A 57103-nucleotide genomic window follows, 5' to 3' on the forward strand; every position below is an offset into this window, starting at 1 on the left:
TAAGACAGGCTTGGGTTCAGTGCACCTGACCGGCCCGGTCGGCGGGCCGGCTACAGGCACACTCCCCCGGCCGGCCCGACCCACCGTGCACCCGACCGGGCGGGCCGGCGGGCCGGCGGCAGGCACGGTCTCCCGGCTGGCCTGACGCCACAGGCGCGGCCTGGGGGCCGGTCGGCCCGGCCCGCCCGCGCCGTGCGGGTGTGGGTGGGCGGGGACGGGTCAGTCGTGTTGGTGGGTGAGGGTGGCTGGGGCCGGGGAGATCGGCGCGTTGACCGACGGGTCCTGGTGGGTGAGGCGGCTGGGCCACCACATCCAGCGGCCGATGTCCAGGTTCAGTGCGGTGACCAGCACCGACCGGACGACCAGGGTGTCCAGCAGGACGCCGAACGCGACCGCGAAGCCGATCTCGGCGAAGGCCACCAGCGGGAGGCTGCCGAGCGCCGCGAACGTGCCGGCCAGCACGATGCCGGCCGAGGTGATCACTCCGCCGGTGGCGGCCAGGCCGATCAGGGCGCCACGGCGGGTGCCGTGTTCGCGGGTCTCCTCGCGGACCCGGGTCATCAGGAAGATGTTGTAGTCGATGCCGAGCGCGACCAGGAAGACGAAGACGAACAGCGGGAACGAGGTGTCCTCCCCGGCGAAGCCGAACACGTGCCGGAAGATCAGCGCGCTGACCCCGAGGGCGGCCGCGAACGACAGCACCACGGTGGCGATCAGGATCAGCGGGGCGACCAGGGACCGCAGCAGGATGCCGAGGATGACCAGCACGACCAGCAGCACCAACGGGATGATCAGCCGGTTGTCGTGTTTGTTGGCCTCGTTGATGTCGTACATCATCGCGGTCATCCCGCCGACCTTCGCGTCGGCGCCCGGGATCGGATGCACGGCGTCCCGGACCGCGAGCACGGTGTCCTCCGCGGCCGGGCTGTCCGGAGCGGCCTGCAGGGTGCCCTCGAACTGCACCAGACCGTTCTTGGTCACCGGGTCGCTGACCTCGCTGATCCCGGGGACCCCGGCGAACGCGGTGCGGACCGCGCTCTGCTGAGCCTCGTTCGCGATCACCACGACCGGCTGTCCCTGCCCGGCCGGGAAGTGCCGGGCGAGCACCTCGAGGCCGGCCACCGACGGCTGTTCGCTGGTGAACGAGTCCTCCTGGCTCAGGCCGTTCGCGTTGAGCTGCAGCAGGCCGAGCGCCATCGCGCCGAGCACCACCGAGGTGGTCACCCAGACCGTGCGCGGGCGCCGGGCGATCCGGGTGCCCACCCGGGACCAGAAGCCGGTCGCGCTCGGCTCGGGCGTGCTGAAGCGCGGGCGCACCGGCCAGAACAGCCAGCGGCCGCAGATCACCAGCAGGGCCGGCAGCAGCGACATCATCGCGAGCAGGCCGACCACGATGCCGAGCGCGGCGACCGGCCCGAGACCGCTCGTGGAGTTCACCTCGGCGAGCATCAGGCAGGACATCCCGATCGCCACGGTCGCGGCGCTGGCGATGATCGCTGGGCCGGCGCGGTGCAGGGCGAACATCATCGCCTCGTGCCGGTCGGCGTGCCGGCGCAACTCCTCGCGGTAGCGGGCGACGAGCAGCAGGGCGTAGTCGGTGCCGGCGCCGAAGACCAGAACGGTGAGAATGCCGGCGCTCTGCGCGTTGACCACCAGGCCGGCGTTCTTGGCGAGCAGGTAGATCACCGCTTGGGCGGTGGTCAGCGCGACGCCGGCCGTGATGATCGGAAGCAGCCACAGGACCGGGCTCCGGTACGTCACCAGCAGGATCACGGCGACCACGATCAGGGTGGTGTAGAGCAGGGTGCCGTCGATGCCCTCGAACGCGCTAGCCGAGTCGGCGGCCACCCCGGCCGGCCCGGTCAGGTGCACGGTCAGGCCGTTCTCCCCCGTACCGGAAATGGTCTTGATCTGATCGACGACGCCGGCGATCTTGTCCCAGCCGTCGGCGTCGACCTTGATCGGCGCGATGACCTGGAGCGCTTCCTTGTCCTGCGACGGGATCGGGCCGACCACCTCGCCGGTCACGCCGGGCACCGCGGCGATCGCCTTGGCGTCGGCGGTGGCTTTCTGCTGGTCGGCCGGGGTGATCCCGCCGAGGCGCTCGTAGACCAGGATGGCCGGCACGATGTCGTCCGGCGAGAACTGTTTCTGCAGGTCGGCGACCTGGGTGGCTTCGGCGCCGCCGGGCAGCCAGGACGCGTTGTCGTTCTTCTCGACGCTGCCCAGTTTGCCGGCCAGCCCCCCGGCGAAGACCAGGACCACGATCCACAGTGCCAGCACGATCCATTTGCTGCGCCGGCCGCTGACCAGCCGGGCGAAGGTTCCGGTTGTCATCGCTCTCCCCCAAAACGCGTGAACCCGCGGAGCGTATGCAGGGAAGAAGATCGATCTGAACCCCGAGACGAGTCAGATCAGGGATTCCTCAGGGGCGGGTACTCCGTTCGGCTTATGATCACGCGGGTCCGGTACGGACGGCGGCGTACGTGGGATACCGGCATAATCGTCCGGTGACCAATTGGGAGTATGCGCGGCTGGAGTACCGCGCGGCGGGCACGCTGGGCACCGACCGGTTCATGGACTGGACCGCGACGTTCCATCACCCGGGTGGGGTGCTGCGCTGGGGCACCGACGAACGCTTCGACGATTTGCGCCATATGAATCGGGCGGGTGCGGCCGGGTGGCAGGCCTACGACCGCGCGGTGATCCACGTGAAGGACGAACCCCATCGACTGAGCAGCGTGACGTATTCGATGCGCCGCCCGGTCCCGACCGACATCCCCTAGTTACCCTTCGGGGGTGGCCAAGGAGACCGGGACCAAGCTGATCGCCTCGAACAAGAAGGCGCGTCACGACTACGCGATCCTCAAGACGTACGAGGCGGGCCTGGTGCTGGCCGGCACCGAGGTGAAATCGCTGCGCCTGGGCCGCGCGTCGCTGGTCGACGCGTTCGCCCAGGAGCACGAGGGGGAACTGATGCTGTACGGCCTGCACGTGGCCGAGTACGGCTTCGGCAGCTGGACCAACCACGCCCCGCGCCGCACCCGGAAACTGCTGCTGCACAAGGTCGAGATCATCAAGATCCTGAACACCCTGCGGGACGGCACCGGGCTCACCCTGGTGCCGCTCTCGATGTATTTCAAGGACGGCTGGGTGAAGGTCGAGCTGGGCATCGCCCGCGGCCTCAAGTCCTGGGACAAGCGGCAGGTGCTGGCCCAGCGCGACGCCCAGAAGGAGATCGCCAAGGAGATGGGCCGACGTCTCAAAGGCGCCCGCCGATAAACTCTTGATCATGAAGTTCGGTCTCGACACGTTCGGCGACGTCACCGCCGATACGTCGTACGCTCAAGTCATCCGCAACGTGGTCGAGCAGGCGGTCCTGGCCGACCGCCTGGGTGTCGACGCCTTCGGCGTCGGCGAGCATCACCGCGACGATTTCGCCATCTCGTCCCCGGAGATCGTGCTGGCGGCGATCGCCGCCCGGACCGAGCGGATCACGGTGGGCACCGCGGTCACGGTCCTGAGCTCCGACGATCCGGTACGCGTGTTCGAGCGCTTCGCCACCCTGGACGCGGTGTCGAACGGCCGCGCGGAGATCATCCTCGGGCGTGGCTCGTTCACCGAGTCGTTCCCGCTGTTCGGGTACGACCTGGGCGACTACGAGCGGCTCTTCGAGGAGAAGACCGAGCTGATGGCGGAACTGCTCGCCGAGAAGCCGGTCACCTGGTCCGGCACGGTCCGCCCGCCGTTGACCGGGCAGAGCGTGTTCCCGAAGACCGAGTCCGGACGGATCCGCACCTGGATCGGCGTCGGCGGGAGCCCCGAGTCGGTGATCCGCGCCGCCGGCTACGGCCTGCCGCTCTGCCTGGCGATCATCGGTGGCGAGCCGGCCCGGTTCGCGCCGTACGTCGACCTCTACCACCGCGCGCTCAAGGAACTCGGCCAGCCCGAGCAGCCGATCGCGGTGCACTGCCCCGGTTTCGTGGCGGCCACCGACGACGAGGCGGTCGATCTGCTCTGGCCGCACGCCCGCACGATGCTGGACCGGATCGGCCGGGAACGCGGCTGGCCGCCGATCACCCGGGACCGGTTCGAGGACGACGTGACCGAGGGCGCCTGGCACGTCGGCTCACCGGAGACGGTGGCCCGCAAGGTCGCCGCCACCATCCAGGCGCTGGGCATTCAGCGGTTCGATCTGAAGTACGCCCACGGCAGCCTGCCGCACGAGCACCTGATGACCGCGGTCGAACTCTACGGCTCGCAGGTCATCCCCCGGGTGCGGGAGATCCTGGCCGGCTGACCGGCCTGCTGAGTCGTGAGGGCCGGCCGGGCCGGCCCTCACACCTCACACCTACTTGAGCACGCCGTACTGCTCGCACTTGGCGACGAACTTCGGAGTGCACAGTTCCTTGGTGGTGACGTAGCCCTCGGTCACCAGCGACTTGACCTTGCCGGCCGTGATCGGGGTCGGGATCAGCAGGACGGACGGCACGTAGGCGCCCGTCTCCGGGTCCTTGACCTTGTCGTTGGCCGTCTTCTTCTGGCCCTTGACGATGCCGATCGCCAGGTCGGCGGCCGCTTCGGCCTCCTTCTTGGTGGCCTTGTACACCGTCATGCACTGGTCGCCGATGAGGATGTTCTGCAGGCCCTGCACGGTGGCGTCCTGGCCGGTGACCGGGACCTTGCCGTTCAGGCGCTTGGTGCGGAGCACCTCGATGGCGGCGTTGCCGAGGCCGTCGTTGGCGGCGAGCACGCCGTCGATGTTCGGCCACTGCTTCAGCATCTGCGTGAAGATCGCCTTGCCCTCGTCGTTGTCCCACTCCGGGACGAACTGGTCGGGGCCCTTGGTGAACTCCCCGTTGTCGTACTTGGTCTGCAGGATCGAGTCGTACCCGTCCTTGAACAACGTGGCGTTGTTGTCGGTGGGCGACCCGTTCAGCTCGGCGACCACCGGCTTGCCGCTCGCCGCCTTCGCCTGCATGCAGCTCATCAGGCCCTGTGCCTGCTGGATGCCGACCTGCTCGTTGTTGAAGCTGACGTAGTAGTCGGCGTTGCCGTTGAGGGTGAGCCGGTCGTAGTCGATCACCGGGATCTTGCGGGCGTGGGCGTTGTCGATCACGGCCTTGCCACTGGCCGAGTCGAGGTTCGCGATCACCAGCACCTTGACGCCGCCGTCGAGCATCTTGTCGGCGATCGCCTTGAACGCCTCCTTGTCACCCTCAGCGTTCTTGATCTCGTAGGGGACGTTGGCCTTCTCGAACGCGGCCTTCAGGTAGTTCGGGTCGTCCTTGCCCCACCGGGCGGAGGTCTTGAGGTCCGGCAGGATGACTCCGACGCCGTTCCGGCCCTTGCCCGTGATCGACACCGACACGTTGGAGGTGCTGGTGTCGTCGCTGGAGTCACCGCTGCCCGAGCCGTCATCACAGGCCGTAAGCGTGACCGACGTCATCAGGCCGGCAGCGACAAGTGCGAACAGTGCCTTGCGCATGGCAGTTGAAGTCCTCTCAGGGGTATATCCCGACCAGCGGGGGGGTCGCCGGACGGTCGGCCCAGTATCAACCTGAGCGCCTCGGCCGCAACATCGGGTGCAGGCCTGAGGGGAAGATTATTCACTTCGCCCGGTGTCACCGGCAAGGCATCACGGACGGTATTGACAACTTCCTTTTTCCGGAACCACGTAACCGGTGCTTAACGTGCCACGGCGGCCCGCTTCTGCGGACCGCCGCGACAACGATCTTCGGCCGAACGGCCCGTTCTCAGGCCAGCCGGCGCCGGATCCACCAGACCGAGAAGATCGACAAGGCCATGGCGAGCACGACCAGGAGACCGAACTCCCGCCACTGCAGCACCCAGAACTTCGCGTCCGGGATATAGGTGACCTTCGTGCTGAGGTGCTGCGCGGCGAGCCATTCCGGGCAGGTCAGCCGCTCGTTGGGCGCTTCCGGGCCGCACTTGGTGGAGTCAGCCGGGCCGACGAACTCGGTGCCGGCCGGCGTCACCACGGTGGTCGACAGGAGCCAGCCGTCGCGCTCCTCGGGCATCGGCTCCAGACGTAACTCTTTGGTCTCCATGCTGTACGACATCCCCATCCGCGCCTTCGGGTCCAGCGCGGTGAGCGTGCTGGTCGGTGTCACCAGCAGCGGGCGGACCAGCAGCGGAGCGGCCAGTTGCAGCCCGGTGATCACCACGAGGGTGACCGCCATGGCCGTCAGGGTGCGGCGCAGCAGCAGACCGGCGGTGACACCCAGCACGAAGGCCAGTGCCGCGTACCCGATCGGCACCACCCCGCGGGCCGGGAAGGTGGTCGGCAGGATCCGTTCGCCGTTGGCGGCGTCGATCAGGTGCGCCCACCGGCCCAGCGCCAGGCTGACCAGGCCGGCCCCGAGCGCCGCGGCCAGCCCGCCACCGAGCAGCTTGACCAGCAGCCAGCGGCCCCGGCCGATCGACTGGCTGAAGACCATCCGGTACGTGCCGGTCTCCAGCTCGCGGGCCACCAGCGGCGCGCCCCAGAAGATGCCCACCACGGCCGGCAGCACGACCAGGGTCGCCAGGCCGCCGTAGTAGACCGGTTTGGCCTGGCCGTACCGCAGCGCGGAGAGGAACGTGTCGGCGGCCGAGGCGCAGGCGTCGGCGCCCTGACAGCCGGTGAACCCGGCGTTCAGCGCGGCGTCGGTCACCTGGGTCCAGGTCAGCGCCATCCCGGCCAGGAGCACCAGCAGCAGCCCGCCGGTGGCCAGCACCGGGGTCCGGAACTGCCGCCAGGTCAACCAGATCATCGCTGTCCCTCCAGCACGCGTCCGGAGCCGGCCGCCCCGCTCATGTACGCCAGCACGATGTCCTCCAGGTCCAGCCGGTCGACCTGCCAGGACGGGTCGTCGATCGGCGCGGTGCTGCGCACCACCAGGGTCGACTGCTTGCCGGTGTGGCTCTCCTCGACCACCGTCCGGCCGGCACCCAGGTCGGCCGGATCGCGCCGGGGCCCGGCCAGCCGGTGATGGCTGGCGAGCAGGTCGTCCACGTCGCCGGCCACCCGGACTTTCGAGGCGACCAGCACGATCAGGTGGTCGCAGACCCGTTCCAGGTCGGCCACCAGGTGCGAGGACATCACGATGCTCATCCCGGTGGCGGCCAGCTCCATCAGGCCCTGCAGGAACGTCCGCCGGGCGAGCGGGTCCAGCGCCGCCACCGGCTCGTCGAGCAGCAGCAGCTCGGGCCGTTTCGCGGCGGCGACGGTCAGGGCCAGCTGGGCGCGCTGCCCGCCGGAGAGCTTGCCCGCCTTCTGCGCCGGGTCCAGCCCGACCTGGGCGATCCGCTCCTCGGCGAGCTGGGAGTCCCAGGACGGGTTGAGGTGCGCGCCCATCCGCAGGTGCTCGGCGACGGTCAGCCCGGCGTAGACCGGGGTGTCCTGCGCGACGAAACCGACCCGCGGTGAGCCGCTGACCGGCCGCTCGCCGAGCACGTCGATCCGCCCCGCGGTCGGATCGAGGAGCCCGCAGGCGAGCAGCAGCAGCGTGGACTTGCCGGCGCCGTTCGGGCCGACCAGGCCGACGACGTGGCCGGCCGGGATGTCGAGCGTGCAGTCGGCCAGGGCGGTACGCCGCCCGTATTTTTTGGTGAGGCCCGTGGCAGTGAGCGCGCTAGTCATGCTCGGGCCTCCGAAAACGTCCGGAAGGCGCTGAGGAAGAGCGCTTCGATGCTCTCGTCGTCGAGGCCGGCCTCCCGCGCCTCGGCGAGCCAGCGCTCCAGGTCGCGCCGCAGCGGCTCGTGCCGGCTCAGCGAATCGGCGCCGAGCGTGCGGGTGACGAACGTGCCGAGGCCGGGACGGGCGGTGACCAGGCCTTCGTACTCCAGCTCGCGGTACGCCTTCGACACGGTGTTCGGGTTGATCGCGACCCGGGCCACCACCTCCTTGACGGTGGGCAGCTTGTCACCCTCGGTCAGCACGCCGAGCCGCAGCGCGTGCCGGACCTGCTGGATGAGCTGCATGTACGGCGCGACCCCGGACCGCGAGTCCAAGTGGAACTCGATCATCTCGCTCCTCCATTTCACTAGTTGCCTAGTAGAATAGGGTCAGCAAAAAGGCGGCCGGAAGGGCCGCCTTTCGCAGATGGCGCGAACTACCAGTTCACGGCGATGTATTTGGACTCCAGGTATTCCAACAGGCCCTCGTGGCCGCCCTCGCGGCCGATACCGCTCTGCTTCACCCCGCCGAACGGGGCGGCCGGGTCGCTGACCAGGCCCCGGTTCAGGCCGACCATGCCGGCCTCGATCGCCTCGCTGACCCGCAGGCCGCGCGCCAGATCCTTGGTGTAGACGTACGCCACCAGGCCGAACTCGGTGTCGTTGGCCAGCCGGACGGCCTCGTCGTCGCCGGTGAACGTGACGATCGGCGCGACCGGGCCGAAGATCTCCTCGCGCAGGATCGCCGCGTCCGGGGCCACCCCGGTCAGCACGGTCGGCGGGTAGTAGAAGCCCGGCCCGTCCGGGCGGGTGCCGCCGGTGACCGCCGACGCGCCGGCCGCCAGCGCGCCCTGCACCAGCGAGTCCACCTTCGCCACGGTGTCCTCGTTGACCAGCGGGCCGACCTGCGTCTTCTCGTCGGTGCCGGGGCCCACCACCAGCGCCGACATCCGCTGGGCCAGCCGCCGGGAGAACTCGTCGGCGACACCGGCCTCGACGAAGAACCGGTTCGCGGCGGTGCACGCCTCGCCGCCGTTGCGCATCTTGGCGATCATCGCGCCCTCGATCGCGGCGTCCAGGTCGGCGTCCGCGAAGACCACGAACGGCGCGTTGCCGCCGAGCTCCATCGAGGTGTTCACGACATTCTCCGCGGCCTGCGCGAGCAGGATCCGGCCGACCTCGGTGGAACCGGTGAACGACACCTTGCGCACCCGGGCGTCGCGCAGCATCGCCGACACGACCTTTCCGGAGCTGCGCGACGGCAGCACGTTCACCACGCCCTCGGGCACGCCGGCCTCGGTGAGGATCGCGGCCATCGCGAGCGCGGTGAGCGGGGTGTCGCTGGCCGGCTTGAGGACCACCGTGCAGCCCGCGGCGAGCGCTGGGCCGATCTTGCGGGTGGCCATCGCGGCCGGGAAGTTCCACGGCGTGACCAGCACGCACACGCCGACCGGCTGACGGGTGACCAGGATCCGGTTGGCACCGGACGGCGCGGTGGCCACGTTCCCGTCGATCCGGACCGCCTCCTCGGCGAACCAGCGGAAGAACTCGGCCGCGTAGGTCACCTCACCCTTCGCGTCGACGAGCGCCTTGCCGTTCTCCAGGCTGATCAGCCGGGCCAGCTCGGCGGCGCGCTCGGTCATCAGCTCGAACGCCTTGCGGAGCACCTCACCTCGTACCCTCGGGGGTGTCGACGCCCAACCCGGGCCCGCCGCCGCGGCCGCGTCCACCGCGGCGATCGCGTCCGCCTCGCCACCGTCGGCCACCGAGGCGAGCACGTCGCCGGTCGCCGGGTCGAGCACGTCGAAACGGCGCGCCGAGGACGCCGGCACCCACTTGCCACCGATGAACAGTTCGGTCTCCACCACAGCTCCTCACGTTCGCTTGACGCCACCAGCATGGTCCGCGGCACGTGCCGTCGCCACCGATTGGCCGGGCGCCGTTCTGGGCATGTAAGAGCACATGCCCACCTTGACGCAGCGCATTCAGTCCTTCCTGCAGAGCCCGCGCGGACGCAAGCTGGTCCAGCAGGGCCGGCAGCAGCTCGCCAAGCCGGAGAACCAGCAGCGCCTCCGTGGCCTGGTCACCAAGTTCCAGAACCGGCGCCGCCCCTGATCCGGGCATACCCCCACGGGCACCTCGCCGACGGCTAGCGTGAGCTGGGTGACCGTGGGATTTCTCGGGTTGGGCACGATGGGCCGGCCGATGGCGCTCAACCTGGCCCGAGCCGGGACCGACCTGATCGTCTGGAACCGCTCCCCCGCGGCTGCCGAGGCGTTGCGGGCCGAGGGCGCCGCCGTCGCACCGGCGGTGCCCGACCTGTTCGCCCGGTCCGAGGTCGTGCTGATGATGCTGGCCGACGACCGGGTCACCGACCAGGTGCTGGACCGCGACTCCGCGGCGTTCGCCGATCTGGTCGCCGGACGCACCCTGGTCCAGATGGGCACCACCGCGCCGGCCTGGTCCCGGGGCCTGGCCGAGCAGGTCGCCGACGCCGGCGGCCACTACGTCGAGGCGCCGGTCTCCGGCTCCCGCGTCCCGGCCGAGGCCGCCCAGCTGGTCGCGATGCTGGCCGGCGCGGACACCGACCTCGACGTGGTCACCCCGTTGCTGCGCCCACTGTGCCGCGAGATCGTCCGCTGCGGCCCGGTCCCGAACGGCCTGCTGATGAAGCTGGCCGTCAACACGTTCCTGATCAGCATGGTCACCGGGCTGGCCGAGGCGTTCCACTTCGCCGAACGCCACCGCCTGGACCTCGCCACCCTGCTCGCCGCCCTGGACGCCGGTCCGATGGCCAGCCCGGTCTCCCGGCTCAAGGGCCGCAAACTGCTCGACCGCGACTTCACCGCGCAGGCCTCGATCCGCGACGTGCTCTACAACAACCACCTGATCGTCGAGGCCGCCGAGACGGCCGGCATCCCGTCCCCGCTGCTCGACGCGTGCCTCGAGCTCTACGCGGAGACGTCCTCGGCCGGCCACGCATCCGACGACATGGCCGCGGTCATCCAGGCCCTCGAGATGAGGTCTCCTCACCTCTAGGCAGGCGTTTTTCTCCCGCTTCACCCATTTATGGTACGAATAATCCAGCGCCCGTCCGTAGGCTACGAGCCGAGTCCCGCCCGTGAGGCCACGCGACACCGCTTTCAGTCCGGACCACAGCGCGCCTCCCGGCGGTTGGCTGGTTCTGAGGGGTGTCTCGGGGTGCCGGAGGCACCCCGGAGAGCCAGCCGGCAACCCGCGGGCGCGCTGCGGTCAGATAGCGAGCAGGGTTGCGCAGATGTCCGCGAGGGTCGGGGGTTCGAGGCGGTCCGGGAGGGTGGGGAAATCCGCGGGGTGGATCCAGCGGTGGGCCTGGAGGTCGGTCTGTTCGTAGGGGAGCAGGCCGTCGCGGCGGACCTCCGGCTGCGCGGTCGGATAGGTGGCGGCGAAGAACTGCTCCGGGCCTCGCCAGCGGCGGCCCTTCCACACCGTGTCCCGCTCGACCAGCAGGAAGTCCGGGCGGATCAGGGCCGGGTCCAGGCCGGTCTCCTCGGTCAGCTCGCGGCGGGCCGCCTGCAGCGGGGTCTCGCCCGGGTCGATGCCACCGCCCGGCGGTTCCCAGAGGCGGCTGCGGTCGTGCGGGTCGAGCCAGTTCAGCAGGAGGATGCGGCCGTCGGCGTCGTAGCAGATCACCCGGACTGCCGGGCGGTGGGCGGGCTCCATGACCGGAAGCCTAAGCTGCCTCAAGTGGCGAAGTACTTCGACGTGCACCCGGACAATCCGCAGCCCCGCAGCATTCACCAGGTGGTCGAGGTGATCCGGGGGGACGGGCTGATCGCGTACCCGACGGACTCCTGCTTCGCGCTGGGTTGCCGGATGGGCAACAAGGACGGCCTGGACCGGATCCGCTCGATCCGGCATCTGGACGACAAGCACCACTTCACGCTGATGTGCCACGACTTCGCGCAGCTCGGGCAGTTCGTGCAGATCAACAACTCGCTGTTCCGCGCGATCAAGGCGAGCACGCCGGGGCCGTACACGTTCATCCTGCCGGCCACCAAAGAGGTGCCGCGGCGGCTGCTGCACCCGAAGAAGAAGACCGTCGGAGTGCGGATCACCGCGCACAGCACCGCGCAGGCGATCCTCGCCGAGCTGGGCGAGCCGCTGGTCTCCAGCACGCTGCTGCTGCCCGGCGAGCTGGAGCCGATGACGCAGGGCTGGGAGATCAAGGAAGCCCTGGACCACGTGGTGGACGCGGTGGTCGACTCCGGCGAGTGCGGCACCGTGCCGACCACGGTGATCGACCTGTCCGACGGGGTGCCCGAGGTGCTCCGGGTCGGCGCCGGGGATCCGGAACGCTTCAGCGACTGAGCGCTACGACGACGACTAGAGCTCAGTCGAACAGGGCCAGCGGGATCGCGGAGGCCAGGGCCAGCATGCCGGCGTCGCTCGGATGCAGGTGGTCGCCGCTGTCGTAGGCCGGGTAGAGCCGCTCCGGCGACGCGCCGTCCCGGACCGCCGCGTCGAAGTCGATCACCGCGTCGAACTCGCCGCTGCGCCGGATCCAGTCGTTGAGGCCGGCCCGGGTGGTCCGGTTGACCGGGGTGTCGCGCCGGGTGCCGGCGAACGGCAGCACGGTGCCGCCGTACACGGCCAGCCCGGCCGCCCGGCCCCGCGCGATCAGCTCCCGGTGACCGGCGATCAGCGCGCCGGCGCCGGGCACCCCGTACGCGATGTCGTTCACCCCGATCATCGTGATCAGGTAGCCGGCGCCGGGCTGGGAGAGCACGTCCCGGTCGAAGCGCCGCAGACCGGCCGGGCCCATCGAGACGGCGAGCTTGGCCTGCCCGGTCCCGGAGCCGCCACCGCCGCCGGAGCCGCCGCCGGTGACCGGGGCCGGCAGGTCCGGGCCGGTGAGCAGCCGGTTCCCGCTGATCCCGGTGTTCAGCACGCCGAGCGGCCGGCCGGTCTCGCGCAGCCGGCGGGCCAGCAGGTCGGGCCAGCGGTGGTTGCCGCCCATCGTGGTGCGGGCACCGCAGGTGATCGAGTCGCCGAACGCGACGATCGCCGAGGACCGGGCCGCGGTCCGCACGCTCACCCCGCCGAGCAGGGCGTACCGGGTGGTGACGATGCCGCCGGACGGGTCCGGGCGGCCGGCCACGTTGCCGGGCACGACCCGGTTCTTCTGCCACGCGGTCGGGTTGACCGTGCCGAGCCGGGTCCGCTCCGGCAGGTGGCAGGTGATCACCAGGTCGGCGCCCGGCTCCAGCAGCAGGTCCGGCACCGGGTCGCTGACCAGCGTGCCACCGGCCGGAAGCAGCACGTCGGCGAGACCGCCGAAGGTGACCCGGCGGATGGTGCCCGGCCGCATCGCGGTGCTGTCCCAGCCGCCGGCGCGCAGGCCGGTCCAGACCTCGCCGAGGCGCACCGGGGACGGGCCGTACTCGTTGGTCAGCCGGATCCGCGGCTCGGCGCCACCGAGGCTGAGCCGGACCACCTGGCGCAGCGTGACGTCGGCCGGCAGGGCCGGCTCGCGGGCGCCGGTGGCCGTGGAGGCCGCGGTCCAGCTGCCGGTCCAGGCCGGCCGGGACCGGGCCGGGTTGCGGGACCCGGCGGCGCCCGGTGTGGCGGCCAGCACGGCGGCGCCGGCGCCCCCGAGGAGGAGCGCGCGACGCGAGGCCGCCCGGCGGAACTGTTCGGAGAATACGTTTCGCAAGATACCGGCAAAGTAGGAAATCGGCGCAAGTGGCGTCAAGTCACCGGTCGTGTTTCCGATCCGGGGATGTGACGGTATGTCACACCCCCGGATCGTACATTTCACCCGGTCGAGCAGGTGAGATTCTGCACAGTCGCCGGTGCGGTACCGGAGCCGAGCAGGCCGAACGTGGTGTACGCCCCGGCCGCCACGGTCCCGTTCCAGGTTTCGTTGCCGACCGACACCAATGACCCGCTGCTCGTCGACTTACCGCTCCACACGGTGGCCAGGGTCTGGCTGCCGGGCCAGGTCCAGGACACGTTCCAGCGGCTGATCGCGGCGGTGCCGGCGTGCACCATCACCTCGGCCTGGAACCCGCCGGACCAGGCGGAGGTGATGCTGTACATCGCGGTGCAGCCGGTCCCGGTCCCGCCACCGGGCGTGGAGGCCGACGGGGACGGGCTGGACGGCGCCGGGGTCGGTGACGTGGTCGGCTGGGTGCCGACCCCGGTGACCTCGCCGTGGCCGCCGTCGAAGGCCACGTCCGAGCAGCCGTAGAACGTCTCCTGGCTGTCCGAGCGGGACCAGACCGAGTAGATCAGGTGCTTGCCGCTCTTGCCGGACGGCAGGTTGCCGGTCCAGTAGTAGTGGCCGTCGTCGGTGCCCGGCCCGCCGTTCGCGGGCGGGTTGGTCACCTGGTCGAACGGGGTCGGCTCGAGGTCGCTCCAGGCGAGCGGCTTGGTCGGGTCGTACCCGTCCTTGGTGATGTAGAGGTAGAACGTGCCGGGGTGCTTGGCCCAGTCGTTGTAGTGGAACTCGACCGAGGCGCCGGCGGTCAGGTGGGTGGTCGGCCAGTCGGTGCGGGCCAGGTTGAAGCCGGTGAAGTTGTACGGCCCCCCGGTGCCGCCGCTGCACAGCTGCCCGTCCGGGAGGAAACCGTTCACCCGGCCGGCGCCGTCCGAGCGGAGCACGGCAAACCAGTTGTAGAGCGAGTTGGTGCCGCTCTGGGCGACCGCGGCGGCGCAGGCCGGGTTCTTCGGCTCGATCGCGCCGGTGGTCGGATTGCGCCCGTCCTGGTAGCAGAGCCAGGTCCGGCTGCCGGGGATCTGCAGAGCGCCGTGCGCCTCGGCCGCGGCGGGCAGTGCCAGGATCCCGGCCGCGGCGGCGAGCACGGCCACCGCGACCCAACGAAGAAGTTTCATGTCCTTCTCACCCCTGGGGGAAGAGCCGGGCGTAGTCGGCGTAGCCGGTGGCGACGTCGACCTGGGCCCAGAACCGGTGGTAGTTGAAGGTCGGTGCGGCTCCGCCGTTCAAGTACGCCTGGACCTTGGGGAAGTCCGGGTCGTTCTTGTAGAAGGAGCGGATGTCGAGGAACGACACCCCGGGCTTGATGACGTCGCCGTTGGGCATCGTCCCGGTCCAGCCGTTGGGGATGTAGAGGCCCTGGCCGGTGGAGGCGTTGTAGACGTCGTCGAACCGGTTGTAGTCGGCGCGGGTCTCGGTGACCGACACGCCCTTGCCGTCCTTGTACGCCCAGATCGCGTCGAGCAGCCCCTTGGCCGCCGTCTTCGCCTGCGCGTTGCCGGACTTCGCGGCGTAGTAGGTGAGCAGCTTGGCGAACGAGCCGGCCACACCGAGGTCGTTGCCCTTGCTGGTGACCGTCACGTGCAGGCCGGTGTTGGCGGCCGGGCTGGACGGGGTCCAGGTGGCCGGCTTGCCGGACCAGGCCAGGTCGGACGGGATCTGGAAGCTGGTCGCCGAGATGGTGCTGTTGGCCAGCGCCCAGGTCACCCACTTGTCCAGCACCGACTTGGCCTTGGCGTCACCGGTCGTGTAGTAGTACTCGGCCAGCCGCTCCAGCGACCAGGTCTGCATGCCGAACCAGCGGTTCGACGGCGGGTCCTCGTAGACCGGGGCTTCGACGTACGACAGGCCGTAGAAGGTCGGCGTGCCGGACGGCGGCGCCGAGTAGTTGCCGTTCCAGCTGTTCGTCGCGCCGCCGGCGATGGCGCCCTCGGACGACTGCAGCCACTGGTAGAACTCGAGCTGCCGGTTCAGGCTGGCCTGCCAGTCGGCCTTGGCGGTCGGCGACTTCGGGGTGAGCGCGCTGACGTTCGACAGCACGTACGCGGCCATCGGGTTCTGGTAGCCGAAGTGGCTGGTGCTGGAGCCGATCCGCCACGCCCAGCCGGCGCTGGTGTCGTAGGCGCCGCCCCAGGCGTAGTACCAGGACATCAGGTTGTTGGAGGCGTTCTTGCCGGTGCCGGCGGCACACCCGGTGGAGGTGCAGCCGGGCTGCTTGAAGTACTTGTCGTAGAACGAGTACCGCAGGTAGTCGCCCATCTTGGCGGCGTTGGCCACGGTCGCCGAGATCTGCGACTGCTTGCCCTGTGCGGTGGCCCACTGCAGCGCCCAGTAGGCGACCTGGACCGCGCGGGCGTCGGCGTCCGGCGCGTTCGTGTACTTCCACTGCTTGGCGTACGACGCGTCCTTGGTGAACAGGTCGAGGTAGCCGTTCGGGCCGCCCGAGGTGAACGTGTCGCAGGACGGCTGCGGGACGGTCTCCCAGGTCGACTCCTGCGGGCCGCGCTGGAACGTGTTGATGTACGAGACCCGGGTGGTCTTGTCACCGCAGTGCCCGAAGCCGTACACGTTGTCGACGTCCAGCAGCCAGTGCATGCCGTAGATGTCGTCGGTGCCGTACGCGCTCTTCAGCTCCGCCGCGAGGGGGTCCGTGCCGACCGACACCGACGTGTCGAGCTGCGACGGGTACTGCGAGGGCAGCGGGTACTCGGCCGCGTAGGTGGCCGGCTTGGACGCGTTGTAGTTGGCGTTCGTCGGCTGGTCGGCGTGCGACGGGATGATGTACTTCTCCATCGTCGCCCAGGCGCTGTTGAACGGCGCCCAGTCCCCGCTGACCTGACCGTGCTCGGCCTCCAGCCACAGCCAGTAGCTGAACGCCTCGCTGGTCGTCTCGTGCCCCTGGTCCGGCGCCTCGTCGATCAGCGTCTCGACCGAGTGGTAGGGCACCCCCTCCGGGCTGAAGTAGCCGTTCGACGGGTTCTTGATGTCCGTGTAGAGCTGGGTGAACCGGGCGTCGACCGCGCCCACCGCGACAACCGTCACGGCGACGTTCGCGGCGGTGTAGCCGGTGGCGGTGGCCGCGATGGTGGCAGTCGAGCCGGCCGTCGCCGCGGTGGACGCCGCGACCGTCACGGTCTGCCCGGTGCTCCAGTTCGACGGGGTGAAGGTGAGGGTGGCCGGCGTGACGGTGACCGCGGTGGACCCGGTGCTGCGCGCCACCGCGACGCTGACGTTCGCGCTCGGCGCCGCGCTCAACGCGACCTTGTACGTGCCGCTCTTGCCCGGCTCCAGCGTCACCGAGGTGGCGTCGGCGAGGATGGCCGGGCTGGTCGACGCGTCGACGAAGACCGGGACGTCGGCGGTGCTGCTCCGGGTGCCGGCGCCGTCGTACGCGATGGCCTGCAGGTGGTACGCCGCGGTCTGTGCGGGCACCCCGGTCCAGGTGTACGCGTACGGCGCGCTGGTGTCGGTCCCCAGCAGCAACCCGTCGTGGTAGAACTCGACCTTCGCGATCGTCTGCCCGCTGGTCGGGGTCGCGGTCGCGCTGATCGGGATGGACGCCGGCGCGTTGTACCGGGTGTTCGCGGCCGGGCTGCTGATCGCCACGGTGGGTGCGGCGGCCGAGCCGTTGCAGGCCACCCCGTTCAGGGTGAACGCGGTGGGTACCGGGTTGGCCGAGGTGAACGTGCCGTTGAACCCGGTGCCGGCGGTGGCGCCGGTGCCCAGGGTGCCGTTCCACGACGCGTTGGTGACGGTGACGTGCTGGCCGCTCTGCGCGTAGGTGCCGTTCCAGCCCTGCGCGACCTTCTGGCCGGCGTCCGGGAAGTCGTACTCGAGTTTCCAGCTGGTCAGCGGGTCACCGGAGTTGGTGATGGCGATGTCGCCGGTGAACCCTCCGGACCACTGGCTCTGCACCTTGTAGACGACGGCGCATCCGGCCGCGGCGTAGGCGGGTGGCCCGCCGGCCACGAAGACCGCGCCGGCGCCGAGGACGGCGACGCCGGTGACGGCCAGCCTGCGGCGCAGGCGATGAACGAACGGTCTCACGGGTGTTCCTCCTAGGGGGTTCGGGAGCAGGAGACGGGAGACGGGACGGGGTTCGTGGTGCCGGTGGTGCCGCCGAGGAATCCGAAGGTGGTGGAAGCCCCGGACGCGAGTGCGCCGTTGTAGGACGCGTTGGTGACGGTGACCGCGGTGCCGGACTGGACGGCGGTGCCGCCCCAGCTCTGCGTGACGGTCTGGCCGCCGGTCCAGGCCCACTTGACGGTCCAGCCGGTGGTGGCCGTGGTCCCGGTGTTGGTCACGGTGACCTCACCCTGGAAGCCGCCGCTCCACGAGCCGGTCACCTTGTACGCCGCCGTGCAGCCGCCGCTCGCCGAGGGGGACGTCGACGGGGACGGGGAGGCGGAGGTGGAGGGCGAGACCGAGGTGGACGGGCTGGGCGAGGACGGGCTGGGCGAGGCGGAGCTGGGCGACGGCACCGGGCCGGTGCGGTCGGCGTAGAGGATGCCGCGGCCGTTGGTGCCCAGGTAGACCCGGCCCCAGATGCGCGGGTCGCCGGTCAGGGCGTCGCCCATGTTCCCGTACTGGTGCTTGTCGTCGTTGATCCGGAGCCAGCTCGCGCCGGTGTCGTCGGAGCGGAACACCCCGTCGACGCCGTCCACCGTGCCGACCAGGAACACCGCCGGGTGGGTGGCGCCGGGAGCGGCCTTGCCGAACGCCACGTTGATCCCCTCGGCCACCGTGCTGACCTTGGTGAACGTCTTGCCGGAGTCGGTGGAGCGCACCAGGCCGGTGCTGCTCGCCACCCAGACCTCGCCGGCGATCCCCGGCACGGCCTTCAGGTGGATCCGCCCGGTGGCCGGCAGCGTGACGGTCGACGCGGTGAACGTGGCCCCGCCGTCGGTGCTGCTGTAGAAGCTTCCGTTCGCGTACCCATAAAAGGTCTTGGGGTTGACCCGGTCGGATTCGACGATCGCGCCGGCCGGCAGTCCGGTGGAGGCGGTCCAGCTGCTGCCCCGCGTGGTCGAGTAGTAGACCCCGGTGCCGGCCGGTGACCAGACCACCGCGTTGGCGTCGGCGCCGACCGCGACGGTGCCGCCGCCGGTCACCCCGGACGGCTCCTGACCCTGGTACCAGTTCTTGCCGCCGTCGCTGGAGACGCCGATGTGCGGCGCCGCGGCGTTGTTGCCGACCCGGACGAAGAAGCTCGGGCTCAGCTCGGCGAAGTCCAGGCTGGTGTTGCTGCCCAGGCTCGGGGTGTCGTGGAAACTCGCCGGCACGGTGTCCAGATCGGCGTGGTAGAAACCGCCGACGTCACCGAGCGCGCTGACCAGCGGGGCGCCGGTCGGCGGGCTGGCCAGGTCCAGGACGGCGGTCTCCTCGATCCCCTTGGCCATCGGCTTGATCGTGAAGGTGGCGCCGGAGTCCCACTTGGTCAGGTCGGTGGTGCCGTAGAGGGTGGCGCCGGTGCCGTAGAGCAGCCGGTTCGAGTCGAACGGGTCGATCTGCAGCGACTCGTTCATCCAGCCCAGCTTCGGGCTCTCCTCCGGCGCCGTGGACGTGCTGTTGAAGTCCAGCCACTGGTTGGCCGAGATGTCCAGGGTGTAGCGCTTGCTCCGGCTCGGGTAGCTGGTCCAGTCCCAGACCCGGGTCCAGGTGGCGCCGTAGTCGGTGCTGCGGAAGAAGATCGCGTCCGGCCACCAGGAGATCTGGGTGGCGACCATCAGGGTGCCCGGATGCAGGGTGTCGACGGTCAGGCCGGAGTAGCCGTAGTACCGGTCGGCGACCGGGGTCGGCGAGATGTTCGTCCAGGCGCCGGTGCTGATCTGGTACTTCCAGACCTCGCCGGCCGCGCCGTCGTACGGGCCGCCGGTGTCGCTGGTGGCGATGTAGAGGTAGTCGCCCTGCACGACGCCCTTGTGCGCGAGGTAGCCGGTCGGCTGGCCGGCGATCCGGGACCAGGTCGCCCCGCTGTCGGCGGACGTGTAGACCGGGTTGTCCTTGTCCGCGACGCCCACGAAGATCCGGCCGGCCGCGCCGAAGGTCACCCAGCTCAGGCCCTGGTTCTGGTTCAGGTACCCGTTGGTGTCGGTCGGGTCCTGGACGTAGTTGCCGACGTTCGGGAAGTTGGCGACCTTGGCCCAGGTGACGCCGAAGTCGGTGCTGCGCCAGAGCCCGTTGCCACCCTCGGCCGCGAAGTACACGTTCTTGTCGTTCACCGGGTCGACGGCGAGCCGCTCCCCCATGCCCCGGCCGGGCATGTTGCCGCCGACCTTGAACGGCAGGTTGGTCTGCTGCCAGGTGGCGCCCTTGTCGGCGGAGCGCAGGATGGCGCCGTTGTTCGGGTCCCAGCTGTTGGTGTACATGCCGACCGCGGCGTAGACCCGGGTGGTGTCCACCGGGTCGGCGGCCAGGCTGAGCACGCCGTTGTGGCCCCAGTCGTCCTGGCCGACCCAGTCCAGCAGCGGGGTCCAGCTCTGGCTGGTCTGGTTCCAGCGGTAGGCGCCGCCGATGTCGGTGCGCGAGTAGATCAGGTTCTTCTCGCCCGGGTTGAAGACGATGCCGGGGATGAATCCACCGCCGTCGATCCGGACGTTCTTCCAGGCGTAGGGGTCGCTGCCGGCCGCCGTGGCGGAGATCGGCTGGGAGACGACGGCGACCGCGGTGGCGGCGACCACCAAGGCGGCGGCGAGAGCACCGCCGGGGGACCTTCTCATGGATGAAGCCCTTCCATTGACGTACGTAAACCTGGGAGCGCTCCCAAAGCGTCCGTTCCCGACATCTTCATGTCAAGAGCCGGAAACATTCGACAATCGTTGCCATCTGACTACGGAGAGCAACATGACAGTGAACGACCGGGTTCGATCCACCGACGTACGGGTAAAAGCCCTAGTCAGGCCGGTTGCCGCCGGGCTGAGTGCCGTGAGCAGCACCAAGTGACGGGAGGGGCGGCTGTGTATCATTCGGCGGAATGCGCGGGCGGCGCCTACCGGTGCGGCCCGCGAACAGTCAGCGGGTATATGCACCGGTACACGGCGTGACAACCGCCCGGCGTAGTGGTGGAGGAGATTGCATGAAGGTTTGTGTTGTCGGCACCGGCTATGTCGGTCTGACCACCGGCGTCAGCCTCGCCTTCCTCGGGCACGAGGTGACCTGCGTCGACCTCGACCAGGCCAAGGTCGACATGTTGCGCGCCGGTAAGTGCCCGATCTACGAGCCCGGGATGGAGGACCTCCTCGCCGAGGCGTCGCCGAACCTGACGTTCACCACCAGCTACGCGGACGCGATCCCCGGCTCCGACGTCGTCTTCGTTGCGGTGCAGACCCCGTCGGCCGCCGACGGCAGCCCCGACCTGCGCTACCTGCGCAGCGCCGCGGAGAGCGTGGCGCACTCGCTGGACCACGACTTCACCGTCGTGGTGAACAAGTCGACGGTGCCGATCGGCAGCGGCAACTGGGTGGACGCGATCCTGCGCGACTCGTTCGCGACTCGCGAGGACCGCCCGGCCGGCGTCGAGTTCGCGGTCGCCTCGAACCCCGAGTTCCTGCGCGAGGGCAACGCCATCGCGGACACGCTGTTCCCGGACCGGATCGTGATCGGCTCGGACAACCCGCGCAGCCTCGAGGTGCTGAACCGGCTCTACCGGCCGATCATCAACCAGACCTTCACCGCGCCGACCTTCCTGTCGCGCCCGGAGGACACCACCGCGGTGCCGCTGGTCTCCACCGACCTGGCCTCGGCCGAGCTGATCAAGTACGCGGCCAACGCGTTCCTGGCCCTCAAGATCAGCTACGCGAACGAGATCGGCCAGCTGGCCTCCAAGGTCGGCGCCGACATCACCGAGGTGGCCCGGGGCATGGGCCTCGACCAGCGGATCGGCTCGCGCTTCCTGCAGCCCGGCGTCGGCTGGGGCGGCTCCTGCTTCGGCAAGGACACCAAGGCGCTGATCGCCACCGCGGCCGAGTACAACCTCGACATGCCGATCGTGACCGCCGCCCGGGACGTCAACCAGCGGCAGCGCGCCATCGCCGTGGAGAAGCTGCAGAACGAGCTGCGCATCCTCAAGGGCCGCAAGATCGGCCTGCTCGGCCTGGCCTTCAAGCCGAACACCGACGACCTGCGCGACGCGCCGGCGCTGGACATCGCGAACTCGCTGCTGAGCCGGGGCGCCCGGGTCAAGCTGCACGACCCGATCGCCGGCGAGCGGTTCCGCAAGGAGCAGCCGGAGCTCGCGCCGTACCTGACCGAGAGCCTGGACGAGCTGTTCGCCGACTGCGACGCGGTCGTGCTGGTCACCGAGTGGGCGCAGTACCTCGAACTGGACTGGAGCAAGTTCGTCGGCCTGATGCGCAATCCGCTCGTTCTGGACGGCCGGCACGTGCTGGACGGCGACCGGATGCGCCGGCTCGGCTACAAGTACGTGGCCGTAGCCGGCTGACCGACTCTCCCGCTTCATCCGCCGCGGCGGCCTTCACAGGCCGTCGCGGCGTTTCCTTTTTGTGGCGTAGGGCCGATTCTGCCCGGGCCTAGCCGCTTACCGACTGAAGCGGGTTCCCGCGAAGCCCAACAAAACCGACTCACCGCTCGTATGATGACCGTTAACCACGGCTAAATCCTGCTAAAAGCACCCGGGAAAAGTCGTTCATCAAGGGCCTCTTCCGGCAATCTTCTTAACCGGTTAAGGTGCCGGGGTGTCGCCGCTATATCGTTACCGACTCGATCACGCGGAAATCATTGCGCAACTTCCCGGTTACCTCTTGACTGTTGGTCAAGAAGCGCTTCGGACGGCGGCGTCGCCAGACGCCGGAGGCGCGTCAAGACATAGGGAGCGGTATGTTCGGTCACAGTGGGAGTTCGCGATCCCGAGTCGCGCTCGCCGGTGCCCTCAGCGTCGGTCTGGCCTTCAGCCTGACCGCCTGCGGCGGCGACAAGAAGGACGACTCGAGCGGTTCCACCGATACAGCGACGTCGTCCATCGACTGCGCACAGTTCAGCCAGTTCGGCGACCTCAAGGGCAAGACGGTCTCGGTCTACACCGGCATCGTCACCCCGGAGGACGCGCCGCAGAAGAAGTCGTACGAGCCGTTCGAGCAGTGCACCGGCGTCACGGTCAAGTACGAGGGCGACAAGTCCTTCGAGACCCAGATCCTGGTCCGCGCCCGCGCCGGCAACCCGCCGGACGTCGCGTACGTGCCGCAGCCGGGTCTGCTGAAGCAGCTCGTCGAGACCGGCAAGGCCGTCGAGGCCCCGGCCGAGGTCGCCACGAACGTCGACAAGTGGTTCGGCAAGGACTGGAAGGCGTACGGCACGGTCGCCGGCAAGTTCTACGCCGCCCCGCTGGGCGCCAACGTGAAGTCCCTGGTGTGGTACTCCCCCAAGGAGTTCGCGGACAAGGGCTACACCGTTCCGACCACGCTGGACCAGCTCAAGGAGCTCAGCGACAAGATCGCCGCGACCGGCAGCAAGCCGTGGTGCGCGGGTATCGGCTCCGGTGACGCCACCGGCTGGCCGGTCACCGACTGGGTCGAGGACTTCATGCTCCGCCTGTCCGGCCCCGAGGCCTACGACAAGTGGGTCAACCACGAGATCCCGTTCAACGGTGCCGAGTCGACCGCCGCGTGGAACGCGGTCGGTGACTACCTGAAGAACGACAAGTACGTCAACGGCGGTCTCGGCGACGTCAAGAGCATCGCGGGCACCACGTTCCAGGACGCCGGCCTGCAGATCCTCGAGGGCACCTGCTCGCTGCACCGTCAGGCCAGCTTCTACGCGGCCAACTTCCCGGCGAAGACCAAGATCGCCGAGGACGGCGAGATCTACGCGTTCTACCTGCCGGGCAAGGACGCCACCAGCAAGCCGGTTCTGGGTGGTGGCGAGTTCGTTCTCGCCTTCGCCGACCGTCCCGAGGTCAAGGCGTTCCAGTACTTCCTGTCCACCGACACCTGGGCGAACCTCAAGGCCAAGGCGTCGAGCGGCTGGGTCAGCGCCAACAAGGGTCTGAAGGTCGAGAACCTGACGAACCCGATCGACCAGCTGTCCGCCAAGATCCTGCAGGACCCGAGCGCGCAGTTCCGGTTCGACGGCTCGGACATGATGCCCGCCGCGATCGGCTCGAACGCGTTCTGGAAGCAGGCCACCGCGTGGATCAGCGGCCAGGACACGACCACCACGGTGAACAACATCGAAACCGCGTGGCCCAAGTGATCTGAGTTCCACCACGACGCCGGCCGGGACGCCTTGTCCCGGCCGGCATCACCCTCTTTCCCCTCGGAAACACGAAGGAGGTCCGGGTCGCGTGTTCGGTTCAGTCAGCACCACCCCAGAAAAACTTCTCCAGATGGTCGCGGCACTGCTGCTGTTCGCCGCGGTGCTGGGCATCGTCCTCTTCATCGCCAGCCGGATCCGGGGCAAGGGCTCCGACCGCTGGATCGGTTATCTCTACCTGCTGCCGGTTCTGCTCATGCTCAGCGTCGGCCTGGTCTATCCCGGCCTGCGCACCATCTACGAGTCGTTCTTCGACGCGCACGGCACCGGGTTCATCGGCATCGACAACTACAAGTTCATCTTCACCAGTGGTGAGCTGCGCCGGGTGCTCGGCAACACGATGATCTGGGTGGTCCTGGTGCCGTTCCTGGCCACCGCGATCGGCCTGGTCTACTCGATCCTGGTGGACAAGTCGCGGTTCGAGTCGTTCGCCAAGGCCCTGGTCTTCCTGCCGATGGCGATCTCGATGGTCGCCGCGGGCGTCATCTGGAAGTTCATGTACGAGTACCGCGTCGACCAGCCGAAGGTGCAGCAGATCGGCCTGATCAACCAGATCATCGTCTGGCTGGGCGGCAAGCCGGTGCAGCTGCTGATCACCGACACCTGGGGCCTGAACACCCTGCTGCTGATCGTGGTGTTCATCTGGATCCAGGCCGGCTTCGCGATGACCGTGCTCTCCGCGGCGGTCAAGGCGATCCCGGACGACATCATCGAGGCGGCCCGGCTCGACGGGGTCAACGCCTGGACCATGTTCGTCAAGATCACGCTGCCGAGCGTGCGGCCGACGATCGTGGTGGTCCTGACCACCATCGCCATCGGCACGCTGAAGGTGTTCGACGTGGTCCGCACGATGACCGGCGGTAACTTCAACACCAGCGTCATCGCCAACGAGTTCTACAGCCAGCTGATCCGGGCGGACAACCAGGGTCTCGCGGCCGCGCTCGCGGTGATCCTGTTCGTCCTGGTGACGCCGATCGTCATCTACAACATCCGCTCCGTACGCCAGGAGGCATGATGACGGCCGCCGTACCGATCGTGACCGAGCCGGATCTCGAGGCTCCCCCGGAGAGCACCGCCGCGGTCGCGAAGAAGAAACTCAGCTCGCCGATGGCCTCGGTGGCCGCCCTGATCATCGCGGTGCTGTGGACGATCCCGACGTTCGGGCTGTTCCTCTCGTCGTTCCGGCCGGAAGCCGCGATCAAGCGGACCGGCTGGTGGACGTTCTTCACCGACCCGCAGATGACGCTGGACAACTACCGGGCGGTCTTCGACGACGAGACCGGCGTCAACCTCGGTAACTTCTTCATCAACTCGCTGGTCATCTGCATCCCGTCGGTGCTGATCCCGCTGGCCCTCGCCTCGCTCGCCGCGTACGCGTTCGCCTGGATCAACTTCCGCGGCAAGAACTTCCTGTTCCTGGCGATCTTCGCGCTGCAGATCGTGCCGCTGCAGGTCACCCTGATCCCGCTGCTCACGATCTTCGTGAAGGTGGACATCAGCGGGACGTACTGGGCGCTGTGGCTGGCGCACTCCACGTTCGCCCTGCCGCTGGCCATCTACCTGCTGCACAACTTCATGCGGGAGATCCCGGCCGGCCTGATCGAGGCCGCCCGGGTGGACGGCGCCGGACACGTGGCGATCTTCTTCCGGGTGATGCTGCCCCTGCTCACCCCGGCACTGGCTGCGTTCGGCATCTTCCAGTTCCTCTGGGTCTGGAACGACCTGCTGGTGGCCCTGGTCTTCGTGGGCGGTGGTGACGACGTCGCCCCGCTCACCCTGCAGCTGGCCAACCTCACCGGCACCCGGGGCACGGCCTGGCACCTGCTGGCGTCCGGCACGTTCGTCTCGATCATCGTGCCGGTCACGGTGTTCCTGCTGCTCCAGCGCTACTTCGTCCGAGGCCTGCTGGCCGGCAGCGTCAAGGGCTGATCGTCGGTTCTTCCCGGGGCCGCACCGATTCTCCGGTGCGGCCCTTTCCGTGCTCCAGAAAACCCCATTCAACCCCCTATGGTACGAAATACGGAGCGCTCGTCCGTAGGCTACGAGCCACGTCCCGTGGTGGTCTCGCGCGAGGCTCGCCCGGCGCAGGACCGCAGCGCGCCTCGCGGGGGTTGGCTGGTCCTCAGGGGTGTCTCCGGTCCCCGGAGACACCCCTGAGGACCAGCCGGGACCCCGGGCCGCGCCACGGCCCGGACCGCCCACGGCCTCGCGCCGCGAGTCGCGTCACGGCCCGGCTCCGCAGGGCACCGCGCGTACACGATGGGGGTTAAAGAGACTCCACCAGGCGGCCGTCGCGGAGGGTGAGGACCCGGTCGGCGCGGTCGATCATGTTGGGGTCGTGCGTGGCGACCAGCGCGGTCATCCCGCGGGCGTCGACCACCGCGCGGAGCAGGTCCATGATGGCGCGCCCGGTGTCCGAGTCGAGCTGACCGGTCGGCTCGTCGGCGATCAGCAGGTCCGGGTCGTTCGCGAGGGCGCGGGCCAGCGCGACCCGCTGCTGCTGCCCGCCGGAGAGCTCGCCGGGCCGCTGGTTGGCCTGGCCGCCGAGCCCGACCAGCTCGAGCAGCACCGAGACCCGCTCGTCGCGGGCGGCCGGCTCGCGCTTGGCCAGCCGCATCGGGATGCTGACGTTCTCGGCCGCGGACAGGATCGGGATCAGGCCGAACGACTGGAAGACGAAGCCGATGGTGTCCCGGCGCAGCTCCAGCAGGTCGGACTCGTCCGCGCCGGTCACCGCCCGACCGGCCACCGCGATGCTGCCCGCGGTCGGCCGGTCCAGCCCGCCGATCAGGTTGAGCAGCGTGGTCTTGCCGGCACCGGACCGGCCCCGGACGGCGACCAGCTCACCCTTCTCCGCGGTGAACGAGACCGCGGAGAGCGCGTGCACGACCCGCTCGCCGGCACCGTAGTCCCGGGACAGCCCGGACACCTCGACGACACTCATGCGGACTCCCCGGGGCGGACTTCGACGTGGTCGGGTTCGAGGTTGAGCCGGACCCGGTCGGTCAGGCTCAGCGCCTCGACGAACGCGGCGGGCAGCTGCAGCCGGCCGGTGCGGTCCAGCACCGCGTACTCCTCGGAGACGTGGTGCTCGGTGCCGTCGGCGGCCAGGCGGGCGGACCGGCGTACCTCGGAGGCGGTCTTGCCGTCGCGGATCGCGACCGCCCGGCGGACCTGGTCGGCGACGTTGCGGTCGTGGGTGACCACCACGACGGTCACCCCGAGCTCGGCGTTGACCGTGCGCAGCGCGCCGAACACCTCGTCGGCGGTCGCCTCGTCCAGCTCACCGGTCGGTTCGTCGGCGAACAGCACCTCGGGGTTGTTCGCGAGGGCCACCGCGACCGCGGCCCGCTGCTGCTCGCCACCGCTCATCTCGGCGGGACGGCGGCCGGCCTTGTCGGCGACACCGACCATCTCGAGCAGTTCCAGCGCACGGTTCTTCGCCCGGCCGCCGGCCAGCCGCATCGGCAGCTCGACGTTCTCCCGCGCGGTCAGGTACGGCAGCAGGTTCCGCGCGGTCTGCTGCCACACGAAGCCGACGATCCGGCGCCGGTATTCCAGGCGCCGCTTCGCGGTCATGCCGAGCAGGTCATAACCGGCCACCTTGGCGACCCCGGCGGTCGGCTCGTCGAGCCCGGACAGGATGTTGAGCATCGTCGACTTGCCGGAGCCGGACGCGCCGACCACGGCCAGCAGCTCGCCCCGGTCGACCACCAGGTCCAGCCCCTGCAGGGCCATCACCTCGACACCCTCGGTCCGGAAGATCCGGACCAGGCCGTCGCAGACGATGTGCCCGCTGAGCCGGTCCTGTCCTCCCGCGCGGGCGGCCGCTTGTTCGGCTGCCCGCCGCTCCAGATCGACAAGATCGGTCACGACTGCTCCTCTCCGAGCCGCAGCACGGTATCGGTCACGACGGCTCCTCTCCGAGCCGCAGCACGGTGCCGAGGCGCAGGCGGCGGTTGGCGACGTTCTCCACGGCGAGCGCGGCGACCACGGCGAGCACCGCGATCACCAGGACCCCGCCGGCGAACCACGGGTCGAGGCTGCTCCCGGCGCTCACCCCGGCGGTGAACCCGCTCAGGTCCAGGGCCGGGCCGATCAGCGCGGGCAGCGCGAACCCGGCCAGCCCGCCGGACAGCACGGCCACCGCGATCAGCGGGATCAGCTCGTAGACCAGCAGGCGGCGGCCCTGCCGCGACGACAGTCCCATGGTGCGCAGCCGGGACAGCGTACGGCCGCGAGCCGGCGCCCCGGTCAGCACCGCGAGCGCCACCGCGGTCAGCGACAGCACCGCGGCCGCGACCATCCCGGCGGTGAACGTGAAGCTCAGCGCGCCGTCGACCCCGCGGTTCTCCAGCGAAGCGCGGTAGCCGGTCCAGGTGACCACGTTCGACGGCACAGCCAGCTGGAAGTCCTCGACGATCCGCCCGGTCGACTCCTTGAGCTGCTCGCGCTGCCCGGCGTCGGCGGCCTTGCGGACCTGGGCCGGGTCGAATCCGGTGCCGTTCACCAGGATCCGGTTCGGCTGGATCGGCTGGAAGTCCGGGACCGGCATGGCCTGCTGCGGCAGCACCAGGAAGTCCCGGATGCCGGCGAACAGCCCCGGTACGGTCTCCGCGGTCTCCGCGACGGTGAACTTGTACGCGCGGCCCTGCACCTCGACAGTGCCCGCGGTGCCGATCTGCGCGGCCAGGTGCGGTGAGACCACGGCGGGCACCGTGTCGCCGCCCCGACGCGCGCCGGTGAGCACGGCCGGCAGGTCAAGCCCCGCGGTGTCCGCGTTCACCAGCATCGCCGGTGCCTGCAGGATCATCACGCTGGCGTCGCCGCGGATGGTGGCGCCGGACGCGATGAGCATCGGCACGGCCGCGTCGACGTGCGGCAGCTCGGCGATCCGCTGCGCGGTCTCCGGGGTGAAGAAGTAGCCGCTGACCACCGCGTCGGCCGGCACTGCCAGGTGCGCGGCCCGGTCCCGGGCGTCGCTCACCGTGCTGGTCACCGCGCCGGTGAACAGGCCGGTCGCGATCGCCACCACGAGCACCGCGAGCGGGCCGGAGTGCATCGGGGCGCGGCCGGCGCCGGAGAGCCCGAGAAAGCCGATCGCGCCGCGCGCCCGGGCGGCGAGCCGACCGGCCCAGCGCAGCGGGAACGGCACGACCCGCAGCGCGACGACCGAGGCGGCCAGGGCGAGCAGGATCGGCGCGCCGATCAGGTACGGGTCCACTCCGGCACCGGCGTCCAGCCCGCGCCGCCGGACCAGGTAGATCCCGCCGGCCGCGAGCAGCACCAGGAACCCCTCGGCGGTGAGCCGGCGCGGCGACGGGCGCAGCGCGGCCTCGTCCGTGCGGTGCCCGGAGAACTCCGGGCGCCGGGCCAGCAGCGCCGCCTGGATCGGGGCGGCCAGCACCGCGAGCAGCGCGACGATCCCGACCAGCAGCGGTTCGAAGCCGTCCGCGCGGCCGGGCAGCAGCGTGCCGGCCAGCCAGCCGAGAGCGACCGCGACCGGGACCACGATCAGGGTCTCCACCAGGGTGCGCCCGGCCACCGACCGGACCGCGCCGCCACGCGCCCGCAGCAGCGCGAACTCGACCCGTCGCCGTTCGGTCATCAGCCGCGCGGCGAGCAGGATCAGCCCGGCCGCGGTGGCCAGGATGCCGGCCTGCACCACGGCGAGCAGCGACCGCACCGCCCGGACCTGCTGATCGAACTCGGCCAGAGTGAGGTCCACGCCGCTCTGGAAGGAGGTCAGCTCCGGCGGGGTTCGCCGGGCCACCGCGACCGCCTTGGTCAGCGCGCCGACCTGGTCGGCGGTGATCCGGTTCTCGTCCAGGCGGTACCGCCACCGGTCGGTGAGGTCGGCGAGCTCGGTGCCCGCCATCCGGGCGCCGCGCTCGTCGGTGAGCAGCACCGCCTCGTCACGCAGGCCGTCCAGCGGGGACGGGCACTGGCTGCGGGTGAGCTTCTGGTCAGCCCAGATCGGGTCGGCCGGGTCGCGCGGGCTGAACACGCCGGTGACCCGGACCCGGGTACTGCCGAACCGGGCGAGCAGTCTGAAGCTGTCGCCGACCTTGAGCCCGAACGTCTTCGCCGCGTCCTCGCCGACGATCACGTCGGCGATCTCGCCGGACTCCGGCATCCGCCCGTCCACGATCGTGACGGCTCGGTCGGTGGCCGGTTCGTAGCGGACCGTGGCCAGGTTGGGGCAGGTGCCCGGGGTGTTGCCGGTCCGGATGACCGACACCTTTCCGCTCTCGGCGAGGTACCAGGCGCCGCCGACCAGGTCGGGCAGCGGCGCCGGCATGGCCTGCCGGATCTCGCCGAGCCGGCCGCCCTCGGTGGCCGAGCTGACCTCGCCGTCGGGCAGCATGCCGGTGAACGTGATGTCCCGGTTGACCGCGGCCATCGCCCGGATGTCGCCGCGCAGGCCGTCGTCGGTGCGCCCGTTGGCCAGCCGGGCCGGGCCGGAGACCAGGAACGCGGTCAGCCCGCCGAGCACGGCCAGCAACAGGAGCTGACCCAGGAAGGCGCGGACCCGCCGCAGCACGCTCATTGGTCCGCCCCCAGGCGCAGACGGGTCGCCGGCAGGCGACGGGTGGCGGTCAGCGCGGTGACCGAGCTGACCGCGAGAGCGACCAGGACCAGCAGGGCGGCGCTGCCCAGGGTCCGGCCCCAGAGCACCTCGAGCAGCGCGTCCGGCACCGGCCGGCCGGCCGCCGGGGTCAGTACCAGCAGCGGGGCCATCGCGGCCGCCACCACCAGCCCGACGGCCAGGCCGGTGAGGGCGCCGAGCCCGGCCAGCAACGCCTGCTCGATCACCAGAGACCGGGCCAGCAGCCGCGGACCGGCGCCGAGGGTGTGCAGTACGGCCAGTTCGACCGAGCGGTGCTGGGCGGTGGCCCGGGCGTCCGCGGCGATACCGGCCGCGGCGAGCAGCATGGCGCCCAGGGCCGCGCCGAAGAGCGCGACCCGGGCGGCGGTGCTGAACGGGTCACTGCCACTGGCCAGCTCCTGGCGGTCGAGCACCTGCAGCCCGGACAGGCCGGTGAGGTCACTCGGATCGCCGGCGATCCACCACTCGCCGGTGTCCCGGACGATGCCGAAGCTCCAGAACAGCCGGGCCTCCAGGGCCGGGCGGTCGACCAGGACGGCGGCCTTCTCCACGCTGCCGGGCACCCGGTCGATGGTGGCGACCACGTCGACCCGGACCTCCGCCCCGCCGACGGTGAGCGACGTGAGATCGCTGAACGCGTCCCGGGCCGCCGTGGTGAGCGCGATCGGGACGCTGACCGGCACGTCCTCGGTGGTCAGGGTGAGCCGGCCGTGGACGTCGTAGACGCCGTTGTCGTCGGGCAGGACCACGTTGCCGTCCGAGCTCATCGCCCGCCAGCCGGGGTCCTGGCCGGTGATCCGCCAGCGCACCGGTTCCGGGCTCGCCGAATCGATCTTGAAGCCGAGCAGGCCGGTGCCGGTCGCGGTGAACGTGACCGGCTTGCCGCGGGCGCTGGTGCCCAGGTCGACGCGGCGGCCGCCGGCGAAGACCGCGGTGGTGTGCACCGGGGCGGAACTGCTGATCCGGCCGGGCCGCAGCGCGCCGGTGGTGTCCGGACCGGCCGCCGCGGCGAGCTTGCCGAGCAGCGCCGCGGGCGGCCCGCCGGTGGTGTCGTCGCGGGCCTGGACCACGCCGGCGGCCGCGGCCGGGTCCAGCGCGACCAGCTCGGCCGGTTCGCTGCCGGCGGTGGTCGGCACCCAGTCACGGAACGCCGGGACCACGGTGCGGACACCGGGCAGGGCGGCGAGTTGTTCGGCCCGGCCGTCCGGCGCGGTGCCACCGGTCTCGACCATCCGCACGTCCGTGCCGACCTGCTGGACGGCCTGGTCGGCGCGGGACTGCTGTGCGGTGGCGGCCAGGCACCAGGAGACGGTGGCGGCGGCGACCGCGAGGGCCAGCATCACCATCGGGCCGGCGTGCGCGCGGCGACCGGCCTGCCACGTGCCGAGCAGCGCGGACCGGGACCGGCCGCGGTTGAGCCGGCCGGCCGCGAACCGGGCGACCGGCGGCAGCAGCCGGACGGCGAGCACCGCGCCGGTCAGCACGCCCAGCGTCGGTGCGGCGGAGAGCAGCGGGTCGATGCCGAGGCCGCCGGCGCCGGTGGGCGCGGCGTACTGGCGCAGCTGCAGCCAGCTCAGCACGGCCAGGGCGACCACGACCAGGTCGAGTCCGGCCTTGCGGAGCATCGGCAGGCGTTTGCGGCCGGACGTCTCGGCCAGGTAGGTGCCGCCGCGGCGCAGCGACGGCAGGGTCAGCGCGATCACGCCGCCGGCCGCGAGCAGCGCGGCGACCAGCCAGACCCCGCCGTAGAGGGTCACCTCGGGATATTTCAGGTGCAGCAGGGCGACGGCGAGCGGCGGGCCGAACAGCGCGGCCGGCAGCACCAGGGCCAGGCCCTCGGCCGCGGCCAGGCCGGCCAGCTGGCGGCGGGACGCGCCACGGGCCCGCAGCAGCGCGGTCTCCCCCCGGCGGGCCTCGGCCAGCAGCGCCGCGACCAGCGACAGCGCGTAGCCGCCGAGCACCACGACCAGCAGCATCGGGGTGACCAGGGTGGAGCGGCGGACCAGGTCGGCGCGTTCCAGCCGGTCGGCCAGCACCGGAATGCCGGTGTTCACGGTCGCCGAGTTGCCCAGGCCGGAGGTCCGTGGCAGGTCCGTCTTGGTCGCGGTGGCGGCGTCAGCGGTACGCCGTACCGCGCCGATCGTCGGGTTCACCAGGTCGGGTTCGGCCAGCCAGCCGCCGGACGCACCGGTGAAGAAGACCGGGTCGGCGCTGACGATCGGGCCGTACGTGGCGGTCTGCGGCGCGTGCCCGCTGAACACGTCCGGGGTGAGCAGCCAGTACGGGTCGGTGGTGTCCTTCGGCCGCCAGACGCCGCTGACCTTCCGGGCCAGCACCTTGCCGGTCCGGCGGTCCTCGAGTCGCAGCGTCTTCCCGCTGGTCAGGCCGAGCGCGGCGGCGGCCGGCTGGGCCAGCGCGACGTCACCGGTCCCGGCCGGCCAGGCGCCGGACACCAGCTCGGCGTGCTCGGGCAGCTCGTCGAGCTGGACCAGCGAGGCGTAGACGACACCCGACTGGTCCGGTACGGCGGTGCCACCGGCGCCCCGCACCGCCCAGCCGGAGCCGTACTTCGCGGCGCTCACCGGCGCCGGCGCGTACGCGTCGCGCACCGCCCGGTCCCGGGCCTGCGCGTCGGTGTCCAGCGCCCCGTGCACCAGGACCGCACGTTCGTCGGGGTCGGCGGCGGCGACCGCGGCACGGATGCCCTCGGCGGCCGAGGCGGTGGCGTACGCGGTCAGTCCCGCGAGCAGCAGCACCGCGGCCAGCATGACCGCTGCCGCCGCGGCCAGCAGCCCCCGCGCCACCGCCGCACGCCGGATGATCAGCGCCATCGGCGCCCCGGTTCGAGCATGCGGCGGATCTTGCCAGATGGGAACGGCGCACGGGTGCCCGCACCCACACGCCGTTCCCTTTTACGACTGTAAAGAATATTTTACGGCTGGCTGCGCGGGCTCTCCGGCGCCAGCGTGTCGATGAACTCGTGCGGGTCGTGCACGTCGGCGTTCCGCCGGGCCGCGTCCGCCTCGGCCTTGAGCTGGGTGGCGACCTTCGCCGCACCGGCGCCGGGGATGCCGGCGACGGTGGAGTAGGCCCGCTCGGCGAGCGCGTAGGCGACCCGGTACTCGTGCTTGGCGAACGCCTTCGCGGCCAGCCCGAGCAGGCCGTCGGCCACCTTCAGCGCGGTGCGCCCCTTGCCCTTCGGCACGGTCGCCGCCACCCGGTTCGCCGCCTCCCAGTACGCGGCGGTCAGGAACCGGTCGCTGTTGTCCCGGTCGAACTGGCTGAAGTCCCAGTTCACGTCGATGTAGCTCATCATCGAGTTGTTCTCGTCGCCGGCGTTGGCGAACAGGAAGTCACCGGACGGGCCGTAGTCCACCCCGGTGGCGCTGTCGTAGCCGTCGTGCGGGTGGGACATGCCCAGGTGGTGGCCGACCTCGTGGATCTGCGTGGTGGTCAGGCCGTACCCGCTGGCGACCACCTCGGGCGAGATGAAGTTGAAGACGTACGACTGGTCGCCGGTGGCGTAGTCGTCGTCGGCGTACCCGAGCGCCGGCACCCCTACGCCGGGGCCGACCGCGTAGTTGAAGACCGGCACCTCGTAGTCGGCGTTGCCGTCCAGCACGCCGTCGAGGTGCTCGCGCGTGTAGAGATAGAGGTTGGCGAACGCCGGCAGGCCCAGCTCCGGGTAGCACGACTCGTCGTTCAGCTCGGCGACGTAACAGGCCTGGTTCTCCGCGGTGTACGGCAGGTCCTGCTGATCCTCGGAGAGCCGGTTGCGCCAGCGCAGCTCGGACAGCTCCTCGGTGACCAGGTCCGGCTTGATGTACTGGGCGGACGCGTCGACGCCGGGCCAGCCCTCGTACGTGTTGCTGTCGAGGTTGATGCTCTTCGGCAGCGTGCCGCCGGTCAGCTCGACCGGGTAGAGCGGTGACGTGGTCATCAGCAGGTTCAGCGCGACGTACCGGGTGAGCTTGCTGAGGTCGCCGGCCAGCGCGGCCGGGTCGCGGAAGCCGCCCTTGACGTACTCCCAGGTCGGCGGCATCCGGTAGTCGGGAACACCGTCACCGTCCACGTCCGCGTTGTCCACGTCGTAGTTCGAGGTCCAGGACTCCGGGCCGGCCGACAGGTCGTGGAACCAGACCCGCCGGGTCGCGCCCAGGCCGGTCTCCTCGTCGTCGGCGGTGGTGCCGCCCCAAGCGATGATCTTGCGGCTGTCCCGGTTCTTGCCGAAGTCGTAGCCGGTGTCCGGATCCGGCTCACCGATCTTCGTATAGACGTGGAACTTGAAGTCCGACCGGCCGAACCAGTTGATGAAGTAGATCGTGTTGCGCCGGGTGTCCACACCCGACGGCGGGTGGAAGGCCAGCCACTTCTCCACGCTCGGCGCGTCGATGGTGTTGTTGCCGGTGATGTCCAGGACGTTCTTCGCCTGGTCGTTGTACGCCTGCTGGTACGCGGTCAGCGGGGCCGGCGTGGCCAGCTTGCCGAGTTGCTTGAAGAAGGTGTCCTGGTACGCCTTGTTCGTGTAGGTCAGGCGGTAGTCGTAGGTGTAGCTGATACCGAGCTTCTCGGTCACGCCGTAGCTGAGCCGGGACCGGACCACCGGCTCGTACTTCTTGGCCAGCCCGGCCAGGAACTTGTTCTTGTCCGCCTGAGCGGGCGTGTAGCCGAGGAAGACCACGTTGACCGGCACCTTCTCGGCCAGTCGGGGCTGTCCACCGGGATCGAGGTAGCCGAGCCGCGGCGCCGCGCCGGTCGCGCCGGCGGGTCCCGCCGACGCCGCCACCAGGGCTACGACGAGCGTCGCGAGGAAAGGGGTACGCCATCTCATGTGGACACGCTGCCATCCACCATCACCAATGGGAAGAGCCATTCGGGAACCGGGACGTTTCTACCGGGTTACACCCTTCAGGCAAAGATGTTGACGGATGAACGACAGTCGGTCCGGACGGAATGGCCTTGTGGTCCTGATCATCCTGGTGAATGGTTCCCGCCATGCGAATCATCGAACGCCTCAAAGGGCGTGGCGCGAGGGTGCTGACCGCGGGGGTCATCACCCTGGGACTACTCGGCCCGGCCCTCGCCATCGGCGCCTCGCCGGCCGCAGCGGTCCCGAGCGGGGCCAAGGTCGACATCGTGAAGAGCGCCTGTGTCGGCAAGAGCAGCACCGGCAAGCCGACCATCTCGTGGGTCGGTTCCGGCTTGCAGGTCCCGCTGAAGTCGGCCTACGTGAAGACCCGCGTGCAGGGCAAGCTTTTCGCCTGTTTCTGGAAATACAAGTTCAGTGACCAGGACCGGAACTACGACTACTGGGGCGCCAGCGTCGAAACGTACTGGGTGCGTACCGACAAGAAGGGCAAGGCGTCCTACGTGGCCCTGGCCAACCACCAGATCTCCTCGAACAAGACCGCCCGGGGCGGCATCTTCGCCGGCACCAAGGACTACACCTCGAAGACCTCCTGCTCCCGGCAGATCGACGTCGGGGTGAGCATCGGCGCGTTCTCGGCGTCGACGCCGATCCAGGCCTGTTCCAGCTACAAGATGGACCAGGTCCGCGCGTCGAACACCGCGGGGTACTGGAAGATGCCGAAGATCGGCGGCTTCACCCACGTGGAGACCACCTACATGCAGAAGGTCAAGCAAGGCGTGAAGCCGACCTTCTCGATGAGCGCCAACTACCCGAAGTACGGCTACCACTGGTCGGACGGCGCGAGCCACTGGGTCCCGACGGTCAACCTGAAGACCATCTTCAAGAAGTTCTGATCCTTCTCCAGGAAGGCCGCCGCCGGGCTCCGGTGGCGGCCTTCCTGCCGTTCGGCGCACGCCGGGCACCGTTCACCGTCCACTGCAGACCGCACCGGAGTCATTGCTTAGGGTGTGCTTTGTGGACGAAACCGCTCTGAAGATCCGTGGACTGACCAAGACGTTCGGTACCTATCGGGCGGTGGATCAGGTTGATCTCACCGTGCGCTCGGGCACGTTCCACGGCATGGTCGGCCCGAACGGCGCCGGCAAATCGACCACGATCGGGATGGCCGTCGGCCTGATCAACCCGGACGCCGGGACGATCGACCTGCTCGGCGCGGACGCGCTCGCCGACCGCCCGCGCGCCCGGGCACTGACCGGGGTGCTGCCGGACGGCCTCGACTTCCCGGAACGGCTGACCGGCGCCGAGCTGCTGCGGTACTGCGCGGGCCTGCGGGGGATCCGCGACGCCGCCGCCCGGATCGACGAGCTGATCGAGGTGCTCGGCCTGGTCAAGGGCGCCGCCACGCCGCTGGCCGACTGCTCCACCGGCACCCGCAAGAAGGTCGGCCTGGCCCAGGCGCTGCTGCACGCGCCGCGGCTGCTGGTGCTCGACGAGCCGTTCGAGGCGGTCGACCCGGTGTCGGCCGCGGCGATCCGCCGGGTGCTGCGCCGGTTCGTGGCCGGCGGCGGCACCACGGTCCTCTCCACCCACTCGATGCTGCTGGTCGAGCAGTTGTGCGACGACGTCACGGTGATCCACCAGGGCCGGGTGGTGGCCGCCGGGCCGGTCAGCGAGGTGGCCGGCGAGATCGGCCTCGAGGAACGCTTCGTCGAGCTCGTCAGCGCGGACGCCCCCGGCTCCGCCGACCTGTCCTGGCTGATCTCCGGATGACCGCGCCGAGCCTGGCGACACCGCCGTTCACGGCCGTCGCGACGCTGGTCCGGATGCGCGCGACGATGCTGCGGCGCGCGCTGCGCGAGAACCCCGCACCGATGGTGGCCGCGCTGGCCGGCGCGCTCGCGGCCGCGTGGCTGATCCGGTACGCGGTGACCGGCGACCGGCACACCCTCACCGTCCTGGCCGGGGCCTGGGTGCTCGGCTGGATCGTGCTCCCGCTGCTGCTCGGCGGGGTGCGTGGCCGCCTGCGCCCGGCCCAGCTGCGCCTGGAACCGATCACCACCGGGCCGATGACCACGGGTCTGCTGGCCGCCTCCGCGGTCGGCATCGGCCCGGCCGTCTCGCTGCTCGCCCTGTCCGCGCTCCCGGTGCACGCCGCCGTCCGGCACGGCGCCGGCCCGGCCGTGATCGCCGCGGCCGGCGCGCTGCTGCTCTGGCTGCTCGGCCTGGTCGGGTCGGCGGTGGCCCTGGAGGCCGTCGGCCGGGCCGCCGGACCGGTCGGCGCCGTGCTGACCGGCACCTTCACCGGCACGGTGATGGGCATCTCCGGGTCGGTGTGGGCGGTCGCCCCCTGGATCGGCCAGGTCCTGGTGACCGGCCCGCCGCCGTCGGCGATCACCGTGCTGCGGCGGGTGCCCAGCGACTGGCCGCTCGCTGCCGCCACCGCCGCACCGGGGCCGGCCACGGCTCTCCTGCTCGGGCTCACGCTGCTGGTCGGCGTGGGCGTCGCCGCGTACACGACCCTGGTCCGCCGGGTCCTCGCCGCCGGCGCGCCGTTCCTCCCGCGCCGCACCGACCGCACCCCGGCGCCCGCCGAGGCCGTCGCCCCGCCGGCGGCGCCCGCCGCTTCACCCGCCGCTGCGGTCCCCGCCGACGACGACCTCACGCCGATCAGCCGGCCGATCTCGCCGGCCGCCCGCCCGGCCGAGGCCGCGACGGTCATCCGCGGACCGGCCTGGGCCGAGCTGGACCGCCAGGACGCTGCCGAGATCGACCTGGTCACCCCACCCGAACCGGCCCCGTTGAACGACGCCACCCCCGGGCCCCCGGCTCCTCCGCCCGCCGCCGTGCCCGTCCCGGTCGTCCCGACCGGGCTGCAGCGCGGCGCGGTGGTCGCGGTCCTGCACCGCGAGCTGCGCTCCTGGGCACGCCACCCGCTGCGCCTGCAGTACCTCACCTTCGCCGTCGTCTACGGCCTGCTGCTCGGCATGCTGCCGCTGCTGGCGCACGTCGACCTGCTCGCGCCCTGGGCCGGGCCGCTCGCCGTGCTGTGGGCGTCGGCGATGGCCGCGAGCCTGGTCGGCCTGGACGGCACCGCGCTGTGGATGCCGCTGCTCACCCCCGGCGGCGAGATCGCCGAGACCCGGGGCCGGGCCCTGGCCTGGCTGGTCGTCGCGCTGCCGATCGGCGTGCTGCTGACCGTCGCCGGCATCCTGGTCGCGCCGGGGGTCGACCCGCTGCCGGCGCTCGCCGTGCTGCCCGCCGTGCTGGCCGCCGGTGCGACCACCCCGGTCTGGGTGGCGCTGCTCCGGGTCCGCCCGGTCCGCGACGCCCGGCACCCGACCGCCGCCGACAACCCGACCGACATCGTCAGTGTCCTGCTCGCCCTGGCCGGGCCGCTGCTGGCCGCCGCGCCCGCGTTCGCCCTGGTGGTCTGGGGTCCGGACGGCCTGCGCCCGCTCGCCCCGGTCGCCGGGCTGATCGCCGGGCTCGCCGTCGGCCGGGGCGCGCTGTGGCTGGCCGACGACCGGCTCGCCCGGCGCGGCACCGAGGTCCTGGCCGCGGCCGGCGACCGCAGCGCTCCGCCGCCGCCCGCGGTCCCGCTCACCTGGGATCCCCAGTGGTACCGGGAGAACCGTTCCACCGCCTGGGCGCTGGTGCTGCTGACCGCCGGCTGGATCCCGGTGCTCCCGCAGGGGCTGCTGGTGCTGGTCCTGGACATCCGCGGCGGCTGGATCGTCGCGTCCCACCTGGCCGGCGGGGCCCGCACCGGGGTGGCGCTCGGCATGGTGGGACTGGGCGCCGCCATGCTGCTGACCGGGCTGGTGCTGTGGGGGCGGCGACCCTTGACGTAATTCTCTTCACCCCTGGGCCGAACGGGCGAATACCCCATCGGCCATTTGGCTGCTTTCGTACAGAAAAAGTCTGATATTCCCGTTTTTTAAGCGGCCGGAAACCTCGCAGCGAATAGGTCACCGGAAAGAGCCAGGAAAGGCCGAGGGCCGCATCCGTGACGGATGCGGCCCTCGGCCGAGAAGCGTTTCCTTGATCAGTTCTTCTTCCACGGGCCGTGACCCGGGCCGTGCCCACCCGGACCGTGCCCACCGTGACCACCCGGGCCACCGTGCGGTCCGCCGTGGCCACCGTGGCCACCCTGCGGGCCGGCCCAGCCGTAGTAGACCTTCAGCGCCCACGAGCCCCGGCGGAAGCCGCCGCGGATCGGGAAGCAGTCGTGGTCCTCCCACTGGTCACGCCACTCGCCGGAGCGGCCGGCGCGCTCACAGGAGATCGGGCCGCGGTAGTAGCCGACGATCCGGCCGTCCCGGAACTTCGCCTTCGCACCGGACTGCGCCGCGGCCGGAGCCTTAGCGGCAGGCTGCGGCGCGGCGGACGACGCCGCGGCCGGGCCGGCACTGACGACGAGGCCGGCCGCGATGGCCAGCCCGGACATCGTGAACCCGCGCATCACCTTGTTCATGGATCACCATTTCCGTAAGAAAGGTAATTTCGGACAAGCTGATCATATGAGTCATATCGCCTTCGGCTAGGCGACACTCACGCACGATCGAGTGATGGCGAGAGGTGGTGAGAGAGTTGATGGAGCTTGATCAAACAAGCGTTCTTGCAGGTCATTACGTATTTATCAAGCGTCAAGCCATCCGGCGGACACTGAGTGCGCAAAGAATGACCGGAACGCGATCCTGCTTGGGGGCCGACCATCGCGGACCTGGACATGCCGGTGGCCCGGTGCTGACACGCACCGGGCCACGCGGGTCGGGGTCGCCCCCGCGGATCAGACGGCGAGCGTCCGGCGGGCGCCGGGCCGCAGGTAGACCACCCAGGTCACCAGCACGCAGAGCGCGTAGAACCCGATGAACCCGAGGTACGCCGCGTCCGCGTCCTTGTAGGTCAGGAAGGACTGCCGGAAGGCCAGGTTGACCAGCACCCCGCCGACCGCGCCGACCGCACCGGCGATGCCGATCACCGCGCCCGAGATCCGCCGCGCCTGGTGGTCGTCGCCGGCGTACTTGGCCTTGAAGATCGCCGGGATCATCTTGTACGTCGAGCCGTTGCCCAGCCCGCTGAGCACGAACAGGCTGATGAACCCGGCGATGTAGAGCGGCAGCGACCGTTGCTGCGCCGCGACCAGCACCACCGACGCACCCACCGCCATCGCGATGAAGTTCACGAAGGTGACCCGGGCCCCGCCCAGCCGGTCGGCGAGCGCCCCGCCGACCGGGCGGATCAGCGAGCCGAGCAGCGGGCCGAGGAAGGTCAGGTACGCCGCCTTGATCGGGGTGTTGAACTGGTCGGCGAACTGCACCTGCAGCACCTGGCCGAACGCGAACCCGAACCCGATGAACGAGCCGAACGTGCCGATGTAGAGCAGCGACATCACCCAGGTGTGCGACTCCTTGACCGCGTCCCGCATGCCGCGCTTCTCGTTGCGGGCCTGGGACAGGTTGTCCATCCGCAGCGCCGAGCCGAGGGCGGCCAGCACGATCAGCGGGATGTAGACGCCGGCCACGTACCCGGGGTGCCCGGCGCCGGCCACCGCGAGCACGAACAGGCCGATCAGCTGCACCGCCGCGACGCCGAGGTTGCCGCCGCCGGCGTTGATGCCGAGCGCCCAGCCCTTGAGCCGGTTCGGGTAGAACGCGTTGATGTTCGCCATCGACGAGGCGAAGTTGCCACCGCCCACCCCGGCGGTGGCGGCCAGGATCAGCAGCGTCGTGTAGGACACTCCCGGCTCGATCAGGACCGCGGCCAGGACCGACGGGATCAGCAGCAGCGACGCGCTCACGATGGTCCAGTTGCGGCCGCCGAACCGGGCCACCGCGAACGTGTACGGGATCCGCAGCCCGGCCCCGACCAGGGTCGGCACCGCGGTGAGCAGGAACTTCTGCGCCGGGTCGAAGCCGTACTGCGGTCCGAGGAAGAGCACCATCACCGACCACAGCGACCACACCGAGAAGCCGATGTGCTCGGAGAAGATCGAGAAGATCAGGTTGCGTTTGGCGATCGCCGACCCGCCGTTCGCCCAGAACGCGGGGTCCTCGGGCTTCCAGTCGTCGATCCAATGGCCTTTCAACCGGGCGGCTGCCGGGCGTTCTGCAACAGCGGTCATGTCACTCTCCGAGAAGGATGCGACCGTGGTCTTCCCGCACCGGGTAGACACTGATCGGGGGTTGTCCGGACTTCGAGCACCCGGTGGTGAGATCCCAGGCGTTCAGGTGCAGGGGGCAGACGACGACCCGGTTGTCGATCTGGCCGTCGGCGAGCGGGCCACCCAGGTGCGGGCAGACCGCGGAGACCGCGCGCAGGGAGCCGTCCCGCAGCCGGAAGACCGCGATCATCTCGCCGTCCACGGTGTAGCTGCGCCCCTCACCGAGGGGAATGTCGTCGACGGGACCGAGGACGTTCATCCGCGCACCGGGACCTGGGGCAGCACGGTCAGCGGCAGCGAGGTGCGGAACTGGCCCGGTGTCGCCGGGTCACTGCGTTCCTTCCACGGATCCCGGTACGCCTGCACGGCCTGCTGGACCGCGGCGTCCAGGGCCAGGGCGATGCCGTCCGCGTCGTCCACCACGATCTCCCGGATCCGGTCGACGCCGATCCGCGGCACGAACGAGTACGTCCGCTCCAGCCAGTTGGCGTTCTCCCGGTAGTACTGCAGGAACCGGCCGGTCAGTGTGATCACCTCGTCGGCCGACGAGACCGTGGTGAGCAGGTCGCCCTTGCGGATGTGCGCGCCGGCCGCGCCGCCGACGTAGATCTCCCACTTGCCGCCGTCGATGGCGACGACACCCACGTCCTTGACGTACGACTCGGCGCAGTTGCGCGGGCACCCGGAGACCGCGAGCTTCATCTTGCCGGGGCCCTCGAGCCCCTGGTACCGCTCCTCGAGCGCGATGCCCAGCGCGGTGGAGTCACCCACCCCGAACCGGCAGAAGTCCGAGCCGACACAGGTCTTCACGGTGCGGAAGCTCTTCGCGTAGGCGTACCCGGACGGCATGTCCAGGTCGGCCCACATCGCCGGGAGCTTCTCCTTCGGCACCCCGAGCAGGTCGATCCGCTGGCCGCCGGTGAGCTTGACCATCGGCACGTCGTACTTCTCGGCCACCTCGGCGATCTTGCGGAGCTGGCCCGGGGTGGTGACGCCGCCCTTCATCTGCGGCACCACCGAGAACGTGCCGTCGCGCTGGATGTTCGCGTGCACCCGGTCGTTGATGAACCGGGCGTCGCGCTCGTCGACGTACTCGTCGGCCCACATCATCTTGAGCAACGACGCGAGGCCCATCTTGCTCTTCGCGTCGTGGGTGCCGCCCGGGACGAGCTTCTCGAACACCGAGGAGACGCTGGTCAGCCGGTACTTGCGAATCGCGATCATCAGCTCGGGCTTGGGCATCGGCACGCCGGGGACGTACCACGACGCGGCCGGGTCCTCCTCGGCCTCGCCGCCGTTCGCCCACTCGACGATCCGCTGCACCAGCGGCTTGCAGGTGCCGCAGCCCTTGCCGGCCCGGGTCGCGTCCATGACACCGCTGACCGTCTTGCAGCCGCCGGTCACGACGCCGCAGATGGCGCCCTTGCTGACCCCGTTGCAGTTGCAGACCTGGACGTCGTCCGGCATGTCCGCGGGCGACTCCTCGACCGCACCACCGATGTCGAAGATCAGCTCGGCGCGCTCGTCGGGCAGCGGCAGGCCCCGGTCGAACGCCTGGATCAGCGCCGCGGCCTTCCGGTTGTCACCGACCAGGGTCGCGCCGACCAGCACGTTGTCCCGGATGATCAGTTGCTTGTAGATGCCCTTGCGGGGCTCGTTGTAGACGATCACCTCGTCCTCGTCGGTCTCCGGCTCGCGCAGACCCATCGAGGCGACGTCGATGCCGGCCACCTTGAGCTTCGTCGAGACCCGGGAGCCCTCGTAGGCCACGCCGGTCGTGCCGGTGATGTGGTCGGCGAGCACCTTGGCCTGGTCCCAGAGCGGGGCGACCAGGCCGTACAGGTCGCCGCGGTGCTGGGCGCACTCCCCGACCGCGTAGACGTCCTCGTGCCCGGCCACCCGCATCTGGTCGTCGACCACGATGCCGCGTTCGACGGACAGTCCGCTGTCGGCGGCCATCGCCGTGTTCGGCCGGATGCCGGCCGCGACCACCACGACGTCACACTCGATGACCGTGCCGTCGCCCAGCTTCACCCCGGTGACCCGGTCCTTGCCGAGGATCTCGCTGGTCATCGCGTTGACGATCACGTCGATGCCGAGCTTGTTCTCGACGCTGCCCTTCAACATCTCACCGGCGCGCTCGTCGAGCTGGGTGTTCATCAGGTGGCCCATGGCGTGCAGCAGGGTCACGTGGCTGACGTGGCTCTGCAGGCCGCGGGCCGCCTCCAGGCCGAGCAGGCCGCCGCCGATCACCACCGCGCGTTCGTGGTCGCGGGCGTACCGGATCATGCCGCGCGTGTCGTCGAGCGTCCGGAAGGCGAAGACACCCTGGTGGTAGCCCCGGCCCGGCCGGTGGATGCCCTTGATCGGCGGGACCCAGGCGTGACTGCCGGTCGCGATGATCAGCTTGTCGTAGCGGGTGCCGTTGCCCTCGGCGTCGTAGACGGTCCGCGCCGAGGCGTCGATCCGCTCGATCCGGGTGCCGGTGTTCAGCGTGATGCCGTTCTCCCGGTACCAGGCCAGGTCGTTGAGGAAGATCCCGTCCTCGGTCTCCACCCCGGCCAGCAGGTTGGAGAGCATGATCCGGTTGTAGTTGCCGTACGGCTCGTCACCGAACATCGTCACGGCGTAGTCCCCGTTGCGGGCGAGGATCTCCTCGACCGTGCGGGCTCCCGCCATGCCGTTCCCGATCACGACAAGTTTCTGAGTCACTGCGCTCGGTCCCTCCTGTGTTGAGAGGAACCTTGCCGGGCTGCCGTTTCCCGATCCGACCACTTACCGTGACACTGCTGTTCGCAAATCCCTACAACCGGCTACCGGCCGTTGTGAGGCGCATGGCGTCGAATCGTTGCAGCACCAGGTCCGCGACCGCGGGGTCGTGGCACAGCGGCGGCGTCACCGAGTCCGCGCCGGCATCGCCCAGTGAGCGGTAGAACAGGCCGTCGGCCAGCAGATACGCCGCGATCGCGATCCGCTCGGCACCCTCCGCCCGCAGCTGGGCGACGACGTCCGGGACGCGCGGCCCGCTGCCCGAGACGTAGGCGACGCGGGCCGGACCGGGCAGTTGGGCGGCGACACCCTCCACATCGGCCCGCCACGCCGCGTCCGAGGAACCGGCGGCGGCCAGCACGACCGCGTCGGCGGCGGGCAGGTTCCGGGTCAGGCTCGCCAGCAGGACCGGGTCCGGGCCGAGCGGCGCGGTCACCGGGATGCCGGTGCCCGCGACGGCCGCGGCGATGTCCACCCGGACGTGATAACCGCAGGAGAGCAGCAGCGGAACGACGACGGCGTCCGGCGTGGCCGGGACGATCGCGGCGACCTTGGGCTCCTGCACGTCGACGTAGCACAGGCGGACGTCGAGGCCCGGCCGGCGACGGGCCACCGCGGCGGCGAGTTCCTGCAGCTGGCGGCGCCCGTTCGCGGAACGGGTGCCGTGCGCGACAGCGATCAAGGTGGTCACGGGGTCTCCTCACGGAAGATCAAGATCAAAAGATTTTTGTCGTGCGTCCGCCGGGGTCCGGATCGTCGCTCCCGCCGGGACCCCGGCGGGCTTCGCAGGCCGCTGGCGCGTCCCGAACGCGAAACCCTCCGGGGCGACGTCCGCGGGTGGTTGCGGAAAAACCCCTGGCAGCGCCGTCGCCGATGACGGTCACCACATCCACAGTCAGCCGCTGTACACAGCCCCCCAAACCCCCAAACCCCTCCCCCGCCACACTGTCCAAGGGGGAGCCCCCAGGGAGGGCGGGCTCTGCGTGATCGGGTTCACGAGGCTGCGGCACCGCACCCGGGCGGCACGGTCACCATGACGCTCGAATGGGCAGCGGCCGTTCGTCTCGGCCCGAGCAAGGACGGTGCGAATCCGCGATCCCCGTTCGCGGACGCCCGCCGCCCCCAGGTGGGCGACAGCAGTCCGCACAACGCGATCGCGTCCCGCCACCGCCCCCCGAAACGGCCGGCCTCGCGATCAAGCCGCCTCGTCCACCCGCAACCGATACCCGCGCTTGATCACCGTCTCGATGTGCTTCCCGGACCCGAGCGCCGCCCGCAGCCGCGCCACCGCCACGTCCACCGCGTGCCCGTCGTTCCCGCGCGGCAACGCCGCCGCAAGCTGCTCCTTGGACACCACCGCCCCCGGCCGCCGGGCCAGCGACACCAGGATCGCCATCGCCGCCGGCGCAAGCCCGTGCGTCACCCCGTCTATCAGTACGGCGTGACCCCGCACCTCCAGCGTCGTCCCCGCCACCTGCAGTCGCAGCGCCCGCAGCGGCAGCTCATCGGTGACCGTCTTGATCAGCGCCCCGAGCCGGTACCGTTCCGGCATCACCACCGGCACGTCCCGGGCCACGAGCGGCGCCGCGGTCACCGGCCCCACGACGGCGGCGAGCGTGCCACTCTGGAACGCGGTGACGACGTCCGCCCCGGTCTCCCCGGCCATCTGCAGGAACGCCTTGACCGCGGGCGCGCTGGTGAACGTCACCGCGTCGATCTGCCCGGCCGCGACCTGCTCGGTCAGCCGCCGGATCGGGGCGGTGTCGGGCGGCAGCGCCCACCGGTACACCGGCACCTCGACCACCGCGGCGCCGGCCGAGCGCAGCGCCTCGACGAACTCGACCTGCGGCTCGCCGTGCTCCTGCACCACGATCCGCCGGCCGGTCACGCCGTCGTGCAGCAGCCGTTCCAGCACCTCCTCGGAGCCTTCGGTCTTGGCCGCCCAGTCCTCGGAGAGCCCGGCCGCCCGGATCGCCCCGCACGGCTTCGGCCCTCGCGCGATGATCTTCGCGTTGTTCAGCGAGGCCCGCAGCGTGTCGCCCAGCCCCCAGCCCTCGGCCGCCTCCAGCCAGCCGCGGAACCCGAACCCGGTCGTCGCCACCACGATGTGCGGTTCCAGCCCGATGCAGGCCTCGGTGGACGCCCGCAACGCGTCGTCGTCGATCAGCGGCACGATGGTGATCGCCGGAGCGCTGACCACCCGCGCGCCGCGCCGTTCCAGCAGTGCGGTCATCTCACTGCGGCGTCGCTCCGCGGTGACCGCCACGGTGAACCCGGCCAGTGCGCCCTCGGTCATCCGGTCTCCGTCCTGTGCCGTGCCGCTGTTTCCGCTGCAAGAGTCCTAAGACCTGGTTTCCGAAACGGTAGGCGAATGTTTCCGTCCCGATAACGGCAGGTCACTTCCCAGGTGAACCCGGTTGTGAGCCGGTGATCTTCCCCTGTTCCGCCGCTCAGTCTCCCCCGTCACCCTCACCCCCTGCCTTCGCTTACGACCGATCCCCCTCCAGGCCATCACCCCCATCGGGTACGCCGGGAAAGCCCCGATCCGCCCCGGCGCCCACACCAGCCGGCCCGCACCCCGGCACCTGCCGAGCCCCGCGCTCGCCGGACAACCCGGCGTGCGCCCACACATCGCGAAACGGCCGTCAGCACCAGCCGGGCAACTCGGCTGGTGCTGACGGCCGTAAAAACGGTCGGATGACGACCGTGGGAGCCAGCCGCGGCGGCACCACGCCCAGGCGGTCCGGCTGGTCCTGAGGGGTGCCTCTGCCGTGCGGAGACACCCCTCAGGACCAGCCGGCGCTTCCACCGCTACCGAAAGTCGTCGGGCCCCTCGAAGAGCGACCCGGTCACCCCGAGGATGTCCCGCACCTCGCTGATCAGGTGGTACGCCGCGATCCGCCCGTCGAGCAGGCCGATCCGGTAGTCCGCACCCACCTCGGTGTCCGCGGCGATCTGCTCGTCGCGGCATCCGGCAGCCCCGTCCAAGCGTCCGGAGTTGTAGGCCACCAGCGCGTCATCCATCGATCCTGCTTCCCCCTACGGCGTACGTCGGGCGTCAATCTCGCACGCCCCCGGCACCGCGCCCACCGCCCCTTCGGTCGCCGTCCGCCACCCCTCGGGCGGTCCCGGCCACCCGCCGGTCACCCGCAAGCGGCAACCGAGCTGAAACCGTCCCGCACCCGGGCGACACCCGTCACGTCCGGCGTTCGACCCCGCCGCCCCGGTGATCGACCGGATACTCAGCGCATGGCCGAGGAGAGACGGCCGCGAAAAGGACCGACGGAGGCAGCGTGGCGGAGGACATCGACGGCGTCCGGCAGGCGCTCGCCGGCACCATGCTCGCGAACCTGCCCCTCGCCCCGGCCGGCGGCGACGCCCTGGTGATCAGCGGGCTGAACCCGGCGGACGTCCTGACCGCCTGGCGGGCGGCACGGCAGCTGATGCCGGCCACCGGCCGCCGCCCGGTCTTCATCTCCGGCGAGTCGGCCCTGATGGACGGCTATGACGAGGACGAGGAGGACGGCGAGGACGACGTCGCCACCGCGGTCCATCTGATGGACGACAACGCCCGCACCCTGAACCCCTGGACCTCCCTCGACCCGTTGCGGTGGGACCTGCCCGACGACGATCCCGAGTTCACCGTCGGGGACTTCAGCGGCGTGGATCTGCTGGCCGAGGTCCGCCGGCACGTCACCGGCCCGACCGTGCGCACCATCAATCGGTACGTCTACGACCGGGTCCGCACCGACCCGGCCCTGCTCGCCCAGCTCGACCCCCGCGCCGATCAGCTCACCGGCACCGCCACCTGGTACCAACCCGACGACGTGCACCTCCTGCTCCTGCCCACGACCGAGGCGCACCTGGTGGCGGCGTGGATCAGCTACCACCAGACGCTGGGCGAGGAGCAGGTGCTCGCGGCCGTGCTCCGGCAGTGGCACGAGTCCTGGCAGGCCGAGGTGGTCGCCTGCTGGGAGACCATGCTGCAGTTCACCGTCGGCCGGCCCCCGGCCTCCCCCGACGACGCCTGGGAGCTGGCGCTGCAGATCGCCGCGCTCGCCAGCCACCTCGAGATGAACCCGTGGGAGATCGCGCTGGCGGTCAGCCACGGCACCGCATGGTTCCTGCACAGCCGCCCGTGAAAGCCCAGCCGCCCGTGAAAAGCCAGCCGCCCGTGAAAGCACCACCGCCCGTAAGAGGATCACCGAGGTAGCAGCCCGGACGCCTTCCACAGCGCCTTCGCCGCACCCCCGCCGATCAGGTCGAGCTCACTCAGATACCCCACGATCCGCTCCCCCGCCCACCGCATCGTCTCCCGGTAGTGCGGGTTGGCCCGAGCCGCCGCCAGCCCGTCCCGAGGCCTGATCCCGACCGCCTGGTACACCCGCGGATCGATCAGCCGCGTACCCGTCAGATAGGCCGCCCGGGCGATCACCAGCCGGTCGAAGGCGAGCCGGGACTTCCCGGCCAGCCGGATCTGCCGGGCCAGCTCCTCCCGGGCGAACCGGACGTGCCGCGCCTCCTCGACCACGTGGATCCGCGAGACCATCCGGACCAGCGGCTGCACGGTCTCGTCGGCCATCGCCTCGCGCTGCAGGGTGTCCAGGATCTCCTCGGCGATCAGGATGGCGGCGAACATCCGCGGGCCGGTGGCGGTGTGCGCGATCCAGGTGCCGAGGTACTGGTTGATCCCCTCGGGCCGGTACACCGGGGTGTCCAGCCGGGCGATCATCTTGCCGAACATCACCGAGTGGCGGCACTCGTCGCCGATCTCGGTGAGCGCGTACTGGGCGTGCGCGGCGGTCGGGTCGTCCTTGAAGTAGCCGCGGATCAGCAGCTGCATCAGGATCGTCTCGAACCACACGCCGAGCCCGGCGATGCTGGCCGCCTCGTGCTTGGTCAACTCGATGCGCTGATCGAGGGTCATCCGGTCCCAGAGCGCGGTGCCGTAGAGGCTGGAGCGGTGCGCCGGGACGAAGTACTTGCCCTCCACGAACGGCGCGTCCCAGTCGATCTCGACGGCCGGGTCGTAGGAGTGCTCGGCCGAGGAACGCAGCAGCCGGGTGGCGGTACGGTCCCGATCAGGCGGGGTCACTGTCGTCATCGCGCCCTCCAAAAGCTTGACGTTACCGGCCAAGGCTTGACGTTACCGGCGGTAACAGTTACTACTCGTACTATGAACTCGGTCACCCCACCCGTCAATACCGACGGCCGCCGCGGCCGTTGGGAAGGTCACCGCGAGCAGCGCCGCGCGGAGCTCACCGCCGCGGCCATCGACGCCATCCGGCAGCACGGGCCGGAGGTGGGCATGGAGGCGATCGCGGCGCACGCCGGCGTCAGCAAGCCGGTGCTGTACCGCTACTTCGCCGACAAGTCCGAACTGTGGCTGGCGGTCGGGCGGGAGGCCGGTGCGATGGTGCTGTCCGCGATGATCCCGGCCGTCGCGGACGTCCGGGAGGAGCGGGCCGCGATCGGCGCCGCCATCGACGTCTACCTGGCGCACATCGAGAACGACCTGAACCTGTACCGGTTCGTGGTCCACCAGCCGGACATCGCCCGGGGCCGGGACGTGGTCGCCGACGTGATGGACACCGTGGCCAGCGGCCTGGCCCGGATCTTCGGTGACCGGCTGCGGGCCCGCGGCCTGGACTCCGGCGCGTCGCTGCCCTGGGCGTACGGGGTGGTCGGCTACGTCCAGTCGGTCGGCGACTGGTGGCTCCGGCAGCAGCAGCCGATCAGCCGCGAGGCGCTCGGCGAGTACCTGACGACGTTCCTCTGGACCGGCGTCGCCGGCATCAACCGCGCGGCCGACACCCCGGGTGGCCTGGCGGCTCAAGCAGAAGGGTGGTCCACGACGTGACCGACGAGGAGGAATATCGCGGCCCGGCCACGCTGACCCTCGACGACGGCCCGATCGCGGTCGAGGTGCGGATGTCCGCGCGCTTCGAGCCGATCGAGGGCCGGTTCCGCTGGGCCGGGCGCACCAATCCGGTCGACGACCTGCGCGAACGGGTCAGCGCCGGTCTGCGCACGGCCACCATCACGATCCCCGGCGCCCCGGACACGTCGGTGAAGCTGAGCGAGCCCGACCCGTGGGGCGGCGTCCGGATCAGCGGCGCCGGCACTCCGCCCTGGTTTCCGGCAGCGGCCGGGGGCGACGCATGACCCACTTCGACGTGGTGATCATCGGGGCCGGGCTCTCCGGCATCGGCGCCGCCTGGCGACTGCAGCGGCAGCGCCCGCACGACACGTACACGATCCTCGAGGCCCGCGACGCGATCGGCGGCACCTGGGACCTGTTCCGCTACCCCGGCGTGAGATCCGATTCGGACATGTACACACTCAGCTACCCGTTCCGGCCGTGGCGCGAGCCGGAGTCCCTGGCGTCCGGCGAGAAGATCCGCACGTACATCGAGGACACCGCCGCGGAGGCCGGCATCACCCGGCACATCCGGTTCGGCAGCCGGGTCACGACCGCGGACTGGTCGTCGGCGCAGGCTCGCTGGACGCTGCGGACCGCGCGGGGCGAGACCGTCACGGCGACTTTCCTGTACGCGTGTGCCGGCTATTACAGCTACGCCGAGGGCTATCTCCCGGACTTCCCGGGACTCGGCGAGTTCCAGGGCCGGCTCGTGCACCCGCAAGCGTGGCCGTCCGATCTCGATCACTCCGGCAAGCGTGTCGTGATCATCGGCAGTGGCGCCACCGCGGTCACCCTGGTCCCCGAGATGGCGAAGGACGCGCAGCACGTGACGATGCTGCAACGCTCACCGTCGTACGTCATCCCGTTGGGTAATCGTGACGTGCTCGCGGACCTGGCCCGGCGCATCCTGCCGCCGAAGGCGGCGAATCGGGTCGCCCGCGCCAAGAACATCCTGGTCACGCAGCTCTTCTACCAGCTGGCCCGGAAGCGCCCGAAACAGGTCCGCTGGATCCTGCAGGGCCTGGCCGGGCGCTCCCTGCGCAACCCGGGGTATGTCCAGGAGCACTTCAAGCCCCGCTACGACCCGTGGGACCAGCGGCTCTGCGTGGTACCCGACGGCGACCTGTTCCGTGCCATCACGTCCGGCCGCGCGTCGGTGGTGACCGATCACGTCGACACCTTCGTGCCGGAGGGGATCCGGCTGCGGTCCGGGAAGGTGCTCGAGGCGGACGTGGTGGTCTCGGCCACCGGCCTGACCCTGCTGCCGATCGGCGGCGTCGAGATCGGCGTCGACGGCGTGCCGGTGAAGCTCGGCGAGCAGGCGGCCTACCGCGGCCTGATGCTCTCCGGGGTGCCGAACCTGGCCTACTGCATCGGCTACGTCAACGCCTCCTGGACGCTGCGCGCCGACCTGTCGCACCGCTACGTCCTCAAGCTCCTCGACCACATGGCCAAGAACGGTCACTCGGTCGCCACCCCGACCCGCCCCACCGGCACCGGCGCCCCGCTGCTCGACCTCTCCTCCGGCTACGTCCAGCGCGCCCTGGACAAGTTCCCCCGGCAGGGCGACCGCGACCCGTGGCTGGTCCGGCAGAACTACCTGCGGGACGTGGTCGCCACCCCGCGTGCCGACGTCACCCAGGACATGACCTTCACCCCGCGCACCGCTCCCGTCCTCCCTTCCACAGAGGTGGTCTGATGCCCCGACTCGATCCCTACCGGTTCGCTGGTCGCACCGCGGTCCTCACCGGCGCGGCCAGCGGCATCGGCGAGCAGCTCGCCTACGGCCTGGCACACCGCGGCAGCGACCTGATCCTGGTCGATGTCGACGTCGCCCGGCTCACCCCGGTCGCCGACCGGATCCGCGGCGCGCACCCCGGCCGCAACGTCCAGCAGATCGTCGCCGACCTCGCCGACCGGTCCGCCGTCGAGGGCGTCGCCACCCAGGTCCTCGCCGAGCACCCGGCGATCGGCCTGCTGGTCAACAACGCCGGCATCGCGCTCGGCGGCCGGTTCGACCAGGTGAGCGTCGAGCAGTTCGAGAAGGTCATGGACGTGAACTTCCGGGCACCGATGCTGCTCACCCACGCGCTGCTCCCGGCGCTGACCGCGAGCCCGGGCAGCCACCTGGTCAACGTGTCGAGCCTGTTCGGACTGATCGCCCCGCCCGGGCAGAGCGCGTACAGCGCCAGCAAGTTCGCCCTGCGCGGGCTGAGCGAGGCACTGCGCAGCGAGCTGCTCGAGAACGGGATCGGGGTGACCACCGTGCACCCGGGCGGGATCCGCACCCGGATCGCGGAGAGCGCGCTGGTCGGGACGAACGTGCCGGAGTCCGACGTGGAGCCGAACCGCAAGCTCTTCGCCGCGCTGCTCAGCTTCCCGCCGGAGAAGGCCGCCGAGCTGATCCTGCGCGCCGTGCGGAAACGCCAGGCCCGCCTGCTGATCGCGATCAACGCGAAGGCCCCCGACCTGCTGCAACGACTCATGCCGGTCGGCTCCGCCGCGATCATCCGGGCACTGACCGCCGCTTCGGTCAAGACCGCGGGCCGCGCCGGGGTGGGTGCCGGGCGATGAAAACCTTGCTTGTACGGGGTGCCGGCATCCGTGTCCACGAGACCGGCGACCCGGCCGCCCCGCCGGTGGTCCTGCTGCACGGGATCGGCCGCAGCCTGGAGGACTGGGCGCCGCAGCACTCCCGCTTCGACACCGACTACCGGGTGATCAGCATCGACATGCCCGGTTTCGGGCTGTCCCAGCGGATGCCCGCGCCCACCTCGCTGGCGGTGCTGGCCGACGGGGTGTCGGCGACGCTGGACGCGCTCGGCGAGACCCGCCCGGCACACCTGATGGGCAACTCGCTGGGCGGCGCGGTCGCGATGACCATGCTGGCCGGCACACCCGAGCGGGTGGCCACGCTGACCCTGGTGAACAGCGCCGGGTTCGGCAAGGAGGTGACCTGGACACTGCGCCTGCTGGCCGTGCCCGGCCTGGGCCGGCAGATGCTCCGGCGCATCGACGCGCGCACCGCGCCCCGGGTCGAGCGCACCCTGTTCCGGGACCGCGCCCTGGTCACCCCGGAACGTGTCGCGATGGCCATCAGGATCGCCCAGCAGCCGGACTTCGCCCCGGTCTACCTGGAGATCGCCAAGGAGCTCGGCGGGTTCCGCGGCATCGCACCGGGCTGGCGCACCGCGCTGCTCGCCTCGCTGGCCGCGTCGACGACACCCACCATGCTGATCTGGGGCGACCGCGACATGATCCTGCCGAGCACCCACCTGGCCGCCGCCCGGGCCGCGTTCCCGCACGCCCGCGCGCACCTGTTCCCGAACACCGGCCACATGCCGCAGCTCGAACAGCCCGACGAGTTCGCCGGCCTGCTCCGTCCGATGCTCGCCGAGGTGGCCGTCTGAACCCGGGTCCGGGCGGCGGCGCAGAGGGACGCCGCCCGGACCCGTCCCTCCGGAGTGGACTTCGCTTTTTGTCCCTCGTTTGTGGACTTGCGGAACCCGGCGGCCACGGTTGGATGAATGCATGCGCATCGTGCTCGCCGGACTGCTCACCGTAACCACCCTCACCGGCTGCGGCAGCCACCCGCCTTCGGTCCGCGCCTCCCCCGTCGCCGCCCGCCCATCGACCGCCTCACCCGCGGATCACGCCGGTGCCGGGTCGCCTGCGGTCCTTCTCCTCGGTACCGGGCAGGACATCCGGACGCCCGGCCTCGCCGCCCGGGTCACCGTGACCGGCAGTACGGCCACCGCCTCGGCGTATGCCGTGCGGGTGAGCGTCCACGTCCTGCGCGGCACCTGGGAGTTCGGCCCGGCGCTGATCCGCCTCCGGTACACCGCACAGCCGGGCGGCTCCCCGGTCGACACGACCCCGATCGAGGGCGGCGCGATCCCGCCCGCGATGACCCTGCACCCCGGCACCGCCCTGTCCTGGCGGATCCCGTTCGAGCACGCGCCCGGCGCCGGCGCGCAGCTCCTGCTCACCGACCCGACCGGCACCACCCTGGCCGCCTGGACCACCCGCTGAGATCACCCGGCCGGCACGACTCCGGCCCGGCCGTCGTTAGGCTCCGTGGCATGACCACTCCCGCTCCCCAGGAGCTTGGCCTGATCGAGGCCCTGCACTCCACCCCGGCACGCCGTTACCTCTCCACCGAGCCGGTCGCCGACGAGATCATCCGCGACATCCTGGACGCCGCGGTCCGCGGCCCGTCCGGCGGCAACAGCCAGGGCTGGGCCTGGATCGTCGTCCGCGACCCGGAGATCAAGAAGCAGATCGCCGGCTGGTACCGCGAAGGCTGGGAACGTCACTACGGCTCCCGCCGCGACCAGATCCTGAACGCCACCGACGGCCCGATGAGCAAGCGCAGCTTCCTGGCCGCCGACCACCTGGCCAACCACTTCGAGGAAGCCCCGGTCTGGATCGTCCCGGTCCTGCTCGGCGCCGCCAAGTCCAGCAACCCCCGCCTCGGCTCCTCGATCTACGGCGCCGTCCAGCAGCTGATGCTGGCCGCCCGCGCCCACGGCCTCGGCTCCACCCTCACCACCCTGCACATCGGCCACGAGGAGGACGTCCGCCGCGTCCTCAACCTGCCCGACAACGCCCTGACCATGGCGATCGTCCCGCTCGGCTACCCGAGCCAGGGCCGCTGGGCCCAGCCCAAGCGCCGCCCCTTGGACGACGTGATCTTCTTCGACCGCTACCAAGCCCCCTAACACCGCAACGCACCCCCGCCGCAAGCCCCGCCAACCCTGCGTGGGGACTTACGGCGCACCCCGCACCCAAACTCCCCACACACGCCCCTGCCGAACACTGCGTGGGGACTTACGGCGCGCACCGCACCCAAACTTCACACACACGCCGCCGCCGAACACTGCGTGGGGACTTGCGGTGCGCACCGCACCCGAACTTCACACGCGGGTGTTTTTCGGGGTGGTGGGTGGGTGGCCGGAGTATTGGCCGGTGGGGCGGAAGCGGGCGGGGCGGTTCGCGTATTCCTCCAGGGCGTGGGCCAGCCAGCCGGCCGTCCGGGCGACCGCGAAGATCGCCTCGCCGGCGTCGGCGGGCATGTCGTAGCGCAGGGTGAGGGCGGCCAGGGCCAGGTCGATGTTGGGCAGGATGCCGGATCTGGTGCGGACCGCGGTGGCCAGGCGGGTCGCGGCGGCGGTCACCGGGTGGTCGCCGAGCAGGGCGAACAGGGCTGTCGCGCGGGGGTCGCCGGACGGGTAGAGCGGGTGGCCGAAGCCGGGGAGGCCGCCGCCGGCGCGGAGGCGGTCGGAGATGACCTCGATCGGGTCGGTGCCGGTGAGTGCCGCGGCGAGCAGCGGGTGGACCTGCTCGCTGGCGGCGCCGTGCAGGGGGCCGTCGAGGGCCGCCAGTCCGGCACTGATCACCGCGTAGGGGTGTGCGCGGGTGGAGGCCGCGATCCGCGCGGCCAGGGTCGAGGCGGCCATGTCGTGGTCGGCGAGCAGGATCAGGGCGGCTTCCAGGGTTCGCCGGCCGGTGCCGGAGATCGGCTGCGCGGTGAGCCGCGGCCACAGCAACCCGGCGAGCGACACCGGCTGGTCTCCAGGGGTGCCTGGGCACCCCGGAGGCACCCCTGGAGACCAGCCGGTGTCGCTCGCTGCGGCCGTCCCGGTGGCGGAGCCGGGGGTCAGCGGGAGGGCGGCGACCATGGTGGCGAGCAGGGTGCGGCCGGTGGTGAGGACGGCGGCGGGGCTGGTGTCGAAGCGGAACGGGTCGGCGGCGGCGAGGGCGGCGACCGTGACGCGGAGGCGGTCGGTACGGCGGGCCGCCGGGGGCAACTCGCTGCCGATCCGGCGGGCCAGGGCGGCCATCTCCTCGTCGACGGTGAACGGCTCGTCCAGCAGTTCGCCGGTCCAGAGCAGCCCGGCGACCGCCTCGTAGGTCGCCTCGACCGCCAGCGCCGTCGCGTCGTGACCGCGATAGAACAGGCCGCCGTCCTTGATCAGGGTGATGCCGGTCTGGATGTTCGGAGTGACCCGTTTACGGCCGGCGATCAGGGCGTCGACATCGGCCTTGGCGAACAGGCTGCCCTTGCCGGCGGCGTTGCGGCGGCTGGGGAGCAGGCCACGGCTCACGTAGGCGTAGACAGTCGCCGGCTTCACGCCGAGACGCTCGGCGACCTGGTCGGTGGTGAGCAGCTGGTCGGGCATGTGCAGATCGTCTCATGTTGACCGGATCAACATTGACCGGCTCGGCGTCACGTCATCATCGTGAGGGCATGCTCACCGTCAACCCAGGACTTGCCGGTGTCGTCGCCTTCGACACCGAGATCGCCGAACCCGATCGTGATGGCGGCTCGCTCCGCTATCGCGGTGTCGACCTCCGCTCGCTGGCCGGTCAGGTGTCCTACGCGGACGTCTGGGGGCTGCTCGCCGACGGCGACTTCACCAGGCCGCTGCCGCCGGCCGAGCCGTTCGACATCCCGGTGCGTTCCGGGGATGTCCGGGTCGACGTGCAGGCCGCGATCGCGATGCTCGTCCCGCAGCGGGGCCTGCGGCAGTTGATCGACATCGACGACGCGCAGGCCCGGGACGACCTCGCCCGCACGTCGGCGACGGTCCTCGACTACGTCGCCCAGGCGGCCCGCACGATGGATGAGGACACCACCGCGGCCGTCCCGCAGCGGCTGGTCGACGCGGGACGCAGCGCCACCGAGCGGTTCATGATCCGCTGGCAGGGCGAGCCGGATCCGCGGCACGTCGCCGCCCTCGACCGCTACTGGGTCTGCGCGGCCGAGCACGGGATGAACGCGTCGACGTTCACCGCGCGGGTCGTCGCGAGCACCGGCGCGGACGTGCCGGCCTGCCTGTCGGCGGCGATCGCGGCGCTGTCCGGCCCGCTGCACGGGGGCGCGCCGGCCCGGGTGCTCGGGATGGTCGAGGAGGTGGAGCGGTCCGGTGACGCGCGCGCCTACGTGAAGAGCGTCCTGGACAGCGGCCGTCGACTGATGGGTTTCGGTCATGCGGTGTATCGGGCCGAGGACCCGCGGGCCCGGATCCTGCGGGCGGCGGCGTTCGAGCTGGGTGCCCCGC

At 70.9% G+C, this 57103-nt stretch carries 47 protein-coding genes (1 of these 47 cut by a window edge); 22 read left to right on the top strand and 25 right to left on the bottom strand.

The features are described 5' to 3' along the window. Nucleotides 1–219: 219 nt before the first annotated feature. Nucleotides 220–2337 (bottom strand): MMPL family transporter, encoded by a 2118-nt coding sequence (locus Apa02nite_RS39855; RefSeq protein ID WP_203829682.1) that lies wholly within the window; start codon nt 2335–2337, stop codon nt 220–222. A 173-nt stretch (nt 2338–2510) separates the two neighbouring features. Between Apa02nite_RS39855 and Apa02nite_RS39860 the strand changes: the two genes are divergently transcribed. Genes Apa02nite_RS39860 through Apa02nite_RS39870 form a run of 3 tightly spaced genes read left to right on the top strand, consistent with a single transcriptional unit; the run spans nt 2511 to nt 4300 of the window. Next, on the top strand, nt 2511–2786 hold the full coding sequence (locus Apa02nite_RS39860; protein WP_067705641.1) for a hypothetical protein: 276 nt from the start codon (nt 2511–2513) through the stop codon (nt 2784–2786). A 13-nt stretch (nt 2787–2799) separates the two neighbouring features. Further along, the gene (smpB, locus tag Apa02nite_RS39865) at nt 2800–3282 is read left to right on the top strand and encodes an SsrA-binding protein SmpB (protein ID WP_067705640.1); all 483 of its coding nucleotides are present in this window, start codon (nt 2800–2802) and stop codon (nt 3280–3282) included. Nucleotides 3283–3292: 10 nt separating this feature from the next. Then, nucleotides 3293–4300 (top strand): LLM class flavin-dependent oxidoreductase, encoded by a 1008-nt coding sequence (locus Apa02nite_RS39870; RefSeq protein ID WP_203829683.1) that lies wholly within the window; start codon nt 3293–3295, stop codon nt 4298–4300. Nucleotides 4301–4351: 51 nt separating this feature from the next. Here Apa02nite_RS39870 and Apa02nite_RS39875 read toward each other — a convergent pair whose 3' ends face one another. From Apa02nite_RS39875 to Apa02nite_RS39895, 5 genes are all read right to left on the bottom strand, one after another. Then, complete coding sequence (locus tag Apa02nite_RS39875) at nt 4352–5488, bottom strand: sugar ABC transporter substrate-binding protein (protein ID WP_203829684.1); 1137 nt, start codon at nt 5486–5488, stop codon at nt 4352–4354. Between the two features lie 268 nt (nt 5489–5756). After that, nucleotides 5757–6776, bottom strand: a complete 1020-nt coding sequence (locus tag Apa02nite_RS39880) for an ABC-2 membrane transporter-related protein (RefSeq protein ID WP_203829685.1) — start codon at nt 6774–6776, stop codon at nt 5757–5759. After that, a complete protein-coding gene (locus Apa02nite_RS39885; RefSeq protein ID WP_203829686.1) occupies nt 6773–7645 on the bottom strand; it encodes an ABC transporter ATP-binding protein in 873 nt (290 codons plus the stop codon). The genes Apa02nite_RS39880 and Apa02nite_RS39885 overlap by 4 nt, the downstream gene beginning before the upstream one ends. Further along, a complete protein-coding gene (locus Apa02nite_RS39890) occupies nt 7642–8031 on the bottom strand; it encodes a GntR family transcriptional regulator (RefSeq protein ID WP_203829687.1) in 390 nt (129 codons plus the stop codon). The genes Apa02nite_RS39885 and Apa02nite_RS39890 overlap by 4 nt, the downstream gene beginning before the upstream one ends. Before the next feature lie 86 nt (nt 8032–8117). After that, on the bottom strand, nt 8118–9545 hold the full coding sequence (locus Apa02nite_RS39895) for an NAD-dependent succinate-semialdehyde dehydrogenase (RefSeq protein WP_203829688.1): 1428 nt from the start codon (nt 9543–9545) through the stop codon (nt 8118–8120). 97 nt (nt 9546–9642) lie between these two features. Here Apa02nite_RS39895 and Apa02nite_RS39900 point away from each other — a divergent pair, with 97 nt between their 5' ends. Together Apa02nite_RS39900 and Apa02nite_RS39905 are read left to right on the top strand one after the other, a co-directional pair. Continuing rightward, nucleotides 9643–9795: a hypothetical protein gene (locus Apa02nite_RS39900; protein ID WP_198171279.1), complete on the top strand. Its 153-nt coding sequence runs from the start codon at nt 9643–9645 to the stop codon at nt 9793–9795. Nucleotides 9796–9843: 48 nt separating this feature from the next. Next, nucleotides 9844–10719 carry an NAD(P)-dependent oxidoreductase gene (locus Apa02nite_RS39905; RefSeq protein WP_239164876.1) on the top strand — a complete coding sequence of 292 codons (876 nt, stop codon included), beginning with the start codon at nt 9844–9846 and terminating at the stop codon, nt 10717–10719. A gap of 213 nt (nt 10720–10932) precedes the next feature. Here the strand turns inward: Apa02nite_RS39905 and Apa02nite_RS39910 are convergent, their stop codons facing one another. Continuing rightward, on the bottom strand, nt 10933–11382 hold the full coding sequence (locus Apa02nite_RS39910) for an NUDIX hydrolase (RefSeq protein ID WP_203829690.1): 450 nt from the start codon (nt 11380–11382) through the stop codon (nt 10933–10935). Nucleotides 11383–11406: 24 nt separating this feature from the next. On the opposite strand from Apa02nite_RS39910, the gene Apa02nite_RS39915 reads away from it, so the two are divergent. Continuing rightward, the gene (locus Apa02nite_RS39915) at nt 11407–12030 is read left to right on the top strand and encodes an L-threonylcarbamoyladenylate synthase (protein WP_203829691.1); all 624 of its coding nucleotides are present in this window, start codon (nt 11407–11409) and stop codon (nt 12028–12030) included. 22 nt (nt 12031–12052) lie between these two features. On the opposite strand, the gene Apa02nite_RS39920 is transcribed toward Apa02nite_RS39915, so the two are convergent. The 4 genes from Apa02nite_RS39920 to Apa02nite_RS39935 form a co-directional block, all read right to left on the bottom strand. Beyond that, complete coding sequence (locus Apa02nite_RS39920) at nt 12053–13375, bottom strand: SGNH/GDSL hydrolase family protein (protein WP_203829692.1); 1323 nt, start codon at nt 13373–13375, stop codon at nt 12053–12055. Nucleotides 13376–13476: 101 nt separating this feature from the next. Continuing rightward, nucleotides 13477–14556 carry a lytic polysaccharide monooxygenase auxiliary activity family 9 protein gene (locus Apa02nite_RS39925; RefSeq protein ID WP_203829693.1) on the bottom strand — a complete coding sequence of 360 codons (1080 nt, stop codon included), beginning with the start codon at nt 14554–14556 and terminating at the stop codon, nt 13477–13479. A gap of 7 nt (nt 14557–14563) precedes the next feature. After that, a complete protein-coding gene (locus tag Apa02nite_RS39930; protein WP_239164877.1) occupies nt 14564–17485 on the bottom strand; it encodes a glycoside hydrolase family 48 protein in 2922 nt (973 codons plus the stop codon). Between the two features lie 11 nt (nt 17486–17496). Further along, on the bottom strand, nt 17497–20157 hold the full coding sequence (locus Apa02nite_RS39935) for a cellulose binding domain-containing protein (protein ID WP_203829694.1): 2661 nt from the start codon (nt 20155–20157) through the stop codon (nt 17497–17499). Nucleotides 20158–20513: 356 nt separating this feature from the next. Between Apa02nite_RS39935 and Apa02nite_RS39940 the strand changes: the two genes are divergently transcribed. The 4 genes from Apa02nite_RS39940 (at nt 20514) to Apa02nite_RS39955 (ending at nt 25633) form a co-directional block, all read left to right on the top strand. Next, on the top strand, nt 20514–21878 hold the full coding sequence (locus tag Apa02nite_RS39940) for a UDP-glucose dehydrogenase family protein (RefSeq protein WP_203829695.1): 1365 nt from the start codon (nt 20514–20516) through the stop codon (nt 21876–21878). A gap of 395 nt (nt 21879–22273) precedes the next feature. Continuing rightward, nucleotides 22274–23644 (top strand): ABC transporter substrate-binding protein, encoded by a 1371-nt coding sequence (locus Apa02nite_RS39945; protein WP_203829696.1) that lies wholly within the window; start codon nt 22274–22276, stop codon nt 23642–23644. A 91-nt stretch (nt 23645–23735) separates the two neighbouring features. Beyond that, on the top strand, nt 23736–24719 hold the full coding sequence (locus Apa02nite_RS39950; protein ID WP_373873089.1) for a carbohydrate ABC transporter permease: 984 nt from the start codon (nt 23736–23738) through the stop codon (nt 24717–24719). Beyond that, complete coding sequence (locus Apa02nite_RS39955; protein WP_203829697.1) at nt 24719–25633, top strand: carbohydrate ABC transporter permease; 915 nt, start codon at nt 24719–24721, stop codon at nt 25631–25633. Before Apa02nite_RS39950 ends, Apa02nite_RS39955 begins: the two co-directional genes overlap by 1 nt. Before the next feature lie 337 nt (nt 25634–25970). Here Apa02nite_RS39955 and Apa02nite_RS39960 read toward each other — a convergent pair whose 3' ends face one another. The 5 genes from Apa02nite_RS39960 to Apa02nite_RS39980 form a co-directional block, all read right to left on the bottom strand. After that, a complete protein-coding gene (locus Apa02nite_RS39960; RefSeq protein ID WP_067705605.1) occupies nt 25971–26648 on the bottom strand; it encodes an ABC transporter ATP-binding protein in 678 nt (225 codons plus the stop codon). Continuing rightward, complete coding sequence (locus tag Apa02nite_RS39965; protein ID WP_203829698.1) at nt 26645–27577, bottom strand: ABC transporter ATP-binding protein; 933 nt, start codon at nt 27575–27577, stop codon at nt 26645–26647. Before Apa02nite_RS39965 ends, Apa02nite_RS39960 begins: the two co-directional genes overlap by 4 nt. 34 nt (nt 27578–27611) lie before the next feature. After that, entirely contained in the window at nt 27612–30254 is a 2643-nt protein-coding gene (locus tag Apa02nite_RS39970; protein ID WP_203829699.1) for an FtsX-like permease family protein, read from the bottom strand. Continuing rightward, entirely contained in the window at nt 30251–33145 is a 2895-nt protein-coding gene (locus Apa02nite_RS39975; protein ID WP_203829700.1) for an FtsX-like permease family protein, read from the bottom strand. The genes Apa02nite_RS39970 and Apa02nite_RS39975 overlap by 4 nt, the downstream gene beginning before the upstream one ends. 101 nt (nt 33146–33246) lie before the next feature. Next, on the bottom strand, nt 33247–35145 hold the full coding sequence (locus Apa02nite_RS39980; protein WP_203829701.1) for a zinc metalloprotease: 1899 nt from the start codon (nt 35143–35145) through the stop codon (nt 33247–33249). A gap of 164 nt (nt 35146–35309) precedes the next feature. Between Apa02nite_RS39980 and Apa02nite_RS39985 the strand changes: the two genes are divergently transcribed. The 3 genes from Apa02nite_RS39985 (at nt 35310) to Apa02nite_RS39995 (ending at nt 39035) form a co-directional block, all read left to right on the top strand. After that, complete coding sequence (locus Apa02nite_RS39985) at nt 35310–36077, top strand: hypothetical protein (protein WP_203829702.1); 768 nt, start codon at nt 35310–35312, stop codon at nt 36075–36077. A 121-nt stretch (nt 36078–36198) separates the two neighbouring features. Next, nucleotides 36199–36954 carry an ABC transporter ATP-binding protein gene (locus Apa02nite_RS39990; RefSeq protein WP_239164878.1) on the top strand — a complete coding sequence of 252 codons (756 nt, stop codon included), beginning with the start codon at nt 36199–36201 and terminating at the stop codon, nt 36952–36954. Further along, the gene (locus tag Apa02nite_RS39995; RefSeq protein ID WP_203829704.1) at nt 36951–39035 is read left to right on the top strand and encodes a hypothetical protein; all 2085 of its coding nucleotides are present in this window, start codon (nt 36951–36953) and stop codon (nt 39033–39035) included. The genes Apa02nite_RS39990 and Apa02nite_RS39995 overlap by 4 nt, the downstream gene beginning before the upstream one ends. A 194-nt stretch (nt 39036–39229) precedes the next feature. Here Apa02nite_RS39995 and Apa02nite_RS40000 read toward each other — a convergent pair whose 3' ends face one another. The 7 genes from Apa02nite_RS40000 to Apa02nite_RS40030 form a co-directional block, all read right to left on the bottom strand. Then, a complete protein-coding gene (locus Apa02nite_RS40000) occupies nt 39230–39658 on the bottom strand; it encodes a hypothetical protein (protein WP_203829705.1) in 429 nt (142 codons plus the stop codon). A gap of 315 nt (nt 39659–39973) precedes the next feature. Beyond that, a complete protein-coding gene (locus Apa02nite_RS40005) occupies nt 39974–41308 on the bottom strand; it encodes an MFS transporter (RefSeq protein ID WP_203829706.1) in 1335 nt (444 codons plus the stop codon). Between the two features lies 1 nt (nt 41309). After that, nucleotides 41310–41606, bottom strand: a complete 297-nt coding sequence (locus tag Apa02nite_RS40010) for a Rieske (2Fe-2S) protein (RefSeq protein ID WP_203829707.1) — start codon at nt 41604–41606, stop codon at nt 41310–41312. Further along, the gene (nirB, locus tag Apa02nite_RS40015; RefSeq protein WP_203829708.1) at nt 41603–44059 is read right to left on the bottom strand and encodes a nitrite reductase large subunit NirB; all 2457 of its coding nucleotides are present in this window, start codon (nt 44057–44059) and stop codon (nt 41603–41605) included. Before nirB ends, Apa02nite_RS40010 begins: the two co-directional genes overlap by 4 nt. Before the next feature lie 91 nt (nt 44060–44150). Further along, nucleotides 44151–44807, bottom strand: a complete 657-nt coding sequence (locus Apa02nite_RS40020) for a sirohydrochlorin chelatase (protein WP_203829709.1) — start codon at nt 44805–44807, stop codon at nt 44151–44153. Between the two features lie 504 nt (nt 44808–45311). Next, nucleotides 45312–46412, bottom strand: coding sequence for a uroporphyrinogen-III synthase (locus Apa02nite_RS40025; protein WP_203829710.1), 1101 nt, complete (start codon nt 46410–46412; stop codon nt 45312–45314). Nucleotides 46413–46927: 515 nt separating this feature from the next. Beyond that, nucleotides 46928–47140 carry a hypothetical protein gene (locus tag Apa02nite_RS40030; protein WP_203829711.1) on the bottom strand — a complete coding sequence of 71 codons (213 nt, stop codon included), beginning with the start codon at nt 47138–47140 and terminating at the stop codon, nt 46928–46930. Between the two features lie 269 nt (nt 47141–47409). Here Apa02nite_RS40030 and Apa02nite_RS40035 point away from each other — a divergent pair, with 269 nt between their 5' ends. Beyond that, nucleotides 47410–48258: a DUF4253 domain-containing protein gene (locus tag Apa02nite_RS40035; protein ID WP_203829712.1), complete on the top strand. Its 849-nt coding sequence runs from the start codon at nt 47410–47412 to the stop codon at nt 48256–48258. Between the two features lie 59 nt (nt 48259–48317). Here Apa02nite_RS40035 and Apa02nite_RS40040 read toward each other — a convergent pair whose 3' ends face one another. Next, nucleotides 48318–49220, bottom strand: a complete 903-nt coding sequence (locus Apa02nite_RS40040; RefSeq protein ID WP_203829713.1) for an AurF N-oxygenase family protein — start codon at nt 49218–49220, stop codon at nt 48318–48320. A gap of 72 nt (nt 49221–49292) precedes the next feature. Between Apa02nite_RS40040 and Apa02nite_RS40045 the strand changes: the two genes are divergently transcribed. The 7 genes from Apa02nite_RS40045 (at nt 49293) to Apa02nite_RS40075 (ending at nt 54760) form a co-directional block, all read left to right on the top strand. Further along, complete coding sequence (locus Apa02nite_RS40045) at nt 49293–49976, top strand: TetR/AcrR family transcriptional regulator (protein ID WP_067707858.1); 684 nt, start codon at nt 49293–49295, stop codon at nt 49974–49976. Beyond that, nucleotides 49973–50281: a DUF4873 domain-containing protein gene (locus Apa02nite_RS40050; protein WP_203829714.1), complete on the top strand. Its 309-nt coding sequence runs from the start codon at nt 49973–49975 to the stop codon at nt 50279–50281. Before Apa02nite_RS40045 ends, Apa02nite_RS40050 begins: the two co-directional genes overlap by 4 nt. Next, nucleotides 50278–51738: a flavin-containing monooxygenase gene (locus tag Apa02nite_RS40055; RefSeq protein WP_203829715.1), complete on the top strand. Its 1461-nt coding sequence runs from the start codon at nt 50278–50280 to the stop codon at nt 51736–51738. The genes Apa02nite_RS40050 and Apa02nite_RS40055 overlap by 4 nt, the downstream gene beginning before the upstream one ends. Continuing rightward, nucleotides 51738–52613: an SDR family NAD(P)-dependent oxidoreductase gene (locus Apa02nite_RS40060; protein WP_203829716.1), complete on the top strand. Its 876-nt coding sequence runs from the start codon at nt 51738–51740 to the stop codon at nt 52611–52613. Before Apa02nite_RS40055 ends, Apa02nite_RS40060 begins: the two co-directional genes overlap by 1 nt. Beyond that, nucleotides 52610–53449, top strand: a complete 840-nt coding sequence (locus Apa02nite_RS40065; protein WP_203829717.1) for an alpha/beta fold hydrolase — start codon at nt 52610–52612, stop codon at nt 53447–53449. Before Apa02nite_RS40060 ends, Apa02nite_RS40065 begins: the two co-directional genes overlap by 4 nt. Before the next feature lie 121 nt (nt 53450–53570). Next, nucleotides 53571–54071: a YajG family lipoprotein gene (locus Apa02nite_RS40070; RefSeq protein ID WP_203829718.1), complete on the top strand. Its 501-nt coding sequence runs from the start codon at nt 53571–53573 to the stop codon at nt 54069–54071. Between the two features lie 50 nt (nt 54072–54121). Further along, complete coding sequence (locus tag Apa02nite_RS40075) at nt 54122–54760, top strand: nitroreductase family protein (RefSeq protein ID WP_203829719.1); 639 nt, start codon at nt 54122–54124, stop codon at nt 54758–54760. 195 nt (nt 54761–54955) lie between these two features. Here the strand turns inward: Apa02nite_RS40075 and Apa02nite_RS40080 are convergent, their stop codons facing one another. Further along, a complete protein-coding gene (locus Apa02nite_RS40080) occupies nt 54956–56221 on the bottom strand; it encodes a citrate synthase (protein ID WP_203829720.1) in 1266 nt (421 codons plus the stop codon). Nucleotides 56222–56289: 68 nt separating this feature from the next. Here Apa02nite_RS40080 and Apa02nite_RS40085 point away from each other — a divergent pair, with 68 nt between their 5' ends. Continuing rightward, a protein-coding gene (locus Apa02nite_RS40085; protein ID WP_203829721.1) for a citrate synthase 2 crosses the window boundary here: on the top strand, nt 56290–57103 show its 5' portion. The gene runs 305 nt beyond the window's last position; only the first 814 of its 1119 coding nucleotides appear in the window; the start codon lies at nt 56290–56292; its stop codon lies off the right edge, out of view.

Origin of the sequence: Actinoplanes palleronii, assembly GCF_016862315.1 — a bacterium.
Lineage (GTDB): Bacteria > Actinomycetota > Actinomycetes > Mycobacteriales > Micromonosporaceae > Actinoplanes > Actinoplanes palleronii.

What these genes read in the sequence shown, in the direction of transcription:
- Apa02nite_RS40030 (WP_203829711.1), bottom strand. Translation starts at nt 47,140, where the DNA reads ATGGATGACGCGCTGGTGGCCTACAACTCCGGACGCTTGGACGGGGCT.
- Apa02nite_RS39980 (WP_203829701.1), bottom strand. Translation starts at nt 35,145, where the DNA reads ATGAGATGGCGTACCCCTTTCCTCGCGACGCTCGTCGTAGCCCTGGTG.
- Apa02nite_RS40045 (WP_067707858.1), top strand. Translation starts at nt 49,293, where the DNA reads ATGAACTCGGTCACCCCACCCGTCAATACCGACGGCCGCCGCGGCCGT.
- Apa02nite_RS39910 (WP_203829690.1), bottom strand. Translation starts at nt 11,382, where the DNA reads ATGGAGCCCGCCCACCGCCCGGCAGTCCGGGTGATCTGCTACGACGCC.
- Apa02nite_RS40070 (WP_203829718.1), top strand. Translation starts at nt 53,571, where the DNA reads ATGCGCATCGTGCTCGCCGGACTGCTCACCGTAACCACCCTCACCGGC.
- Apa02nite_RS40060 (WP_203829716.1), top strand. Translation starts at nt 51,738, where the DNA reads ATGCCCCGACTCGATCCCTACCGGTTCGCTGGTCGCACCGCGGTCCTC.
- Apa02nite_RS39875 (WP_203829684.1), bottom strand. Translation starts at nt 5,488, where the DNA reads ATGCGCAAGGCACTGTTCGCACTTGTCGCTGCCGGCCTGATGACGTCG.
- Apa02nite_RS40040 (WP_203829713.1), bottom strand. Translation starts at nt 49,220, where the DNA reads ATGACGACAGTGACCCCGCCTGATCGGGACCGTACCGCCACCCGGCTG.
- Apa02nite_RS39970 (WP_203829699.1), bottom strand. Translation starts at nt 30,254, where the DNA reads ATGAGCGTGCTGCGGCGGGTCCGCGCCTTCCTGGGTCAGCTCCTGTTG.
- Apa02nite_RS39960 (WP_067705605.1), bottom strand. Translation starts at nt 26,648, where the DNA reads ATGAGTGTCGTCGAGGTGTCCGGGCTGTCCCGGGACTACGGTGCCGGC.
- Apa02nite_RS40010 (WP_203829707.1), bottom strand. Translation starts at nt 41,606, where the DNA reads ATGAACGTCCTCGGTCCCGTCGACGACATTCCCCTCGGTGAGGGGCGC.
- Apa02nite_RS39900 (WP_198171279.1), top strand. Translation starts at nt 9,643, where the DNA reads ATGCCCACCTTGACGCAGCGCATTCAGTCCTTCCTGCAGAGCCCGCGC.
- Apa02nite_RS39885 (WP_203829686.1), bottom strand. Translation starts at nt 7,645, where the DNA reads ATGACTAGCGCGCTCACTGCCACGGGCCTCACCAAAAAATACGGGCGG.
- Apa02nite_RS39945 (WP_203829696.1), top strand. Translation starts at nt 22,274, where the DNA reads ATGTTCGGTCACAGTGGGAGTTCGCGATCCCGAGTCGCGCTCGCCGGT.
- Apa02nite_RS39955 (WP_203829697.1), top strand. Translation starts at nt 24,719, where the DNA reads ATGACGGCCGCCGTACCGATCGTGACCGAGCCGGATCTCGAGGCTCCC.
- Apa02nite_RS39940 (WP_203829695.1), top strand. Translation starts at nt 20,514, where the DNA reads ATGAAGGTTTGTGTTGTCGGCACCGGCTATGTCGGTCTGACCACCGGC.
- Apa02nite_RS40005 (WP_203829706.1), bottom strand. Translation starts at nt 41,308, where the DNA reads ATGACCGCTGTTGCAGAACGCCCGGCAGCCGCCCGGTTGAAAGGCCAT.
- Apa02nite_RS40075 (WP_203829719.1), top strand. Translation starts at nt 54,122, where the DNA reads ATGACCACTCCCGCTCCCCAGGAGCTTGGCCTGATCGAGGCCCTGCAC.
- Apa02nite_RS40055 (WP_203829715.1), top strand. Translation starts at nt 50,278, where the DNA reads ATGACCCACTTCGACGTGGTGATCATCGGGGCCGGGCTCTCCGGCATC.
- Apa02nite_RS40025 (WP_203829710.1), bottom strand. Translation starts at nt 46,412, where the DNA reads ATGACCGAGGGCGCACTGGCCGGGTTCACCGTGGCGGTCACCGCGGAG.
- Apa02nite_RS39985 (WP_203829702.1), top strand. Translation starts at nt 35,310, where the DNA reads ATGCGAATCATCGAACGCCTCAAAGGGCGTGGCGCGAGGGTGCTGACC.
- Apa02nite_RS40065 (WP_203829717.1), top strand. Translation starts at nt 52,610, where the DNA reads ATGAAAACCTTGCTTGTACGGGGTGCCGGCATCCGTGTCCACGAGACC.
- Apa02nite_RS39870 (WP_203829683.1), top strand. Translation starts at nt 3,293, where the DNA reads ATGAAGTTCGGTCTCGACACGTTCGGCGACGTCACCGCCGATACGTCG.
- Apa02nite_RS39925 (WP_203829693.1), bottom strand. Translation starts at nt 14,556, where the DNA reads ATGAAACTTCTTCGTTGGGTCGCGGTGGCCGTGCTCGCCGCCGCGGCC.
- Apa02nite_RS40000 (WP_203829705.1), bottom strand. Translation starts at nt 39,658, where the DNA reads ATGAACAAGGTGATGCGCGGGTTCACGATGTCCGGGCTGGCCATCGCG.
- Apa02nite_RS39935 (WP_203829694.1), bottom strand. Translation starts at nt 20,157, where the DNA reads ATGAGAAGGTCCCCCGGCGGTGCTCTCGCCGCCGCCTTGGTGGTCGCC.
- Apa02nite_RS39890 (WP_203829687.1), bottom strand. Translation starts at nt 8,031, where the DNA reads ATGATCGAGTTCCACTTGGACTCGCGGTCCGGGGTCGCGCCGTACATG.
- Apa02nite_RS39880 (WP_203829685.1), bottom strand. Translation starts at nt 6,776, where the DNA reads ATGATCTGGTTGACCTGGCGGCAGTTCCGGACCCCGGTGCTGGCCACC.
- Apa02nite_RS39855 (WP_203829682.1), bottom strand. Translation starts at nt 2,337, where the DNA reads ATGACAACCGGAACCTTCGCCCGGCTGGTCAGCGGCCGGCGCAGCAAA.
- Apa02nite_RS39995 (WP_203829704.1), top strand. Translation starts at nt 36,951, where the DNA reads ATGACCGCGCCGAGCCTGGCGACACCGCCGTTCACGGCCGTCGCGACG.
- Apa02nite_RS39975 (WP_203829700.1), bottom strand. Translation starts at nt 33,145, where the DNA reads ATGGCGCTGATCATCCGGCGTGCGGCGGTGGCGCGGGGGCTGCTGGCC.
- Apa02nite_RS40080 (WP_203829720.1), bottom strand. Translation starts at nt 56,221, where the DNA reads ATGCCCGACCAGCTGCTCACCACCGACCAGGTCGCCGAGCGTCTCGGC.